This is a genomic window from Microvirga sp. 2MCAF35 (assembly GCF_052115545.1).
Classification (GTDB): domain Bacteria; phylum Pseudomonadota; class Alphaproteobacteria; order Rhizobiales; family Beijerinckiaceae; genus Microvirga.
In genome coordinates, this window is sequence record NZ_JBFRGW010000037.1 from 1 (window position 1) to 40,895 (window position 40,895).

General features: G+C 63.7%; 42 protein-coding genes and 1 tRNA gene. 14 read left to right on the plus strand and 29 right to left on the minus strand.

Going from position 1 to position 40,895, the window contains the following annotated elements; all coding sequences use genetic code 11:
• From AB4097_RS16870 to AB4097_RS16920, 11 genes are all read right to left on the minus strand, one after another.
• Positions 1-365: aldehyde dehydrogenase family protein (locus tag AB4097_RS16870; RefSeq protein WP_442041621.1), on the minus strand; the 365-nt coding region annotated here is incomplete at its 3' end.
• Positions 362-1,132: a TSUP family transporter gene (locus AB4097_RS16875; RefSeq protein ID WP_442041623.1), complete on the minus strand. Its 771-nt coding sequence runs from the start codon at positions 1,130-1,132 to the stop codon at positions 362-364. The genes AB4097_RS16875 and AB4097_RS16870, both read right to left, overlap by 4 nt.
• 3 nt (positions 1,133-1,135) lie before the next feature.
• Entirely contained in the window at positions 1,136-3,139 is a 2,004-nt protein-coding gene (locus AB4097_RS16880; RefSeq protein ID WP_442041625.1) for an alpha-glucosidase, read from the minus strand.
• Positions 3,140-3,148: 9 nt separating this feature from the next.
• A complete protein-coding gene (locus tag AB4097_RS16885; protein ID WP_442041627.1) occupies positions 3,149-3,913 on the minus strand; it encodes an SDR family NAD(P)-dependent oxidoreductase in 765 nt (254 codons plus the stop codon).
• A gap of 12 nt (positions 3,914-3,925) precedes the next feature.
• On the minus strand, positions 3,926-4,807 hold the full coding sequence (locus AB4097_RS16890; RefSeq protein ID WP_442041629.1) for an SMP-30/gluconolactonase/LRE family protein: 882 nt from the start codon (positions 4,805-4,807) through the stop codon (positions 3,926-3,928).
• Positions 4,808-4,818: 11 nt separating this feature from the next.
• The gene (locus tag AB4097_RS16895; protein WP_442041631.1) at positions 4,819-5,625 is read right to left on the minus strand and encodes an HpcH/HpaI aldolase family protein; all 807 of its coding nucleotides are present in this window, start codon (positions 5,623-5,625) and stop codon (positions 4,819-4,821) included.
• Positions 5,626-5,634: 9 nt separating this feature from the next.
• Positions 5,635-7,368 carry an L-arabinonate dehydratase gene (araD, locus tag AB4097_RS16900; protein ID WP_442041633.1) on the minus strand — a complete coding sequence of 578 codons (1,734 nt, stop codon included), beginning with the start codon at positions 7,366-7,368 and terminating at the stop codon, positions 5,635-5,637.
• A gap of 12 nt (positions 7,369-7,380) precedes the next feature.
• The gene (locus AB4097_RS16905) at positions 7,381-8,232 is read right to left on the minus strand and encodes a carbohydrate ABC transporter permease (protein WP_442041635.1); all 852 of its coding nucleotides are present in this window, start codon (positions 8,230-8,232) and stop codon (positions 7,381-7,383) included.
• A gap of 5 nt (positions 8,233-8,237) precedes the next feature.
• Positions 8,238-9,176, minus strand: a complete 939-nt coding sequence (locus AB4097_RS16910; RefSeq protein ID WP_442041699.1) for a carbohydrate ABC transporter permease — start codon at positions 9,174-9,176, stop codon at positions 8,238-8,240.
• A gap of 74 nt (positions 9,177-9,250) precedes the next feature.
• Complete coding sequence (locus AB4097_RS16915; protein WP_442041637.1) at positions 9,251-10,510, minus strand: ABC transporter substrate-binding protein; 1,260 nt, start codon at positions 10,508-10,510, stop codon at positions 9,251-9,253.
• Positions 10,511-10,587: 77 nt separating this feature from the next.
• The gene (locus tag AB4097_RS16920; RefSeq protein WP_442041639.1) at positions 10,588-11,661 is read right to left on the minus strand and encodes an ABC transporter ATP-binding protein; all 1,074 of its coding nucleotides are present in this window, start codon (positions 11,659-11,661) and stop codon (positions 10,588-10,590) included.
• 280 nt (positions 11,662-11,941) lie between these two features.
• Between AB4097_RS16920 and AB4097_RS16925 the strand changes: the two genes are divergently transcribed.
• Positions 11,942-13,000 carry a LacI family DNA-binding transcriptional regulator gene (locus AB4097_RS16925; RefSeq protein ID WP_442041641.1) on the plus strand — a complete coding sequence of 353 codons (1,059 nt, stop codon included), beginning with the start codon at positions 11,942-11,944 and terminating at the stop codon, positions 12,998-13,000.
• A gap of 182 nt (positions 13,001-13,182) precedes the next feature.
• Here the strand turns inward: AB4097_RS16925 and AB4097_RS16930 are convergent, their stop codons facing one another.
• A complete protein-coding gene (locus AB4097_RS16930) occupies positions 13,183-14,055 on the minus strand; it encodes a LysR family transcriptional regulator (protein WP_442041643.1) in 873 nt (290 codons plus the stop codon).
• 103 nt (positions 14,056-14,158) lie between these two features.
• On the opposite strand from AB4097_RS16930, the gene AB4097_RS16935 reads away from it, so the two are divergent.
• Positions 14,159-14,368: a DUF1127 domain-containing protein gene (locus AB4097_RS16935; protein WP_442041645.1), complete on the plus strand. Its 210-nt coding sequence runs from the start codon at positions 14,159-14,161 to the stop codon at positions 14,366-14,368.
• Here the strand turns inward: AB4097_RS16935 and AB4097_RS16940 are convergent.
• A complete protein-coding gene (locus AB4097_RS16940; protein WP_442041647.1) occupies positions 14,365-15,246 on the minus strand; it encodes a lipid kinase in 882 nt (293 codons plus the stop codon). The two genes, AB4097_RS16935 and AB4097_RS16940, sit on opposite strands and share 4 nt — an antisense overlap.
• A 162-nt stretch (positions 15,247-15,408) precedes the next feature.
• Between AB4097_RS16940 and gshB the strand changes: the two genes are divergently transcribed.
• Positions 15,409-16,353: a glutathione synthase gene (gshB, locus tag AB4097_RS16945; protein WP_442041649.1), complete on the plus strand. Its 945-nt coding sequence runs from the start codon at positions 15,409-15,411 to the stop codon at positions 16,351-16,353.
• Positions 16,354-16,636: 283 nt separating this feature from the next.
• Here gshB and hemW read toward each other — a convergent pair whose 3' ends face one another.
• Positions 16,637-17,797: a radical SAM family heme chaperone HemW gene (gene hemW, locus AB4097_RS16950; protein ID WP_442041651.1), complete on the minus strand. Its 1,161-nt coding sequence runs from the start codon at positions 17,795-17,797 to the stop codon at positions 16,637-16,639.
• Between the two features lie 345 nt (positions 17,798-18,142).
• On the opposite strand from hemW, the gene AB4097_RS16955 reads away from it, so the two are divergent.
• On the plus strand, positions 18,143-18,814 hold the full coding sequence (locus tag AB4097_RS16955; RefSeq protein ID WP_442041653.1) for a TetR/AcrR family transcriptional regulator: 672 nt from the start codon (positions 18,143-18,145) through the stop codon (positions 18,812-18,814).
• Between the two features lie 75 nt (positions 18,815-18,889).
• A complete protein-coding gene (locus tag AB4097_RS16960) occupies positions 18,890-19,369 on the plus strand; it encodes a DUF2852 domain-containing protein (protein ID WP_442041655.1) in 480 nt (159 codons plus the stop codon).
• Between the two features lie 77 nt (positions 19,370-19,446).
• On the opposite strand, the gene AB4097_RS16965 is transcribed toward AB4097_RS16960, so the two are convergent.
• The 3 genes from AB4097_RS16965 to rph all read right to left on the minus strand — a co-directional run bounded on the left by AB4097_RS16965 (position 19,447) and on the right by rph (position 22,020).
• The gene (locus AB4097_RS16965) at positions 19,447-20,544 is read right to left on the minus strand and encodes a M10 family metallopeptidase C-terminal domain-containing protein (protein ID WP_442041657.1); all 1,098 of its coding nucleotides are present in this window, start codon (positions 20,542-20,544) and stop codon (positions 19,447-19,449) included.
• A 124-nt stretch (positions 20,545-20,668) separates the two neighbouring features.
• Positions 20,669-21,310, minus strand: a complete 642-nt coding sequence (gene rdgB, locus AB4097_RS16970) for an RdgB/HAM1 family non-canonical purine NTP pyrophosphatase (RefSeq protein WP_442041659.1) — start codon at positions 21,308-21,310, stop codon at positions 20,669-20,671.
• Positions 21,307-22,020 carry a ribonuclease PH gene (gene rph, locus AB4097_RS16975; protein ID WP_442041661.1) on the minus strand — a complete coding sequence of 238 codons (714 nt, stop codon included), beginning with the start codon at positions 22,018-22,020 and terminating at the stop codon, positions 21,307-21,309. Before rph ends, rdgB begins: the two co-directional genes overlap by 4 nt.
• Positions 22,021-22,166: 146 nt before the next feature.
• Between rph and hrcA the strand changes: the two genes are divergently transcribed.
• The 5 genes from hrcA (at position 22,167) to AB4097_RS17000 (ending at position 27,917) form a co-directional block, all read left to right on the plus strand.
• The gene (gene hrcA / locus AB4097_RS16980) at positions 22,167-23,258 is read left to right on the plus strand and encodes a heat-inducible transcriptional repressor HrcA (RefSeq protein ID WP_442041663.1); all 1,092 of its coding nucleotides are present in this window, start codon (positions 22,167-22,169) and stop codon (positions 23,256-23,258) included.
• Between the two features lie 122 nt (positions 23,259-23,380).
• The gene (locus tag AB4097_RS16985) at positions 23,381-23,788 is read left to right on the plus strand and encodes a hypothetical protein (RefSeq protein ID WP_442041665.1); all 408 of its coding nucleotides are present in this window, start codon (positions 23,381-23,383) and stop codon (positions 23,786-23,788) included.
• Positions 23,789-23,974: 186 nt separating this feature from the next.
• On the plus strand, positions 23,975-24,340 hold the full coding sequence (locus tag AB4097_RS16990; protein WP_442041667.1) for a hypothetical protein: 366 nt from the start codon (positions 23,975-23,977) through the stop codon (positions 24,338-24,340).
• Positions 24,341-24,567: 227 nt separating this feature from the next.
• Positions 24,568-26,373 carry a translation elongation factor 4 gene (gene lepA / locus AB4097_RS16995; RefSeq protein WP_442041669.1) on the plus strand — a complete coding sequence of 602 codons (1,806 nt, stop codon included), beginning with the start codon at positions 24,568-24,570 and terminating at the stop codon, positions 26,371-26,373.
• A 308-nt stretch (positions 26,374-26,681) separates the two neighbouring features.
• Positions 26,682-27,917 carry an MFS transporter gene (locus AB4097_RS17000; RefSeq protein ID WP_442041671.1) on the plus strand — a complete coding sequence of 412 codons (1,236 nt, stop codon included), beginning with the start codon at positions 26,682-26,684 and terminating at the stop codon, positions 27,915-27,917.
• A 24-nt stretch (positions 27,918-27,941) separates the two neighbouring features.
• On the opposite strand, the gene AB4097_RS17005 is transcribed toward AB4097_RS17000, so the two are convergent.
• The 9 genes from AB4097_RS17005 to AB4097_RS17045 form a co-directional block, all read right to left on the minus strand.
• Positions 27,942-28,721: an SDR family oxidoreductase gene (locus AB4097_RS17005; RefSeq protein WP_442041673.1), complete on the minus strand. Its 780-nt coding sequence runs from the start codon at positions 28,719-28,721 to the stop codon at positions 27,942-27,944.
• 72 nt (positions 28,722-28,793) lie between these two features.
• A complete protein-coding gene (arsC, locus tag AB4097_RS17010; protein ID WP_442041675.1) occupies positions 28,794-29,219 on the minus strand; it encodes an arsenate reductase (glutaredoxin) in 426 nt (141 codons plus the stop codon).
• A gap of 87 nt (positions 29,220-29,306) precedes the next feature.
• The gene (locus AB4097_RS17015) at positions 29,307-29,897 is read right to left on the minus strand and encodes a hypothetical protein (protein WP_442041677.1); all 591 of its coding nucleotides are present in this window, start codon (positions 29,895-29,897) and stop codon (positions 29,307-29,309) included.
• 184 nt (positions 29,898-30,081) lie between these two features.
• Positions 30,082-31,170, minus strand: a complete 1,089-nt coding sequence (locus tag AB4097_RS17020; RefSeq protein WP_442041679.1) for a TRAP transporter substrate-binding protein — start codon at positions 31,168-31,170, stop codon at positions 30,082-30,084.
• Positions 31,171-31,382: 212 nt separating this feature from the next.
• Positions 31,383-31,556 (minus strand): DUF1328 domain-containing protein, encoded by a 174-nt coding sequence (locus AB4097_RS17025; protein ID WP_114945815.1) that lies wholly within the window; start codon positions 31,554-31,556, stop codon positions 31,383-31,385.
• 98 nt (positions 31,557-31,654) lie between these two features.
• Positions 31,655-32,746 carry an ATP-dependent DNA helicase gene (locus tag AB4097_RS17030; RefSeq protein WP_442041682.1) on the minus strand — a complete coding sequence of 364 codons (1,092 nt, stop codon included), beginning with the start codon at positions 32,744-32,746 and terminating at the stop codon, positions 31,655-31,657.
• Positions 32,743-33,609, minus strand: a complete 867-nt coding sequence (locus AB4097_RS17035; protein WP_442041684.1) for a DMT family transporter — start codon at positions 33,607-33,609, stop codon at positions 32,743-32,745. The genes AB4097_RS17030 and AB4097_RS17035 overlap by 4 nt, the downstream gene beginning before the upstream one ends.
• A 369-nt stretch (positions 33,610-33,978) precedes the next feature.
• On the minus strand, positions 33,979-34,911 hold the full coding sequence (locus tag AB4097_RS17040; RefSeq protein ID WP_442041686.1) for a hypothetical protein: 933 nt from the start codon (positions 34,909-34,911) through the stop codon (positions 33,979-33,981).
• A 118-nt stretch (positions 34,912-35,029) separates the two neighbouring features.
• Positions 35,030-35,440, minus strand: coding sequence for a PRC-barrel domain-containing protein (locus tag AB4097_RS17045; protein WP_009763588.1), 411 nt, complete (start codon positions 35,438-35,440; stop codon positions 35,030-35,032).
• Between the two features lie 426 nt (positions 35,441-35,866).
• Between AB4097_RS17045 and AB4097_RS17050 the strand changes: the two genes are divergently transcribed.
• Both AB4097_RS17050 and mepA read left to right on the plus strand, forming a co-directional pair.
• A complete protein-coding gene (locus tag AB4097_RS17050; protein ID WP_442041689.1) occupies positions 35,867-37,027 on the plus strand; it encodes an SDR family oxidoreductase in 1,161 nt (386 codons plus the stop codon).
• Between the two features lie 364 nt (positions 37,028-37,391).
• Positions 37,392-38,303: a penicillin-insensitive murein endopeptidase gene (mepA, locus tag AB4097_RS17055; RefSeq protein WP_442041691.1), complete on the plus strand. Its 912-nt coding sequence runs from the start codon at positions 37,392-37,394 to the stop codon at positions 38,301-38,303.
• A gap of 77 nt (positions 38,304-38,380) precedes the next feature.
• On the opposite strand, the gene msrA is transcribed toward mepA, so the two are convergent.
• Complete coding sequence (gene msrA / locus AB4097_RS17060; RefSeq protein WP_442041693.1) at positions 38,381-39,040, minus strand: peptide-methionine (S)-S-oxide reductase MsrA; 660 nt, start codon at positions 39,038-39,040, stop codon at positions 38,381-38,383.
• Between the two features lie 87 nt (positions 39,041-39,127).
• Positions 39,128-39,448 carry a PetM family of cytochrome b6f complex subunit 7 gene (locus AB4097_RS17065; RefSeq protein WP_442041695.1) on the minus strand — a complete coding sequence of 107 codons (321 nt, stop codon included), beginning with the start codon at positions 39,446-39,448 and terminating at the stop codon, positions 39,128-39,130.
• 210 nt (positions 39,449-39,658) lie between these two features.
• On the opposite strand from AB4097_RS17065, the gene AB4097_RS17070 reads away from it, so the two are divergent.
• Both AB4097_RS17070 and AB4097_RS17075 read left to right on the plus strand, forming a co-directional pair.
• Positions 39,659-39,748, plus strand: a tRNA-Ser gene (locus AB4097_RS17070).
• A gap of 171 nt (positions 39,749-39,919) precedes the next feature.
• Positions 39,920-40,312 (plus strand): hypothetical protein, encoded by a 393-nt coding sequence (locus tag AB4097_RS17075; protein ID WP_442041697.1) that lies wholly within the window; start codon positions 39,920-39,922, stop codon positions 40,310-40,312.
• Between the two features lie 112 nt (positions 40,313-40,424).
• On the opposite strand, the gene AB4097_RS17080 is transcribed toward AB4097_RS17075, so the two are convergent.
• A partial coding sequence (locus tag AB4097_RS17080) for a hypothetical protein (RefSeq protein ID WP_442041701.1) occupies positions 40,425-40,895 on the minus strand: 471 nt, incomplete at its 5' end.

Genomic DNA, 40,895 nt, shown 5'->3' on the forward strand with positions numbered 1-40,895 from the left:
ATCACCTCGCCCTTGGCCTCAGGCAACGGCTTGCCCTGCTCCGTGGTGAGGATCAGCGCCAGGTCGTCGGCGTTGGCGAGGATCAGCTCGTACCAGCGGCGCAGGATGGCGCTGCGCTCCTTGGCGGTGCGGCGGGCCCAGTCCTTCTGGACCGCGTGCGCCGTGTCGATGGCGCGCCGGGCCGCGTCGGGACCGAGATCGGGCACCGTGAGGATCAGGGCCCCGTCGAACGGGTCGGTGACCGGGATGGTCCGGCCGTCCGGGGCATCGATCCATTCGCCCGCCACATAGGCCTGCCCCACCAGCAACGACGGGTCCTTCAGCACAACAACACGACGGTCAACAGGTTGCGCATGTACAGTCATCGGAAGACTCCCAAAAGGTGAACGACAGCAGGCGCTCCGAGCGACACGCCTGAGAGGAAGAGGAGAATGAACACGATGCGACGCATCGTCGTCGGCGAAACAGGAGGCGGCCAGCGGCGCGCCGCGTAGGTGGCACCCATGACGCCGGGAATGGCGAGGAGACCCGTGAGGGTCGAACCGGACGGCAGGTCGCCGGCGAACACCACGAGACCGATGCGGAACACGGCATTGAGCGCAAAGACGGTGACGAGCGTTTCGCGCACCGTGATCAGCGGCATGGGCTGGCGATAGAAATGATAGACGAGCGGTGGGCCGGCCGTCGAAAACATTCCGCCCATCATGCCGGCGATGGCTCCGAAGAACAGGAAAGATCCGTCGCTCGACTGCTTCATCAAGGGTTCGGGCTTTCGGGCGAGCTGCAGGCTCGAAACGATGATCACGAGCCCGAGGATCAGGCGCAAGACGTCCGCCTGCGTCCCTGCAAGCCATTCCAGCAACCAGTATCCGACGAAGAGCAGCGGAATGCTGGCGGCCATGACGAAGCCGAACTCGCGCCATGCCACATCGCGCCATCCCTTCAGGAGCATCTGCGCGGCATTCAGCAGCGTCAGCACGCTCACGATCATGGCGGCATCCGGCAGCGAGAGCAGTCCGGTCAGCCCGACGCCGCCCATGGTGATAAGCCCGAAGGCGAAGCCCGTCAGGGTCTGCGCATAGGCGGCGAAGCCTGTCAGCACGAGAAAGCCGATGAGCTCCATAACCGACATCGGTCAGAGGCTCCTCAGGCTCGCGAACAGCGGCGCGAACCCGGATCCTGAACGATAGAACACCGGCGGCTGTCCGAAGGGTGCCGGAACCGTCGCCTCTTGCCCGCCGGCGAATGTCTCGCCCGACCAGACGTGAACCCATTCCGCGCCTTCCGGAAGATAGGTGCTCCACTCCGTCTTTCCCGCCTGCCAGACCGGGGCGACGAGAAGATCCGGGCCGTAGAGATAGGAATCCTGGATGGCGTAGGTGCGGGAATCGTCCTCGAAATGCAGGAACAGCGGGCGCTGCACCGGCAGCCCTCGCGTCGAGGCCTCCGCCACGAGGGATTTCAGGTAAGGCACGAGATGCCCATAGACCTGTGTCATCCGGGCAAAATGTGCGAGCACCTGCGGATCCTGGTCGATTTGCAGGTTATCGCGCGGGCGGTTGCCTTCATGGGTGCGCATGACCGGTGTGAACGCTCCCATCTCGGCCCAGCGCATGATGAGCTCCGCCGTGCGCACATTGCCGAACAGGCTCGTATAGCCGCCGATGTCCGAATGATGATAGGCATTGCCGAGAAGGCCCGACGACAGCGCGCCGGACATCACGGTCACGAGGCCGTCGTGGCGGGTGAAGTCGACCGATTGGTCTCCTCCCCACAGCAAAGGACAATGCTTCTGGACGCCCGTGAAGCCGGCGCGCATGAAGAACAGGGCCTCGCCGGTCTTGCCCCGGCTCTCCACCGCGCGCGCGTTCACTTCGGCCCAGAGCGTCGGCCACGCATTGTGCATCAGCTTCGCATCGACCCCGTTGGCGAGCTTCACGTCGATCGGCAGATACTCTCCGAAATCGGCCATCCATCCGGACAGGCCGAAGTCGAGCATGTTCTGCCCGATCACCCGCTCGGCGAACCAGGCGGCCGCGTCCGGATTGGTAAAGTCGACGACCCCGCAATCGAACTCGCCGAAATCGACAAGCGCCGTCTTCCCGGTCTCGTCCTTGGCGAAATAACCCGCCGCGTCAGCTTCCGGGAACAGCGAGCCGTCGACGGCGAGATAGGGGTTCACGTAGCCGAGGAAACGAATGCCGCGATCTTCCAGCTCCGCCATGCGCTGGCGCAGGCCCGGGTAGCGGTCGTCGTTGGCCTTCCAGTCCCAGAACAGGCGCGCACCGAACGAGGTGTGGCGCAGGCCCACCCAGTCCTCGCACCAGAGACCGGACACCTTCGTGCCGGCCGCAAGGATGGCGTCCAGCCGCTCGAACGAGCGGGCTCCGTCCTTCAAGCCGATGATCGCGCCGTTATAGACCCATTCCGGCAAGGGCGGCTGACGGCCGAAGCGATCCGACATGGCCTCGACGAGAGAAATGAAGGTGGGACGCGCCGTGAGCTCGATCCGCTCCGGCACAGCCCAGATCTCGACCTCGTGGAAATCCCCGTGACGGAAATCGAAGGCCGAATAAGCGGTCGTTTCCACATGAAGCGCGTAACGCCGGGATGAGAGATAGGTCGGCTGCGGATAGTTGGTGTTCCAGTAATCGCCGCCCGACTTGCCCGTGACATCCGCCTTGAACGTGATCTCCGTCGTCTTGTCGCGTCCCACGCCGGGCTCCGAGGTCCAGAGGGGGAACCGGCGGCCGCGCATGTCGAAATACGACATCTGCTCGCCGCCGCCCCATACATGCTCGCCCGGCTCTGCCTGAATGCGGAACCAGATGCGGTTCAGGGTGGCATCGTCACTCCGGAATGCGATGGCGCCGTTCCGGTCATCGCCTGAAATCTGCAGAACGACACGAGCCGGCTGTCCCGGAGCCGCAGAGAAGGCAATGTCAGAGCCGGATACGACCGCATGGGCGAGCGGTGTGCGCTCGATGACATAATCCTCGATGTCGAAGTTACCGCGATACATGTCCATCCGGGCATCGCCCTGCCCCACGAAGAGACACGGCGCATCGCCACGGTGGCGCAGGATCAGCCTTCCATCGAGAACGAGATCGAAGCCGTCGGCGGTCGTTTGAATCTTCATGGGACACTCTCAGTTCTGGGTCAGGCCGGCATCGACGATGAAGTTCGCCCCCGTGCAGCCGCCGCTCTCGTCGGAGCCGAGGAAAAGGGCCATCTTCGCCACATGGCTGGCATCGAGCCGGAACTTCAATGCCTGAAGGTCGAGGAACTGCTGGTTCAGTTCGGGCGTGAGCCAGAGCTGCTTCTGGCGTTCGGTGAGAATGGCACCCGGCACGATGCAGTTGACCCGGATGTTGGATGGCCCGAGTTCACGGGCGAGCGTGCGGGCCATGCCGTTGATCGCCGCTTTCGCGGTCGTGTACCCGACCATGCCGGGGCGACCGCGCATCCACGAAATGGACCCCAGCATGATGACGGAGCCCGCGCCCCGGGCCGCCATGCCCTTCGCCACAGCCTGCGTGGCGAAGAACTGATGGTCAAGATTCAAAGCGAGCGCCCGCCGCCAGTAATCCGGCTCTACCTCGGCCATGTCGTGCCGGTCGTCCTTGCCGGCGTTGTTGACGAGCACATCCACGCCGCCGTGCTCGCTCTCGATCCTGGCCAGCACCTCGCGGAGCGCCGGAATATCGGTGACGTCGCAGGCGTGGAAGGCGGCGCCTGTCGCGCCTGCCAGCGCGTTTCCGGGCTCCTGCGCGATATCGATGAACGACACCCGCGCGCCCTGCGCGACGAAGGCCTTCACCATCTCCTCGCCGATCCCGGACGCACCGCCCGTGATGACCACGGAGCGGTTTTGAAGAGAGCGATACTGAACGGTTGTGTAGTCGGATGCCATCGCAGCGCGGCCTCAAACAGAAGGGTCGAAACGGGTTTCAGGCAGGCCCGGTACATCGACCGGCATGGAAAACAGACTTCCTGAATGCGGGAAGGCTTCAAGTTCATCGGCGGATCGGCCGGTGCGGGCGGACGTCACATAGAGCGTCTTCAAGTCAGCGCCACCGAAGCAGATCATCGTGGGGCACCGGGCCGGAACGGGATACTCGGCCATCAACTTTCCATCCTGAGCATAGCGCTGGAGCCGCCCACCCTCGAACAAAGCCGTCCAATAACAGCCTTCCGCGTCCACTGCGGCGCCGTCGGGACGCCCGCGGTCCGTCCCGGTCGGCTGAAGGCGCACGAACAGGGCCTTGTCCGTCGCCTCGCCACTCACCGGATCGTAGGCGTAGCGCCAGACCGTGAAGGTCGGGGTATCGGAGTGGTAAAGCGTGCGCCCGTCCGGCGAAAAGGCGACGCCGTTCGACGTGAGAAGACCGCTCGCGAGCGTCGTGAGACCTCGATTGTCATAGCGGTAGAGATGCGCCCTGCCGCCATCCTTCGGCTCGTCGATGGTGCCGGCGAGAAAGCGGCCCGCCGGATCCACGCGCCCGTCATTGAAGCGGCTCGTGCGCTGGTCCTCCGGATTGTCGGCGAGCTTCGTCTCACGATGCCCCTCGGAATCGAGCAGCCAGAGGCCCGAGCGGAATCCGGCGATGAAGCCCCCGCCCTTCCTGAACCCGATGCAGCCGATCTCCTCGGGCATCGCCCTGACGGCATGCTCGCCCGTCGCAGGGCGGAAGCGATGAAGCGCCCTCCCCTTGATATCGACGAAGAACAGCGCCTGCTCATCGGCATCCCAGATCGGGCACTCGCCCAATTCGGCGCGGAGATCGAGGGCGACGGAGAGGGGCATTCCACTGAACCTCAATAGGCCGCGGCTGGAGCATCCGGAGAGGCCGGTTGATCACGCAGGGCGCCCAGCCACTCGGAGGCGCGGCTCGTCATCATGGCAATATCGGACGCGACCGCGACGTAGCTGTAGCCGTAAGCGATGAAGCGGCGCACCATGTCCGGGTTGGGCCCCACGATACCGACCGGCTTGCCGGCGTCCCGCGCCATCTTGGCGGCCGTCTCGATCAGCGCCTGAACGTCGGGATGCGCGATATTGCCGATATGCCCCATGGCGGCGGCGAGATCGCCGGGGCCGACGAACAATGCGTCGATGCCGGGAACGGCCGCGATGTCCGGCAGCCGCTCGATGGCTTCGGGCGTCTCCAGCTGGACGATCACCGCTATTTGATCGTTGGCACGCTTGAGATAATCCGCCGCGCGACCGAACCGCGAGCCGCGATGAACAGCGGCGACGCCGCGAATGCCCTCCGGCGGGTATTTCGTGAACGAGACGGCCTGCCGGGCTTCCTCGGCCGTCTGCACGAACGGGAGCATGATCGTCTGGGCGCCCGCATCGAGCACGCGCTTCACGAGCACCTGATCATTCCAGGCGAGGCGCACGACCGCATCGGCGGGCGTGCAGCCGACGGCGCGCAGGATGTGGGCCAAGTCGGAGACTTCGATCGGCACGTGCTCCATGTCGACGACGAGGAAGTCGAAGCCGCTGTAGCCCATGGCTTCGGCGGTCGCAGGAGCCGCCGCCATGAGCCAGGTGCCGAGCGGCGGGCGCGGCCCCGCGCCCTTCAGCCAGCCTTTAAACCGGTTCTCGATATCGATCATGACGTGCCCCTAGAAGATGGACGGCTCGACCACCGGGCCGGGCGTGCTGAGAAAATCGAAGTCGCAGCCCTGATCGGCCTGCGAGACATGGCGCTGGTAAAGCGCCGCGAAGGACCGGCCATAGACATGCGCGGTCGGCTTCCACTCGGCACGGCGGCGCTCCAGCTCGGCCTCGTCGACTTTCATGTCGAGGCGCCCGGCCTCGACATCGAGTTCCACGAGATCGCCGGTCCGGAGAAGACCCAAAGGACCACCCACGGCCGCCTCGGGCGCCACATGCAGGATGCAGGTGCCGTAATGGGTGCCGCTCATGCGTCCGTCGCAGATGCGGACCATGTCGCGCACGCCCTGGCGGAGGAGCTTCTTCGGGATCGGCAGATTGCCCCATTCCGGCATGCCCGGCGCGCCGACCGGGCCGGCATTGCGCAGAACGATGACCGTATCCTCGGTGATGTCGAGATCGGGCTTGTCGATGGTCCGGTTCATCTCGGCGGGGTTGTCGAAAACGAGCGCCGGTCCGACATGCTTGAGGAATTTCGGATTTGCCGCCGAGGATTTCATCACGGCGCCGTTCGGGGCGAGGTTCCCGCGCAGCACGGCCAGCGTCTTGCCGCGCGAAAGCGGCACGACCGGATTGTCCTCTCCCCGAATGACGTCGTCATTCCAGCATTCGGCTCCGGTGATGTTCTCGCCCAGCGTCCTGCCGTTCGCCGTCATGGCATCCCGCTCCAGATGCCGCTCCAGCTTCTTGAGCAGTGCGAGCAATCCGCCCGCGAAGTAGAAGTCCTCCATCAGGTACTCGCCGGATGGAAAGAGATTGGCGCAGACCGGCACCTTGCCGGCCATGTCGGACATGTCGTCGAGGGTCAGGTCGACATTGGCGCGGCGCGCCATGGCGATGAGATGCACGGCGGCATTCGTCGAGCCGCCGAGCGCCATGTAGGTCACAAGCCCGTTGCGGAAACTCTTTGCATCGAGGAACCGCGATGGCTTCCAGTCCTCCCAGATCATCTCGACGATGCGCTCGCCGCATGCCGAGGCCATCCGTGGATGGCCGCTGTCGGCCGCTGGGATCGACGACGCTCCGGGGAGCGTGAAGCCCATGGCGTCCACGATGGACGTCATGGTGGAGGCCGTTCCCATGGTGTTGCAGGTGCCGATGGAACGTGTCATCCGGCTTTCCAGATCGACCCAGTCCGATTGCGTGATGTTGCCGGCCCGAAGCTCGTCCCAGTATTTCTTGGTGTGCGTGCCCGCTCCGGTCTTCTGGCCGCGCCATTGCCCGTTCGACATGGGTCCCGCCGGGCAGTAGATCACCGGGATATCCATGCTGATCGCGCCCATGAGGAGCCCGGGCGTGGACTTGTCGCAGCCTCCCAGCAGAACGGCACCGTCGATGGGATGCGAGCGCAGGAGTTCCTCCACCTCCATGGCGAGGAAGTTGCGGTAGAGCATCGTGGTGGGCTTCACCATCACCTCGCCGACCGACAGGGCCGGCAATTCCACGGGATACCCGCCGGCCTGCCAGACGCCGCGCTTCACGGCCTCCGCGCGATCGCGCAGATGCGAATGGCATGGGCTCAAATCGCTCCAGGTGTTGATGATGGCCACAACGGGTTTGCCGAGGAACTCTTCCCGGCGCAGGCCCATCTGCTGGGTGCGCTGGCGATGCGCGAAGCCGCGCATGTCGTCGGAGGCGAACCAGCGCTGGCTCCGCAACTCCCCGATGGGTCGGCGTGTCATTTCAAAAGTTCCTTATCCCTTGATGCCGCCGGAGGTCAGGCCGGACACGACGCGCTCCTGGAAAATCACGATCAGGACCGCGACAGGCACGATGCCTACGACGAGCGCCGCCGAGATCACCGGCCAGGGGAAAGCGAACTCTCCCTGGTACAGGGTGATGCCGACGGGAAGCGTGCGCAGCATCGGATTGGAGTTGAAGGAAAGGGCGAGCAGGAATTCGTCCCAGGAATTCACGAAGGCGAGAATGCCGGCGGTGAAAACGCCCGGAGCCGCGAGCGGCACCACGACCTTGAACAGCGCGCCCAGGCGCGTACAGCCGTCGATCATGGCGGAGTTCTCGAGATCGCGTGGGATTCCCTCGAAGAACGACACCAGGATCAAAGTGCAGACCGGCAGGCTCAGCACCGTGTAGGGCAGGATCAGGGCGATCCAAGTGTTGAGAAGGTTCAGCGCGCGCATGATCTCGAAGAGAGGAACCAGCAACGTCACCAGCGGGAACGTCGACACCGCGATGATGGCGGAGAGGATCAGATCACGCCCCCGGATGTGGAGCCGCGCCAGGGCATAAGCGGCAAGCACCGACACGAAGAGCGTCAGGGCCGTGGACAGCAGCGCGACCATGAAGCTGTTGAAGAGAAACAGGATCAGCGGCTGATCGGTGAAGGCGCGCAGGTAGTTTGCAATCGTCGGTGCGTGAGGCAGCCACGTGATCGGCTTGGCGGTCAGCTCGGCTTCCGTCTTGAGCGACGTGAACAGGATCCAAAGCGCCGGGAACATGCCGTTCGCGACCAGGATGAAGCCGATCAGGATGCGCAGCGGCTTGCCGGAGAAGATCGAGCTGTTGGCAGGCGTATCATGGCTCATGACTGTCACCCCTTAGCCCGGATCATGCGCAGGTAAACCGCCGTCACGCCCATGGAGAGGGCGAACATGACCACGGCGAGCGCCGAGCCGTAGCCGAGATCGAGGAAATCGACGGTGTTCTGGTGGATGTACATGGCGAGCGTGGCGGTGGACGTGCCCGGGCCGCCGCGCGTCATGGTGAAGGGAATGTCGAAGGTCTGCAGCGCAGTGATGGTGCGGAAGATCAGCGCCACGACGATGGACGGCTTGAGCAGCGGCAGCGTGATCTCGAAGAACTGCCTGAGCCGCCCTGCCCCGTCCACCTCGGCGGCCTCGTAGAGCGAGCGCGGAATCGTCTGGAGGCCGGCGAGAATGATCAGCGCCATGAAGGACGATGTCTTCCAGACGATCGTCAGGCAGATCGCCGCGAAGGCCCAATTGGCGGAATTGAACCAGATCACGCCTTCGAAACCGAGACGACGGAGAACGTCGTTCACGACGCCGTATTCGGAATGGAAGAACCACGCGAAGATGAGGCCTGCGAACGAGAGCGGCAGAGCCCACGGAATCAGAAGCGAGAGCCGGACCGGCCATTTGGTCTTGAACGGCAGGTTCGCCATCAGGGCGAGCGCCAGACCGACGAACAGTGCTCCCGGGACCGTGATGAGCGTAATGAGAACCGTGTTCCAGGTCGTCTCCCAGAACACCGGATCCTCCAGCATCAGGGAGTAGTTCTCGAGCCCGGCGAAGGCCGCCGGTGCGCCGGAGGTCAGCGACAGATTCTGGAAGCTGGTCCAGACCAGACGGCAGACCGGATACACGATGATGAGCGCGAGCAGCAAAGCCGCCGGCAACAGCAGCAGCATGGCCAGGGTCCGCTCGCTCGGATCGAGGAAGCGCGTCCACCACTTCGTACCGCTCTCGCTACGCGCCGTCACTAAGGTTGTTTCGCTGGCCGTTGCCATCGTCATGATCCTGTCCGGGTGCAACGTTGGGGATGGGCGCCCGAAGGCGTCCATCCATTAGATCAAAGTGCGGATTAGCGCAGGACGCGGCGCAGGCGGCCTTCCATCTGCGTGGCGCCTTCCTCGGGCGTCGACTGTCCGGCCAGAACCGCGTTGACAGTGGTGCGGATGATGTCGCTCACCTCGTTGTATCGGGGCGTCACCGGCCGGGTCTTCGCGGTCTCCACCACCGGACGAGCACTGGCGAACCACGGAACGGCCTTGGTCACGTCGGCATCCGTATAAACATCGGGGAATTGCGGGAGCAGAGCGGCGTTGATCGCCATGAACTCCGAGGTTTCGGGGCTCGACAGATACTGCACGAACTTCTGCGCTTCGGTCTTGTTGTTGGAATAGGCAGACACGCCCCATTCCCAGCCGCCGAGGCAGGAGGCGGGCTGGCCGCCCTGGACCGCCGGGAGCTTCACGACGCCGACCTTGTCCTTCACGGTGGAATCGGCTCCCTGGAACTGACCCCAGGCATAGGACCAGTTGACGGCGAAGAGCACGTTGCCGGCCTGGAATTCCTTGCGGGTGTCGTCGGTGGCGACTTCGGCGATGTTCTTCTTGGCGACGCCCTGATCGACGAAGTCCTTCCATAATTTCAGCGACTTCACCGCAGCGTCCTTGTCGAAGGACAGCTTGCCGTTGGAGACCAGCTGCTTGCCCATGCTCCAGTACGGCAGCAGGAAGGTGCAGACCGCGCCCTCGATCGCCTTGCCTTGGAACGAAAGGCCCTGAAGGTTCGGGTCCTTCTCGGCCTCGCCGACCTTCTTGGCAGCGGCCGCGAGTTCGTCCCAGGTCTGCGGCGGCTGGATGCCGTGCTTATCGAGAAGGTCCTTGCGGTAGTAGAGGAACATCGCATCGGCGAAGGCCGGCAGGGCCACCACCTTGCCGTCGACGGTGTTCGCCTCGGCATAGGCCGGAAGGTAGCGCTTCATGTACGCGCCTGCATCGCTGCCGAGCACCTCATTGAACGGCACCGTCCAACCGGCGGCCGCATATTGCGCCGGGCGGATCACATCGAGGATCATGACGTCGAGGGATGAATCCTTCGCGGTCATGACGGTGTTGAGATATTGCGCCTGCGCCTCGGACGTATTGCCGCCCGTCTCGATGGTCACCTTCACGTTCGGGTTCTTGGCCTCGTACATGTCGAAGGCCTTGCGCCACACATCCGGGCGATGCTGGCTGGAGACGAACACGCGCAGATTGGTCTGAGCCATGGCGGCGGATGCCGACAGGGTGACAGCCGCGCCGGCCAGAAGCAGCTTCATGGTCTTGTTCAAAGTCATCGTTTCCTCCGTGGACGTTTCATGGTGCCGGTTCCTTGCCGACACCCATTTTTGGACACCTTTGTCGGCTTGGCCCGTCAGACCAGCGCCCGTTCCGTTGCCGCATCGAACAGGTGGACCCGAGAGGGATCGACACCGATCGACAGCGTTTCGCCAGGGCGCGGCCGCATCTCCGGCGCGACGCGCGCCGTCAGTGTGGAGGCACCGAGAGCGAAGTGGATGAGCGTGTCGGAGCCCAGCGGCTCGACGACCTGCACACGACCCGAGAGGGCATGGCCTTCGCCGGCGGGCATGAAATGCTCGGGCCGGATGCCGACGATGACGTCGCGTCCCTCAAGGCCGTTCGCCTTTCCGGATGGATGACCCTGGAGCGGAATGCTGGAGCCACCGTCGAACACGACCGCACCGCCGCGGATCGTTCCCTTGGCGAAGTTCATGGCGGGCGAACCGATGAAGCCGCCGACGAAGACGCTGGCCGGGCTGTTGTAGACTTCGTCGGGAGTGCCGACCTGCTCGATCTCGCCACCCTTCAGAATGACGATGCGATCGGCGAGCGTCATCGCTTCCACCTGGTCGTGCGTCACGTAGATGATGGTGGTGCCGATGGCCTGGTGGAGCCGCTTGATCTCGGTGCGGACTTGACCACGCAGCTTCGCGTCGAGGTTGGAGAGAGGCTCGTCGAACAGGAAGACCTGAGGACGGCGCACGATGGCGCGTCCCATGGCTACGCGCTGGCGCTGACCGCCGGAGAGCTGGCTCGGCTTGCGGTCGAGGAGCTGGGAGATGCCGAGCATTTCGGCCGCCTGAGAGATGCGGGGCTTGATCTCGGCAGCCGGTATGCCGCGCACCTTCAGGCTGAAGGCCATGTTCTCATAAACGGTCTTGTGCGGATAGAGCGCGTAATCCTGGAACACCATGGCGATGTCACGCTCGCGCGGCGGCAGCTTGTTCACCACCCTGTCGCCGATGCGGATCTCGCCGTCGCTGATGCTCTCCAAACCGGCGAGCATACGCAATGTCGTCGACTTGCCGCAGCCGGACGGGCCGACCAGCACGACGAATTCACGATCGGCAATTTCCAGGTCGATGCCCTTCACGATCCGAAGTGCACCGTAATTCTTCTCAAGCTTACGGAAGCTGACTGACGACATGCTCCCTCCCTGTTGCTTTGCAGCGCGCTCGAAGCCGGCCCGCCTGCGTCCATGGTCCTGCGACGGATCCCAGGTGAATTTGGAACTCGCTCATCATAGCGCTACGATGGAATCCACGCAAGAGACATTTCGGGACTGGCAAAGGGCCGCAGAAGGCACAACATCTGCCTTAAACCCGCAGAAAATTCTCTGAAAACAGCTTTTTCCTTGGATGTGGAGGCCTGATATCCTATACTCAAGGAAGCTTCTTCCATCGAAGCGCTACGAAAAAGAGAAGCCGATGGACGCCGACAGCAGCAGCTTACAGAGCCGGGGCACCCGAAAGCGCCGCAAGATGCAGCGCGTTACGATGATGGATGTGGCCAAGCTCGCTCAGGTGTCGCCTTCCACCGTTTCGCTCTATCTGCGCAAGCCGGCCGCCGTCTCCCCTGCGGCCGGGCAGGAGATCGCCCGCGCCATCTCCACCCTGGGCTATGTTCCCAATCTGGTGGCGGGCGGCCTGGCCGCGGCGTCCTCCAAGGTCGTCAGCATCATCGTTCCCTCGATCCGCAACGCCTTCTTTGCCGAGACGGTCTCGACTCTTCAGTCCGAGCTGGCCGCGGAAGGCTTGCAGGTGCTCCTCGGCCATAGTGAATACGGCGAAGATCAGGAGGAGGCCTTGGTCCGGACTGCGTTGTCCTGGGCGCCGGCAGCCATCATCCTGACGGGGTTGTCCCACGGCGCCGGGACGCGCAAGCTTCTGCAGGCCAGCGGCGTGCCGATCGTCGAGATGTGGGAGCTCGGGGGAAAGCCGATCGACATGGCGGTCGGGTTCTCGCACCCGCAGGTCGGCGCATCCGCCGCCAGGCATCTCCTGTCGAAGGGCCGTCGCACTCTCGCCTTCCTGGGGGCGCGCATGCAGGAAGACCACCGGGCCGAGAAGCGCGCAAGCGGCTTTGCCGAGACGGCAAGCACGGGGGACATCCTCTCGTGCGAGATCATCAATCATCCTGGCGCAGCGACGGTCGAGGCCGGCTCTCTCCTGCTCAACCGCGCCCTCCAGCAGCTCCCGACCCTCGATGGAATCGCCTGCTCGAACGATCTGATCGCCCTGGGGGCTCTCTTCGAGTGCCAACGCCGGGGGATCGCCGTCCCGGACGGGATCGCGGTCGTCGGCTTCGGCGATCTCGACTTCAGCGCCTCCTGCATCCCCTCCCTCACGACCATCCGCCCCTCAGGAGACCTGATCGGACGGGAAGTCGCCAGGCTTATCCTCACCAGCATCCATGGCGAACGTCCCGAGGGAGCCGCGCGGATCGTCGATACGGGCCATGTCCTGATCGAGCGGCGAAGCACCTGATGCCCGCTCGGAACACAGGATCACGGATCGATCCGAAGGCCCCTTTTGAACGCTGCATTCTCCCGCGGTCGCCGGAACTCTGAAACAGAGCAGTCGCGACATAACCCTTGGCTCAAGCATCCACGTCTCACCACACAAGACATGGATGGCCGCAACAAAGCTGATCGTACCGGCAAGGCTACTTAGGCCGCCATGCGATGCCGGTCCGCCACGGCCTCGCGGATGCACCGTGCCAGTTCCTGCACGACATGATTGCCGCCGTCACGCGGCAGGTAGAGATTGACCATGAAGGGCGGAAGCGGGGGCAGGCCCGTTTCAGGGCCCAGCACGTCGAAACCGCTCGGTACGGTCGATGCCATCCAGGCCATGACCGCGATGTCGGCAGCGACCGTCGCCACTTGCGCCGATGTATTCGTGACCTCCGAGACGGAACGCCATTCGATGCCGGCCTTCTGCAGCACGTCACGGATCGGCGCGCGGAAAGCGCAATCGGAGCAGCCGATGGAAACGGGCAGCGGACGCTGGCGTGCCGCATCGCCGCCGCGCGCACCAACCCAGACGAGACGATCCATCACGAGATTCTCGCCATCGGGATCGCAGGCCATCTCGGTGGCGAGCACCACATCGACCTTGCCGCCATAGAGTTTCGAGCGAAGGGACACGCTGGAGCCGCTGTTGAGCGAGATCTGCACACGGGGATAGCGGCGGGCGAAATCCTTCAGGAAGGTCGGGAGATAGGTGGTGATGATGTCGCTCGGGATGCCGAGCCGCACCTCACCCTCGAATTCCGGCGTCGTCATCTCGGTCCAGATTTCATCGTTCAAGGCCAGCATCCGCTTCGCTCGCCCGAACAGGCGCTCGCCGGCAATGGTCAGCTTCATGCCGCGCCGGTCGCGGGTGATGAGTTCCTCTCCCAGCGTTTCTTCCAGGCGCTTGATCTGCTGGCTCACTGCCGCCTGGGTCAGGTTGAGAACCCCGGTAGCGGCGGTCATCCCGCCGGCATCAACCACCGCAACGAAAGCCCTGAGCAGGCTGACATCGAGATTCCGGGCCATGGCTACCTCAATAAAGGATCATTATTCTCAATATAATGAACATTCGTTTTTCTTATGCAAGAGGAAAGCGCATCATCTCCTTATCGAACCTGAGGAGACAGTCATGACAGCCCATGCAACATCCTGCGATTGGACCACCGAGCAGACCGCCCCGAAGCCCTCGCGCATCAAGAGCCTCTTCGCGGCCCTCATGCATGAGATCGAGGTTCGCCGGGCCCTGCGCCACGTCAGCGCCCTCGATGATGCGATGCTGCACGATATCGGCCTCACGCCCGGCAACATCGAGGATGCCGTCCGGTGCGGTCGGCATTAGCCTTCCTGTTTCGGCGCAAACACCGTCACGGCTGCGGGCCGGATCGAGAAATGGGCGGGCGTCTGGGTCACGATTTCGCCATCCGCATTGATGGGCCTCGGCTTGCGGGTGCGGATGTCGAACTCCTTGGCCCGGACGGCCCTCACCTCTTCCCAGGCACCATGCTGCCCGTAACGGAATGAGCGCGCCATGAGGGCGAGCTTCCAAGCCCGTTCCAGCTCTAGGCTGTAGAGATCGAGATGCTGGTCGTCGATGGCCGCGTCTTTTTCCACCGCATTTCCTCCGCCATAGAAGCGCCCGTTGCCGACCGCGATCTGCAGCGTCTTCACGCGCACGGATTCGTTCTCGCTCGTGATGGTGGCCCGGAAGGGCTTGGCCTGTGCCAGCACTTTTAATGCCACCAGCGCATAGCCGAGGCGGCCCCAGCGGCGCTTGATGTCCCGCGTCAGCTTCTGCGCCAGTTCCGCCGACAATCCGAGGCTCGCCACATTGAAGAACGGTTCGCCGTTGACGAGGCCGAGATCGATCTTGCGCGTCATCCCCTGGGCGATGATATCGGCGGCGGCGTTGAGATCGAAGGGTATGTCGAGAGTGCGGGCGAGATCGTTGGCCGTGCCCATCGGCAGAATGCCTAAGGGCAATCTGGCCTCGATGACTCCCAAGGCCGCCGCATTGATGGTGCCGTCGCCACCGCCGACGATGGCGCAATCCACATCATGGGCATGTTCGACGATGAGCGGAGACAGGTCTTCCCGACGACCGCATTCCAGATGAACGGGCTCGATGCCATGATCCTTCAGGCGTTCGACGGCCATGTCGCACTGGGCGGCGCCGCTTCGGCTCTTGGTATTGACGATCAGAAGGGCGCGGCGGGGCATGGACCAACACATGGAAAAGCTTGAGCGGATCCGCAAGGGGAGACCTTAAAGCGGAGCCGTTGGACAACCCGCGTCCCTCGATTTCGTTCACGGGACGTCAGATCAAGAGTTGCCATCCACGATATTTGGCCCAATAACCCTGCTTCCCAAGGAGGCTGACGCATGACCCTCACCGTTGCGTTCCAGATGGATCACATCCGCAGCATCAAGATTGCAGGCGATACCGGTTTTGCGCTGCTGCTCGAAGCCCAACGGCGCGGGCATCGGGTCCTTCACTACACCCCCGACCGCCTGTCTCTGCGCGACGGGGCGGTGGTCGCGATGGCGGAAACCATCGAAGCGCGCGACGTGGAAGGCGATCATTTCACCCTGGGCGAGCCCCAGCGGATCGATCTGTCGACGGTCGACGCGGTGCTCATGCGCCAGGATCCGCCCTTCGATCTCGCCTATATCACGGCTACCCATTTCCTTGAGCGCATCCATCCGAAGACGCTCGTGGTCAACGATCCGACCCATGTGCGCAATGCGCCGGAGAAGATCTTCGTCACGCATTTCCCGCACCTGATGCCCCCCACCCTCATTTCCCGCGACAGGCAGGAGATCGAGGAGTTCCGGCGCGAGCATGGCGACGTGGTGATGAAGCCGCTCTATGGCCATGGCGGCGCGAGCGTGTTCAAGGTCGGGCGCGAGGATCCGAATTTTGGCTCGCTCTACGACCTGTTCTCCAACCTGTTCCGCGAGCCCTGGGTGATCCAGCGTTTCCTGCCCAAGATCACCGAAGGCGACAAGCGCATCATCCTTATCGACGGCGAGGCGGCCGGTGCGATCAACCGGGTGCCGGCGGCCAACGACATCCGTTCCAACATGGTGCGCGGCGGCGCGGCCAAGCCCACGGACCTGACCCCGCGCGAGCGCGAGATCTGCGAAACCATCGGCCCGGACCTCAAGCGCATGGGCCTCATCCTCGTCGGCATCGACGTGATCGACGGCAACCTCACCGAGATCAACGTGACGGCGCCCACGGGCATCCGCGCCATCAAACGCCTGGGCGGGCCTGATCTCGCCGTTACAATGTGGGATGTGATCGAGAGTAAGGTGAAGCGGTAACGACCTCGCGCTCTTCACCGCCATGCCCGCACGTGTTGCGGGTATCCATGTCTTTGTAAGGCAACAACCTGAGCCCTCATCCTGAGGAGGTCACGTCAGTGGCCGTCTCGAAGGACGAGGGCGCCTCCCGTGCACTCTGGACGATCCTTCGAGACGGTGCTTCGCACCTCCTCAGGATGAGGTCGAGGGCTCGATAGGCGGATGGCCGAGACGAGCCCGAATAGGACGGAAAGGTCTCACCCGGCCGCGCTCCTTCGCCTCCCAGCACGGGGGAAGCAGCAGCTTAAGCCGCCAGTTCCGCGATCACTGCATTGAGCACCGGAAAGCCCTTTGGGGTCACGGCAAGACGTGAGCCGTCGACCTGGATCAGCCCCTCCTCCTCAAGGATGCGCAAGCCGCGTTGATTGAGCGTCTTGCCCGTGAAAGCCTCGAAACGGCGCGGGTCAACGCCTTCCTTCAAGCGAAGACCCATGAGCAGGAACTCGTCGCCCTCGGCCTCGGAGGTCAGCACCTCCTCGTCGATGACGCCGTGGCCCTCGCGCTCGACCCGCTCCAGCCAGGTTTCGGGATGCTTCTCCGTGGCGGTCGCAAGCCGGGCATTGCCGGTGACGAGGCGTCCGTGAGCTCCGGGACCGATGCCCGCATATTCGCCGTAGCGCCAATAGAGCAGGTTGTGCCGGGATTCCGCCCCCGGCCGGGCGTGATTCGAGATCTCGTAGGCCGGCAGCCCGTGCTTCTCGCACACCTCCTGCGTGATGTCGTAGAGAGCGCGGCCGGTCTCCTCGTCCGGCACCGTGATCTTGCCTGCATCGAAGAGACGCTGGAACCAAGTGCCCGGTTCGATGGTGAGCTGGTAGAGCGACAGGTGCTCGACCGCATGGGAGATGGCCTGCTCCAGCTCCGCCCCCCAGGCCTGCGGAGTTTGACCGGGCCTGGCATAGATGAGGTCGAAGGAATAGCGCTCGAAGATGGAGGCGGCGATCTTCACGGCTCCCAAGGCTTCATCGACCGAATGCATACGGCCTAAACGCTTCAGGTCGGGATCGTTGAGCGCCTGGACGCCGAGCGAGACCCGGTTGATGCCCGCATGCCGGTAGCCGCGAAAGCGCTCCGCCTCGACGCTGGTGGGGTTGGCCTCCAGGGTCACCTCGGCCCTGGAATCGATGGCCCAGGCCCCTCCGATGGCATCGAGGATCGCCCCCACCGTCTCCGGCTTCATGAGCGAGGGGGTCCCGCCGCCGAAGAAGACGCTCGTGACCGTCCGCCCTGGAATGCGCGAAGCCGTGTGGGCGATCTCGCGCCGGAAGGCCGCCAGGAACCGCTCCTGATCCACCGGCTGATGGCGGACATGGCTGTTGAAGTCGCAATAGGGGCATTTGGAGGCGCAGAAGGGCCAATGGACATAGATTCCAAAGCCCACATCGCGCGTCGGATGATCGATCATGGGGCGTATATGGCAGGTCGGAGGGCGGACGTCACGGGTGCCGGTGTCGCGTGGCCGTGCGAACTCCTCTCCTGCCCTGTCGCGTCATCACAGGCCTTGTGCCGGTGATCTCGATCGATTGAGGCGCAACGCTCTTCCGATTGGGATGGCCCCCACAAGCCGGCCATGACGAGGAAATCTCACCCAGACGCCCCTTCCCCCTTCCCACGAGGAGGAGGGCACCAGCATCCAAACTTTTCTGAACCTGTTCACTCACAAGGTTGTTCTCTCCTACAGAACCTTCCGTTCTGGTCTCCGGCGATGCGGGGCCCTATGATCGGCGGGTTAAAGAGTCAGGAACCCACCATGCGGCATTGGCGCGGCCCGTTCGACAGGCAGGGCTATCACCACGGCAATCTGAAGGAAGCGCTCATCGAGGCGGCGCAGCGCTTCATTGCCGAGCGGGGAATCGGGGGGTTCACCCTGGCTGACGCGGCCAAGCTCGTGGGTGTGACGCCTGCGGCCCTCTATCGCCATTTCCGCGGTCGGGACGCCCTGGTGGCCGAGGTCGCCTTCCGCGGGTACGACGAGCTCGCGAAGCGGCTCGGACGGGCCCTTCAGAGCGAGGGAACGGCGCTGGAGCGCTTCACCCGGATGGGCGAGGCTTATCTCGCTTTCGCCGAGCAGGAGCCGGGCTTCTACACCGCCATGTTCTCGGCCAAGCCCGCCGAGGGGGAGGCTTCCTGCGGCCCGTTCTGGGCCAAGAGCATCCAGAGCGGCGGCAAGCCCGTCGGCAACGCCTTCGATTTCCTGGTCCAAGCGCTGTCGCAGACGTTTCCGGAAGGCTTCCAGAGCGTCGATGTACGCTTCATCGCCATTGAAGTCTGGGCGCTCTCCCACGGGATCGCCACGCTCGATGCCGCCGGCCAGCTGCCCAAGGGTCCCGGACTGCCGGACAAGTACGAACTGCTCCGGGCCGGCGTGCTGGCCCTGGTCCATGGCGCCCTGAAGGAGCGCTCCGGCACCCCGGCGAAATAATCGAGGAAACCTCTCTTGAAAGCGCCGAGATCCAATCGCATGTTAATGTTGTTATCATTAACATAGGGACCTCCAATGTCTGACTCTGCCTCCGCCGCCTGGAACGCGGGCCCGCATGCGGGCCCCTGGAACAACGGCGCTCAACACCGCCGCTGCGGGCGCAGGCCCGGACGCGGTCTGGAGATCGCCGGCATCATTCTGGGCTTCATCTTCGTCTGGCCGCTCGCGCTGGCCTATCTGGTATGGAAAATGTGTGGTTATCCGAAATACGATGAGGCCAAGGCCTTCCTCCGCGACACCTTCGGTCGCGCACGCGACGATTTCTTCGCCTCGCGCGGCCCTGCCGGTTTCAGCGGGTTCGCCAGCACGGGCAATGCGGCCTTCGACGAGTACCGCCGCAGCGAGCTGGAACGCCTCGAAGCGGAGCGCCGCAAGCTCGACGAGGAGGCCCGCGACTTCCGCAACTTCGTCGAGGAGCTGAAGCGGGCCAAGGATCGCGAGGAGTTCGACGCCTACATGGCCAAGCGCCGCGGCAACGGCACGACGAACGCCTGATTGGTCTCTCTGCCCAAATGAATGGAGCGCCCCAAAGGGCGCTCCAACTCGCATTTTACGAGATTCGTACCGATCGCTCAGATAACGAAGAAGTCGCCTGCGCCCAGGGCTTTCTTGGGCAGCTTGGCGATGGCGATCTGCGCCTTGGCGCCATCTCCGTCCGGGTCGTAGTAGAGAACGCCTTTGCCCTTGTCGAAGATGATCCGGTCGTCGTTATCGTGAGCCTTGGAGCCGGCATAGAAGGCCTTGGCCGCCATCTTCTTGGGGGCCACCATGGTACCGGCCTTGCCGAGCCCTTTGAACACCACGTCGTCGAGCCAGATATCGTCATCCTTGGCGCGGAAATCCTTGATGGTGTCGACGTTCGTTTTCTTGTTCGGCTTGGTGTTGAACACGAACACGTCCTTGCCGGCCCCACCCGTCAGGGTGTCCTTGCCGTCGCCGCCACTGAGGGTATCGTTGCCGCCCATGCCGCTGAAAATATCGATATCGGCGCCGCCCACGAGGTAATGGGCAAAATCGTTTCCGGTCACGTTTTCACGGACGACATCGCCGACCTGCACCGTCAGGGCCTGCGTGTGGGAGAACCCGGTGCTCCCAACAACCTTTACGGTAATCGTGTGGCTCGCCGCCTGCTCGTAATCGAGCTTGAGGCCGTCGCGGACCTTGAGCTGCGATCCTTCGAGTACGAAGCGGCCACCGGCGTCGTCGAGTAATTGGTATTGGATGGTGCCGGTATCGGTTTGATTTGCGTTGACCAGCGATAGGTTGCCGATGAGAGCGCCTGTTACGGCTGCCTCTGCAATCGAGCCCCCACTGAGAGACAATTGGGGTGGGGCGATACCAGCGAAGTGGCCTTGGTAGATGGTATCTCCAGCGTCGGTGAGATCCGCCCAGGTCACAACCCAGCTCCCGTCGTTGAGAACTGTTACGACAGGGTGAGGAGTGCTGCTTACTTGTAGGTGTTGATTGACTTTCTCAGCCGGGCCGTAAGCGACGCCGAGATGGTTGAATACCTGTGCGAGAATGACCGTTCTAAAATCAACTTCTGCGGACCATACGACGACCCATCCACCATTTGGCAGCGCAGCCACGGAGGATCCGGTGACCCCGTATTCCGATTGGGGCATATCGCCGCCGATTTGTATTTCGTCTCCGATTCGAATGAGCGCCATGGATCTCGACCTTCCCCACAGATGATATCTGTAACTATGTCACATTACAGCGCTATAGCCGAATCCGTGGGGTCAGTCGAGAGACCGCTTGTGCGAAGGCGTACCTCCTATAGGGCTGGGTGCCTCAGGCCTTCCTGAGGCACCCAGCGGCCAGCTTCACGAAGGCGCGCGCGCGGTGAGAGAGGCCTTCCGGCTCGGGCTTCGACCAGTCGACGCCGTGCTTCTCCTCAGACGAGATTTCCCCGAAGGTCTCGGTGAAGCCGTCCGGCTGGAACATGGGGTCGTAGCCGAAGCCCTTGTCGCCGCGCGGAGGCCAGACCACTTGGCCGAAGACCCGCCCCTCGAACAGTTCCTCATGCCCGTCGGGCCAGGCAATGACGAGGGCGGAGACGAAATGGGCCCTACGATCCGTCGCCTCGCGCTTCGAAAGCTCGCGCTCCACCCGCTCCATGGCGGCATGAAAATCCCTCTTCGGTCCGGCCCAATCGGCCGTGAAGAGGCCGGGCGCTCCATCCAGGGCATCCACGCACAGGCCGGAATCATCCGAGAATGCCGGCAGGCCGGTGGCCTTTGCCGCCGCATGGGCCTTGATGGCGGCATTCTCGGCGAACATGTGCCCCGTCTCGTCGGGAACGGGCAATCCGAGCTCGCCCGCCGAGACGGCCTCGATACCGAAAGGAGCCAGAAGCTCCTGCATCTCGCGCAGTTTGCCGGCATTGTGGGTGGCGATGACGACCTTGCCGGCCAAGGGGCGACGGGTGCTCATGCGACGGCTTTCTTCTGAAGGTCCACCAGCTGCGCCACGCCGGCCTTGGCAAGCCGCAGCAGGCTCAGGAGCTCCTCCTCGGAGAAGGGCTTGCCCTCGGCCGTGCCCTGCACCTCGACGATGCCGCCCGACCCCGTGATCACGAAATTCGCGTCTGTCTCGGCGGCGGAATCCTCCGCATAATCGAGATCGAGAACCGGCTGCCCCTTGTAGATGCCGCAGGAAATGGCCGCGACGGGCTCACGCAGGGGGTTGATCGAGATGATCGAGCGATTCTGCATCCAGGTGAAGCATTCGTGCAGCGCCACCCAGGCCCCGGTGATGGACGCCGTGCGGGTGCCGCCGTCGGCCTGAATCACGTCGCAATCGACGACGATCTGCTTCTCGCCGATGGCCGGCAGGTTGACGACCGCGCGGAGCGACCGACCGATGAGGCGCTGGATTTCCTGGGTGCGGCCCGAAGGCTTGCCGGAATTGACCTCGCGGCGGGTGCGCTCGTGCGTGGCGCGGGGCAGCATGGAATATTCCGCCGTCACCCAGCCGCGTCCGGTGCCGCGCAGCCACGGCGGGCCCTTTTCTTCCAGGGATGCGGTGCAGATCACCTTCGTGTTGCCGAAGGAAACCAAGCAGGAGCCTTCCGCATAGCGCGCGACGCCCCGCTCCAGGGTGACGGGACGCAGTTCGTCGGGGGCGCGGTTGGACGGACGCATGGCGGATTCTCCTGAAGCTCTTGCGATTCCCGCCTGTTTGAAGCGGCCAGGACGATTAGGCAAGCGCAAGGCTTGCCTAAGGGGCGTCCGATCCGCACATAATATCGACTTGCAGGGTGGAATTGTGAGAGCGTAGAACCCTTCGGATGCATCCAACCGGTCCTTTTCCCCATCTCTCGGAGACCCGCTCCATCGCGGAGCTGAACGACCGTTCCCGTGAGATCTTCCGCCAGATCGTCGAGAGCTATCTGACGACCGGAGAGCCCGTGGGTTCGCGCCATCTCTCGCGCATCCTGCCGATGACCTTGTCGCCCGCCTCGATCCGCAACGTGATGGCGGACCTGGAAGGCGCGGGCCTGATCTTCGCACCCCACACGAGTGCCGGCCGCCTGCCGACGGAAACAGGTCTGCGCTTCTTCGTCGATGCCATGATGGAAATCGGCGACGTCACCTCCGAGGAGCGCTCGCGCATCGAGGCGCAGATGCGCGCCGCCGCCTCTGGCCATACCCTCGAAACGGCCCTTGCCGAGGCCTCGGCCCTGCTGTCAGGCGTCTCTCGCGGCGCCGGCGTCGTGGTGACCTCGAAGTCGAATGCCCGCCTGAGGCACATCGAATTCGTGCGGCTCGACCCCACCCGCGCCCTGGTCGTTCTCGTCTCCGAGGACGGCTCGGTGGAGAACCGCCTCCTCGACTTGCCCGCGGGCCTGCCGGCCGGCGCCCTCGTGGAGGCGGGCAATTTTCTCAACGCCCGCATCCAGGGCAAGACCCTCGGCGACATCAAGCGCGAGATCCAGACCCGCCGCGAGGACATGGAGCGTGAGCTCGACGTCCTCACCGCCCGGCTCGTCGAAGCGGGACTTGCCACCACGGTGGGACCGGCAGATTCCCGCCAGCTCATCGTGCGCGGTCAGGCCAATCTCCTCGACGACCTGAAGGCGGTGGAAGACTTGGAGCGTATTCGCCTGCTCTTCTCCGACCTGGAAACCCAGACGGACGTGATCGACCTCCTGAGCCGTGCTGAGGGCGGCGAAGGCGTGCGCATCTTCATCGGGTCGGAGAACAAGCTCTTTTCGCTCTCCGGCTCCTCGATGATCGCCGCCCCCTTCCGTGACGGCAGCCAGAAGATCGTCGGGGTTCTCGGCGTTATCGGCCCGACGCGCCTCAACTATGCGCGCATCGTCCCGATGGTGGATTATACCGCCAAGGTAATCACGCGCATCCTGGAACGGGGACGGTAAGGCCTTCGCCGGTTCGGCGCCGCCAACATAACGTGATGCTGCCAGGGAACCATCCTGGCCTGAGGCGTTAAACCTCCTGTCCGCGAATGCGGCCTATGTTCCCATCAATGGAGGAGGTTTCCTTGAAGACAGCAGCGATCATCGCCGGCGCCGGTCTCATGATGCTCGGCACCCTCGGCCAAGCCCAGGCTCAGGCCAGCGGCACTCCGGGCTCTCCGTTCCCGAACGCCGCTCCGCACGAAATCCAGACGATCAACGGCGTGCCCTGCCGCACCATTCTCGACCGCGAAAGCAACACGCGCATCCCGGTTCAGTGCGCCAGCTCGGCCGGCATGATCGGCATGGATCCGACGACGACCGGCAGCGTTCTGATGGCTCCCGCCGGTCAGGCGCCCGTGTCCGGCACGCCGGCCTCCGCCTTCCCCACGGCCGCCCCTCATGAAATCCGGGTTATCAACGGCGTTCCCTGCCGCACGGTCCTGGTCCAGGGCACCGACCAGCGCGTTCCCGTCGAGTGTGCTGCGCGGTAATTGCTCCGCTTCTTCCGGCAGGCGCGGGCATCAGGCTCCGCGCTTGCTCGCCTCGTTGACGCGAGCAAGAACAGGCGTGCCCTAGCTTTTCGAGGCATGTTGCCTTCGCCGCGATCCTTCCTATCTCCCAAGCGTCAACCTCTGCCGGAAGAGCAGCTCATTGCTCTTCAACTCTGGGAGGTTTCCGTGAAGACGCTTTCCGTTGCCGCAATTACAGTCTTCATGACGTTTGGGAGCGTCAGCTTTGCCCAGGCCCAGGGTAGCGAAACGCTCTATTCGCCTTTTCCAGACGCCGCACCCCATGAAATCCGGGTCATCAACGGCGTACCCTGCCGCACTATTCTCGACCGGAACAGCGGAGCCCGCATCCCGGTGCAATGCGCCGGCCCGACCGCGACGGGCAACATTCCCGTTTCGCCACCCTATGGACTGCCGCCCTATGGCTTTCCCGGTGTCGTCCCGAGCGAAATCCAGATCATCAACGGTTTCAAATGTCGCATGGAGTTCATCGAGGAGACGGGAGAGCGCCTCCCCGTCGAGTGCGTTCGCTGATCCCACCCTGCCGTCGACGGCAAGCGCGACCTAACGTCTGTGTGTGTCGCTCCTTGCGGCACGCTTGAACCTGGCGGCGCTCGCCTCGGCAGGGAGCATCGGGCTTCGCCACCAAGCCCGAGCTTTCCGCTCCTACCCACCCAGATACCGGTCGAATACCCGGCCTCCCTTGGCTTTGGGGGCAGCCCCTGCTATTGCGACCTGAACATTCTTATATCTGCAGTATTATGACCGCTCGCACCTTCGACAACATCCGCAACTTCTCCATCGTGGCCCATATCGACCACGGCAAGTCGACGCTCGCCGACCGCCTGATCCAGGCCACGGGGGCGCTGACGGCCCGTGAGATGACGGAACAGGTGCTCGACAACATGGACATCGAGCGCGAGCGCGGCATCACCATCAAGGCCCAGACCGTCCGGCTGGAATACAAGGCCCAGGACGGCAAGACCTATATCCTGAACCTCATGGACACCCCTGGCCACGTGGACTTCGCCTACGAGGTCTCCCGGTCGCTTGCCGCCTGCGAGGGCTCGCTGCTGGTGGTGGACGCGTCGCAGGGCGTGGAAGCGCAGACGCTCGCCAACGTCTATCAGGCCATCGACGCCAATCACGAGATCGTGCCCGTCCTCAACAAGATCGACCTGCCCGCCGCCGATCCCGACCGGATCAAGGAGCAGATCGAGGAGGTGATCGGCATCGACGCCTCGGACGCGGTGCCGATCTCGGCCAAAACCGGCATCAACATCGAGGGCGTGCTGGAAGCCATCGTCCAGAAGCTGCCGCCGCCAAAGGGCGACCCGGACGCGCCGCTCAAGGCTCTCCTGGTCGATTCCTGGTACGATGCCTATCTCGGCGTGGTCGTGCTCGTGCGCATCATCGACGGATCGATGAAGAAGGGCTCCACCATCAAGATGATGGGGACAAACGCCTCCTACAGCCTCGACCGCGTCGGCGTGTTCTCGCCGAAGATGCAGGAAATGGCCCAACTCGGCCCGGGCGAGGTCGGCTTCTTCACCGCCTCGATCAAGGAAGTGGCCGATACCCGCGTCGGCGATACCATCACCGACGACCGCAAGCCTACGGCGGAAGCGCTTCCAGGCTTCAAGCCCGTGCAGCCGGTGGTGTTCTGCGGCCTCTTCCCCGTGGACGCCGCCGAGTTCGAGAATCTGCGCGCCGCCATGGGCAAGCTGCGCCTGAACGACGCCAGCTTCTCCTACGAGATGGAAACCTCCGCCGCGCTGGGCTTCGGCTTCCGCTGCGGCTTCCTCGGCCTGTTGCATCTCGAGATCATCCAGGAGCGCCTGGAACGCGAATTCAACCTCGACCTCATCTCCACCGCGCCGTCCGTGGTGTATCACCTGAAGCTGCGCGATGGCTCGACCATCGAGCTGCACAACCCGGCCGACATGCCGGACGTGATGAAAATCGAGACCATCGAAGAGCCGTGGATCCGCGCCACGATCCTCACCCCCGACGATTATCTCGGTTCTGTCCTCAAGCTGTGCCAGGAGCGGCGCGGCATCCAGATCGACCTCAACTATGTCGGCAAGCGCGCCATGGTCGTCTATGATCTGCCGCTGAACGAAGTGGTGTTCGATTTTTACGATCGCCTGAAGTCGATCTCGAAGGGCTACGCTTCCTTCGACTACCACATCTCCGATTACCGCGAGGGCGATCTCGTGAAGATGTCGGTGCTGGTCAACGCCGAGCCGGTGGACGCGCTCTCCATGCTGGTCCACCGTGACCGGGCCGAGGGCCGTGGACGTGCTATGTGCGAGAAGCTGAAAGAGTTGATCCCGCCGCACATGTTCCAGATCCCGGTTCAGGCGGCCATCGGTGGCAAGATCATCGCCCGCGAAACCATCCGGGCGCTGCGCAAGGACGTGACCGCCAAGTGCTACGGCGGCGACGCTTCGCGCAAGCGCAAGCTCCTCGACAAGCAGAAGGAAGGCAAGAAGCGGATGCGCCAGTTCGGCAAGGTCGACATCCCGCAGGAAGCCTTCATCGCGGCGCTGAAGATGGACAACTGATCCCCGGTTTCCATCTCACACGAGACGTTTTGAAAAGCGTGCCGGCCATTACCGGCACGCTTTTTGTTATGGCGGCGAAGGTTCTTTGACGCCCACGAGATTTCGGCTCTCCTGCGGCTCAAGGGCACCGCCGGGAACCCGATCCGGCAGCCCGAGTTCAACCCACGTACGGGGCTAAGGTCTCTCTAAATGGTCGATGCTGAAGGAACGGAGTCCTCGGACGCCGGGCTTCGGCACGTCCATGCCGGCTGGACCTTTCGCAACCCGCACATTCAAGCCACCGGACTTCGCTTTACAGAGGAGAGCCAATGCCTTCATCCCTGCGGGCCACGCTGCCGACGCTTTTCGCCCTTCTCTTCGGCTACGCCCTCATGCAGATCGGCAATACCTTGCAGGGCACGCTGCTCAGCGTGCGCGGGAGCATCGCGCAATTCACGCCGACCGAAATCGGCGCCGTGGGCTCCGCCTTCTGGGGCGGGATCGTGGTGGGCTCGCTCTACGCCGGGCGCGTAATGCAGCAGGTGGGCCATACGCGGACCTTTGCCGCGCTGGCGGCCATCGCCGCCTCGACCGCCCTGCTGCACCTGCTCGTGATCAATCCGCCCGTCTGGATCGCCGCGCGCGCGGTGACCGGCTTCTGCTTCGCCGGCTTGTTCATCGTCGTCGAGAGCTGGCTCAACGCCTCCGCCGATGCGCGGACGCGCGGGCAGGTTCTCAGCGTTTATGGAATGACGGGCCTCGTTGCCGGGATCGGCGGACAGATGCTCCTGCCCGCGGGCGATCCGAACGGCTACCGGCTATTCTGCTTCGTCGCCATCCTCATCTGCCTCGCCCTCGTGCCGACGGCCCTGTCGCGGGCATCCGCGCCGGCCCACGCGGTGAGCGACACGAAGATCAACCTGACGCGGCTCTACAGGCAATCGCCCTTCGGCGTGGTGGCTGCGGTTCTCTGCGGCATCACCACGAGTTCGTTCTTCGCGCTCGGCCCGATCTGGGCTCAGGAGCGGGGGCTCGATACGGCGGAGATCGCCATCTTCATGGCCTGCGGCACCCTGGGCGGCTTCGCAACCACCTACCCTCTCGGCTGGCTCTCGGACCGCATGGACCGGCGCCATGTGATCATCGGCGCCTCGGGGATGGCGGCGGCCATCTTTCTCGCGCTCATCCACTTCGTGCCGCCGACGGTGCCGGTTTGGCTGCTCTTTCTCTATGTCGCCATCTTCGGCGGCAGCGTGATCCCGACCTACAGCATCGTCACGGCGCATGTGAACGACATGGTGAAGCCCGGCGAGTTCGTGGCCGCCGCCGGCGGCCTCCTGATCCTGCAAGGCATCGGCGCAACCATCGGCCCGGTGATCTCGGGCATGGCCATGACGGAGTTCGGACGGCTCGGCCTTCTCTATGTCGTCATCACAGCACAGGCTCTCATGGCGATCTGGGGCGCTTATCGCAGCCTGCAGCGCACCGCGCCTGCCTCCGAAGACAAGGAAAACTTCGTTCCGGAGCCCGTCGTGCCCGTCGGAACGCGGCTGGAGGCGCATTGAGCGCCTCCAGCGAGAGACTTGGGCTCACACGAGCAGCGACTGCCCGCCATCGATCCAGACCGGCGTTCCCGTAATGTGGCGGGCACGATCCGATGACAGGAAGAGCACGAGTTCGGCAACCTCCTCGCTCGTCCCGGGCTCTTTGCCGGTCAGTGGGATCGAGCCGGCCGGGTACTCGGCTGGAACCTCGGCCTCCTGGGTATGGCGCTTGTCCGTGTTGTCGGAAATCTCGGTGTCGATCTTGCCGGGACAGACCACATTCACGCGGATCTTGTGCTTGGCGAGTTCGACCGCCAGCATCTGCGCCATCGCGACCTGGGCCGCCTTGGTGGCGGAATAGGCGGTCGCGCCGGCGCTCGTGAAGGTGCGCGATCCATTGATGGAAGCCGTGATGACGATCGAGCCCCCGGCCTTCTTCAGATGCGGCACGGCATAATGGAGCGTGAGATAGGTGCCGCGCAGATTGGTGTTGATCGTGCGGTCCCATTCCTGAGGCTGAAGCTCGTCGATGGGAGCCCAGACGCCGTTGATGCCCGCATTGGCGAAGACGATGTCGAGCCGGCCGAACGCCTGCACCAGATCGGCCACTGCCTTGCGCATCTGCCCTTCATCCGCCACGTCGGCCACCAATGCGACGGCCTTGCCGTCGGCCTGCTCGATCTCCTGTGCGACCCCGCGGATTTCATCGTCGGTGTGGCTCAGCACGCCGACCATGGCGCCCTCACGGGCGAACCGCAGGGCCGTTGCCTTTCCGATGCCGGAGCCCGCGCCCGTCACGAGCGCGACCTTGCCTTGAAGCTCCATGGTGCTGCCTTTCCTTCAGATGGGATTGTCCTGTCCCTGAACCGAAGGAAGAGCGGCTTGTTCCCATTGATTCTACGCCAAGCCCACGCGTCGCCCGGAAGCATCGGTGACCGGCTCGCCGTCTTCCTTGACGAACTCGCCCTGCTGCGGCGGCAGAATGTCGATCACGGTCTCGGACGGGCGGCAGAGCCTGACGCCGCGGGGCGTGACCACGATGGGCCGGTTGATCAGGATCGGATGCGCAATCATCGCCTCGAGAAGCTGATCGTCGCTCAGGGCAGGATCATCGAGCCCGAGCTCCGCATAAGGCGTGCCCTTTTCGCGGATCACGTCGCGAACGCTCACCCCCATACGCTCAATCAACTGGCGCAGGAGAAGGCGCGTCGGTGGCGTCTTCAGGTACTCGATGATGTGCGGCTCGAGCCCGGCATTGCGGATCAGTCCCAAGGTGTTGCGGGAGGTTCCGCATTGCGGGTTGTGGTAGATGATCACGTCCATGGCTGATCCTTATACTTGCATGACACTGGTCCTCGCCTATCCGTTATAGGTCAAGGACAGCGAACAACCGGTACTGGTTGGGAGAGGTCAGCTTTGGCAGGCCGCCCTGTCCTGCACCTTCAATCGCGTCAAAAGGTGCCACGCGAGAGCATCGTAAGCCTCGCGGCTCTCCACGCCTGAGAGGGACAATTCGAGCACCCATTCGCTCGAGAGCGGCACGATCAGGGTCTCGACCGTCATGGCATGCGAGGCCGTCGGCAGGCTGGCATCGATCCACGTCGCGGACCACCGGGTTGCCCCTGCCTCCGAGGACAGGGACACCGACTGCGCCGGCCGTCCCAGCATCTGCTCGTATTCCCGCTGCAGGGCTTTAGCATCGCGGATTGCGAGATCGAACTGCGGCAGGTCGCGAAGCTCATCGGCCGAGCGGAGACCGATCGAGAGATCGGCATTCGAGACCGTGGCTTTCAGGCCGATTTCCGTGAGACGCCACTCCTCCGGCAAGGCGAAGGAGAAGCAGAGATCCGATGCGACTTTGCCGGAGACCTGTGTCTGGTGCGTGGCAGCGTCGAAATGGGCTTGGAGCGCCTCGGTCCCGCCGATCCCGTCGAGCGGATCGTTGGCGGCCTGCGCCAGGGGCGCCACAGCAAGCCCTGCCACAAGAGCGAGCCTGCCCAACCATGCTCTCCGCCACATCATGTTGCCCACAGGACCCTCCGAGGGGAACGCACCCTTACTTCATGGAAACGCCGTGGAACTGCGACGGTTGCCTCGAAATCCGGCGGCACGTCATCGGCCCTGATGCGCCGGTCGCCGCTCAGGAAGGAAAGGCGGGCCGAAACCCGCCTCCCATTTCCTGCAATCAGCCGCGAGCGCGGGCGCGTATCATGAAGGTGTCGAAGGCGTATTCGGCCACCTGGAACCAGAGATATTCCTCGCCGCGGAACGCCTTGTAGCTGTCGTAGATCTTCTTGAAATCGGGGTTCTTGGCCGAGATCTCGTCATAGACCTCGTTGGCGGCCTTGTAGGCCGCTTCCATGATCTCCTGCGAGAAGGGGCGCAGCTGCGCGCCGTTGCCGATCAGGCTGCGCAGGGCGGCCGGATTCTTGGCGTCGTACTTGGCCTGCGTGTCGACGTTCACATAACCCGCAGCCGCCTGGACGGCAGCCTGGTAGTGCTTCGGCAGCTCGTTCCATTTCTGCAGGTTGATGTAGAAATGGATGGCGGGGCCACCCTCCCAGAAGCCAGGATAATAGTAGTACGGCGCTACCTTATTGAGGCCGAGCTTCTCGTCGTCGTAGGGCGCGACCCATTCGGCGGCATCGATGGTGCCGCGCTCCAGGGACGGATAGAGATCGCCGCCGGCGATCTGCTGCGGCACGACGCCGAGCTTGCCCATGATCTGACCCGCGAGGCCGGCGATGCGCATCTTAAGGCCCTGAAGGTCCTGAACGGTCTTGATCTCCTTCCGGAACCAGCCGCCCATCTGCACGCCCGTGTTGCCTGCCGGCAGAGCGTAGACGTTGTGCTTGGCGTAGAAGTCGTTCAGCAGCGCATTGCCGTTGCCATGATAGAGCCACGCGTTGGTCTGGCGGGAGTTGAGGCCGAAGGGCAGCGTGGTGCCGATGGCGAAGGTCGGATCCTTGCCCACGTAGTAGTAGGAGCAGGTATGGCCCATCTCGACCGTTCCGCCGCCGATGGCATCGAGCGCCTGCGGGGCGCCGACGATCTCGCCGGGCGCGAAGGTCTGGATGATGAACTTGCCGTCGGTGGCTTCCGCGACGAGCTTGGCGAAGGTCTCGCCGCCGCCGAACAGGGTGTCGAGGGATTTCGGGAAAGCCGAGGTCAGGCGCCAGCGGACTTCAGGGTTCGACTGGGCGATGGCAGGTTTCGCGACGGCTCCAGCGGCGGCACCGAGGGTGGCGGCCTGGAGGAATGCACGACGTTTCATGAGCGTCCCTTTCGTTCGTTTCCGTTTCAGGGCGCACACGGGACAGAAAGTTTCAACGCGACGCACTCAAACGAATAGTTGAGACGCCCCTATAACGCCCCAAGGGAAAGAAGGGAGGCCTTCCCAAGCAGGGACTTCATGCGTTCAGCGCATGCGTGAGTAGGTTCCAGAGCAAGGCCTGGAACCTGCGGCCGATCGAACGGACAAAGCCGTCAGAAAATCAGCTCGCCCGCGCCCCAGGCGATGAGGATCAGGATCACGAAGCCCAGGAGAAACAGGCCGAACAGGACCTTGGCGACGGTCTTGGCGCCGGACGCGACTCCCGTGAAACCCAGCGCGCCGGCCACCAGCGACACGACGAGAAAGATCAGAGCCCATTTCAGCATATCGGCACCTCGACTTCATACTGCTCAGCTGAAGACAATAAGCGCCGGCGCCCGCTCCGGTTCCGGGCAGGCTTCCGATAGATGCTTGGCATCTCCTGTCAGACGACGACCGTCACCTTCTCGGCCGCGCGGGTGAGCGCCGTGTAGAGCCAGCGGCTGCGGTGCTCGCGGAAGGCGTAGGACTCGTCGAAGAGCACGAGGTCGTCCCATTGCGAGCCCTGGGCCTTGTGCACGGTCAGGGCATATCCGTAGGTGAACTCGTCCGACTCCTTGCGCAGGACGAACGGCACCTCCTCTTCCGTTCCCTCGAAGAAGGCCTTGTGCACGGCGACCTCGACGGAGCGGCGGCGGGCATCGTCGTCGGGCAGCACGTCCATGCGGATGAAGTCGTTGCGGATGCCGCGCAAAGCCTGGATGCTCCAGGTGCCGCCGTTGAGCAGCCCCTTGGTCTTGTCGTTGCGCAGGCAGACGAGCTTCTCGCCCGCAGCCGGCATGGGATCGCGATAGCCGTTCAATTCGCGCAGGCGCGTGTTGTAGAGGCGCCGGGTCTTGTTGAGGCCGACCAGCACCTGGTCGGCCGACATGACGGCCGTGGCATCGATCTCGCGGCGGCGGATGATGCGGCTCTCGCCATAGGTCCCCGGCTCCAGCCGCCCCCCTTCGCGAACCTGCATCGACAGGTGGATGATGGGATTGTCCTTGGCCTGCCGGTGGACTTCCGTGAGCATCACGTCGGGCTCGCCTTCCGTGAAGAAGCCGCCGCCCTTCACCGGCGGCAACTGCGCCGGGTCGCCGAGCACGAGAACCGGCTGACCGAAGGACAGGAGATCGCGCCCCAACTCCTCGTCCACCATGGAGCATTCGTCGATGATGATGAGGTCGGCCTTGGAGGCCGGGCTCTGGCGGTTGAGCACGAATTGCGGACCGTTCTCGTCGGACTCCCGCGAGCGGTAGATCATCGAATGAATCGTGGACGCATCGGTGCAGCCCTTGGTGCGCAGCACGAGCGCGGCCTTGCCCGTATAGGCGCCGAAAGCCACCTCGCCATCCACGTTCTCGGCGATGTGCTTGGCGAGCGTCGTCTTGCCCGTGCCGGCATAGCCGAAGAGACGAAACACCGGCTGGTCTCCGCGGCGCAGCCACTCGGCGACGGCTTTCAGGGCGGCGTCCTGTTGCGGCGACCAGGTCATGCGGATTTCGCCTCGCGATGCAGGGAGTAGAGCAGACCCAGGATGATGATCCCGCTGCCGAGGAAGACATAAGGATCGAGCGCCTCGCCGTAGAACTGCCAGCCGACGAAGGCGATCAGAGGGATGCGCATGAAGTCTAGCGGCACGACCATGGTGGCGTCGCCCCGCCGGTAGGCATTGGTCAGGCAGTAATGCGAGAGCAGGCCGCCGACGCTGATGCCGATGAGGCCGAGCGCGTGCGACGGCTGCACCTGGAGCCAGAAGGCCCGGCTCACGCCCGCGAGGTTCATGGGCAGCTGCAGCAGGTTCATGAAAAACAGGATCGAGAAGGTGCTCTCCGTCATCGTGAGGCGCTTGGTCATGATCGCCACGAGGGCGAAGCTGAACGCGACGCCGAGCATGAGGAAACTGGCCGGCTGCAAGGTTTCCAGCCCCGGACGCAGGATCACGAGAATGCCCACGAAGCCGAGCACGATGGCAACGAGACGGCCGCGCGTCATCTGCTCCTTGAGCAGCGGAATGGCCAGCAGGGCGACCCAGGCCGGCGTGGTGAATTCGATGGCGAAGACCGTCGCGAGCGGCAGGAGCGTGAGGGCGAAAGCCCACCCGTCGGTGCCGAGGAAATGCAGGACGTTGCGCGCCAGATGCAGCGGGAAGCGACGCGGCTTCAGACCGGGCCGCAGCTCCGGCTTGAGAAGCGCGAGCGCCAGCAGGATCAGGACGCCGGCGGCGTTGCGCACGGCCAGCATCTCGAAGATCGAGAAGGTGGGCGCAAGCGTGCGCACCGCGATGGCGGTGGCCGAGAAGGAGAGGAGCGCGCCGCTCATCCAGAGGACGACGGCGAGGATGCTGCGATGGGGCAAGGCGGTCCAACCGATGTGAGGCTTTCTCGCTTAACCTGCCTCGGCGATGGCGTGAAGCCTCCTTCGTCATGTGACCTGCAGCGACCAAGGCGCACACGATGCGCGAACGCGAGAACAGCAGCGAGGGAGGATCCGACCACCACCTCATGCACGAGTCACGACTCGTGATTCTCGACTCGTGCGGCGACATGCGGGCCTGTTTCCGACTCCGCAGGTCGATTTTTTTGGCTGTTCGTGCGCGATGTCTCCGACGGGCTCGGGAACCGTTTTCGACCCTCTCCAAGTGAAGAGGTTTTAGACCGTGACGTTGAACGCTCCTGAACACGAGCGAATACTCAACGGACGTTTAACGTCTTCTTTATTATTGATCTAAGATGCTGATATTAAATGGCTTTCTAAAACGTCACGATAGCGTTCATTCATGAAGAACGATGTCGTCGGCATTGAAGAAGAGACACTAACTGCCTCATCTTGAACCCGATATTGAGTCTTGGATCTGCAAGAGCAGAGAGACTTGCCGGTCAAAATATCCACAGAAAAAGTGAGCGTTCTACTGTCTACACTTTTCGATAATCGGAACCCCCTTGGTATAACGACGTTGCCTTGCAAGCGTGACGGTTGCACGCGAAGGCCCTTGAAGGAGGCGGCAATGCCGACAGATACCAAGAACCCGCTGACGATGCTGTTCACGGGTGACACCGGTGCGACCAGCACCAAGAAGACCGCTAAGAAGAGCAGCGCGCGCCGCAGCTCGACGAGCACCGCCAAGAAGGCCGGCACGAAAAAGGCCGCTGCCAAGAAGACCACTGCCAAGAAGACGACGGCCAAGAAGACGGCTGCGAAGTCGACCTCGCGGTCGGCCGCAAAATCTTCGGCCAGGTCCGGTGCGAAGAAGACCACTGCCAAGAAGGCTGTCGCCAAGAAGACCACGGCGAAGTCCGCTGCCAAGAAGACCACGGCCCGTTCGTCGGCCAAGTCGGCAGCGAAGAAGACCACTGCCAGGAAGGCAGTCGCCAAGAAGACCACCGCTCGGAAGGCTCCGGCCAAGTCGGCTGCGAAGAAGTCGACGGCTCGTTCGACTTCGGCCCGTTCGACTTCGGCCCGTTCGACCACGGCTCGGAAGACGGCTGCTCGCAGCACCAGCCGCAGCGCGGCAAAGTCGCCTGCGAAGTCGCGCAGCGCCGCCAAGTCCACCACGAAGCGCGCCGCGGCCGCTTCGAGCCGGACCTCCGCCACGAAGAAGTCGGCCAAGGTCGCGAAGCGGTCCTCGAGCGCTCGCAAGAGCCCGTCGAAGTCGCGCAAGCGCTAAGACGCATGCCGCAAGCGCCGGGATAGGCCCCCTCCTATCGTCCGGCGCCTGCGCATAGAAAATCGCCCGGCGAAAGCCGGGCGATTTTGTTTTGACGGGGTGTAGACCGGCTTACCGACCCGTGCTCATCGGGTCGCTGCCACCCCAATAGGGCGTGGCGTTGTAGTAGCGGTGGACGTGCTCTTCCCATTCGCGATCGTACGAGGCGTCATGACCTTCCGCGCTGCGGCGGGGCGCCCCGCGCAGCTGATCCTCGGAGAGGTTCAGCTCATAGGCATCGAGCTCCGTATTGTACTTCAGGACACTCCAGGGAAGCGTGTAGTATTCCTCGCCGAGCCCCATGAAGCCGCCAAAGCTCATGACCGCATAGGCGACCTTGCCGGATCGCTTCTCGATCATCACCCGCTCGATGGTTCCGATCTTCTCGCCGTCCGTGCGGCGTACTGGCGTTCCTTCGACCTTGTCGCTGGCGATCAGGCTGTGAGTTTCGCGAACGTCGCTGCTCTGTGCCGTCGTCTCCATCACTGCGCTCCCTTCCTGTGTGAGATCCAAGGCATCGGACCCAAAAGCGGACCCGGCGTTCGGGTCAAATCCGATGCTTCATATTCAAATCGGAGCATCGTCGACGCGGACCCGGAGGGCCGCGGCAGCGAAAACGGATCCATCTTTCCGCACGATGCCCCAAGGCAACGCTCGGGTCGAAAAGCAGGTTCCGGTTCGGAGCCTGAACTCCAAGCTTTCCAAGACTTTTGCGATCTCGATGGAGCACCAGCGGGCTCCTATCCTGGAGCTCATCCGATGCGTCAATTCTCGAGAGCGCCTCTGAAGCTCCCCGTGGCGCAGCGGCCATATGACCGGTAGCCAAGGACAAGCGCTGCCGTAGGAACCCCCTCCCCGACCTCACGTTGACCCACGTTTACGAAACTTGAGGATTTGAAGGAGAGTGCCATGGCGGTTCGCCAGAAGCCGGTTGAGGACCAGGTCGTCGTCGTCACCGGCGCATCGAGCGGCATCGGACTTGCGACGGCCCATCTGTTCGCCGAACGCGGAGCCAAGGGCCTTGTCCTGGTTGCCCGGAACGAGGATGCCCTGCGCAAGATCGCCGACGAACTCAGCCACGGGAGAACGCGTGCGATCGCGGTCGCTGCCGATGTCAGCAAGCGCGAGGATCTGGAGCGGGTGTCGCGCACGGCCATCGAGACCTTCGGCGGCTTCGACACCTGGGTGAACGATGCCGCGGTGGCCCTCTACGGCAATCTCACCGACATCCCGATGGAAGACCAGCGCCAACTCTTCGACGTGAACTACTGGGGTGTCGTCAACGGCTCGATGATTGCCGCCGAACACCTGCGCGGACGAGGCGGCACCATCGTGAATGTGGGGAGCGTCCTGTCCGAGCGGACCATGATCCTGCAGACCCAGTATTCCGCGGCCAAGCATGCGGTGAAGGCTTTCACGGACGGCCTGCGCATGGAGCTTGCGAACCAGGAAGCGCCGATCTCGGTCACGCTCATCAAGCCGTCCTCCATCGACACGCCTTACGTCGAGCATGCCCGCAATTATCTCGACCGGGAGAATGCCGTTCCGCCGCCGTCCTATGATCCGCACCTCGTCGCCAGGGCCATCGTGTACGCGGCCGAACATCACCGCCGCGAGATCACCATCGGGTTCGGCGGCTGGGTCATCGGCGCCATGGGCAAGGTCGCGCCGCACCTCATCGACAAGGCGATGGAATGGACGGGCTATGCGTCGCAGACCACGGATCATCCCGAACGTCCGGGAATGCGCGACAACCTCTATCGTGCCCGACAGGACGGCGACATGTATTCGTCCCTGCCCGGCGAGCCCCGCAAGACGAGCCTGCTCCTCGAAGCGCAGCTGCATCCCTTCACGACCGCCGCCGTTCTGGCCGGCGTCGCGGCCGGGATCGCGGCCCTGTTCCTGCCGTCCCTGACGGCGAGCCGGCGTCCGAAGCGCGCCAAGCGCCCGACACCGCGCTACCAGCCCACCATGCGCCGCAGCGGGAACGGTCACGACAAGCGCACGTTCGGTCCCGGCCACATCAGCCAGCGCGGCCCGAGCGAAGGGCGTCCGCAGCCGAGGCATTGAGGATCGCGACGCGGGTTTATTCCACGTCCTCACAGGCTCCATGCCGGCGATGACGATCGGAAAAGCGTCCCCGGTGTCATTCCCGGCCGAAGCGCAGCGGAGGGGAAGGGGATCCATAGCTGGACGCCTGATCGTGGATCCCCTTCCCGCACTGCGTGCGCCGGGGATGACATCCGCCTACGTCATCACCGGCCTTGTGCCGGTGATCCCGATGGCATGGGACGCCGAGCCCCGCCTTATCGGGATGGCCGGGACATGTCCGGCCATGACGTGTGATCCTTCAGCACGCCCCATTTCGAAAGAGCGACAAGATGGCCGCATCCGGTCCGTTCCGAACTCGACGCCCACAGGCTAGCCTTGCCGCATGATCCCGATTCGCTCTCTCGCCCTCACGCTCGCTCTACTCGCCGGCGGCTCCGCCGCCGCCCAGGACAAGGGCACCCTCGACCCGAAGCCGCTGCCGCCGCTCGCCAACCCCAATGATCCCAAACTCGCCGCGAAGGAACTCTTCGGGCGGCGGACGACGCCGGCCGATCTTCGCTCCCGCTCCATCGGCGGCTATGCCCGGGGATGCGTCGCAGGCGCGGCCGCAATCCCGATCGACGGGGACAACTGGCAGGTCATGCGCCTGTCCCGCAACCGCAACTGGGGCAATCCGCAGATGATCGGATTCCTGCAGCGGTTCGCGGCCCGTCTTCCCAGCGTCAACGGATGGCCGGGCCTTCTCATCGGCGACATCTCGCAGCCGCGCGGCGGGCCGATGATCACGGGCCATGCCTCGCACCAGATCGGCCTCGATGCGGATATCTGGCTCACGCCCATGCCGAACCGCCGCCTCTCGCGGGCCGAGCGGGAGGAAATGTCGGCCACCAACGTGGTGCGCGACGACCTGCTCGACATCGATCAGGACAAGTGGACGCCACAGCATACCGCGCTCATCCGCGCGGCCGCCCAGGAACGGGGCGTCGCCCGGGTCTTCGTGAACCCGGCGATCAAGCGGGCTCTCTGCCGCGAGGCGGGATCGGACCGCTCCTGGCTGACGAAGGTGCGGCCGATCTGGGGCCACAACTACCATTTCCATATCCGTCTCGCCTGCCCGGCCGGCGATGCGAACTGCTCCGATCAGGACCCGCCGCCAGGCGGCGACGGCTGCGGCGCGGAGCTCAATGCCTGGTTCACGCCCCAGATGCTCCATCCGAAGCCCGGCAAGCCCCGTCCGCCCCTGACCCTGGCGCAATTGCCCAACGAGTGCCGCGGCGTTCTCGAGGCGCCCTGACGGTGGCTTAAAACGGAGACGGCCTGCGTCCGGATGGACACAGGCCGCTCCTTCGCGCCTTTGGAAAGAGGCTGTGCTTACTCGGCCGCGACGCCGACGCCGATCTGGCACGACACGCCCGTGCCGCCCAGGCCGCAATAGCCGTTCGGGTTCTTGGCCAGGTATTGCTGGTGATAATCCTCGGCGAAGTAGAACGGCCCCGCATCGAGGATTTCGGTCGTGATCGTCCCATAGCCTTTGGCCATAAGAGCCTCGCCGTAAGCGGCCTTGGAGGCCTCGGCGGCCTTCCTCTGCGCCTCGTCGAACACATAGATCCCGGAGCGGTACTGGGTGCCCATATCGTTGCCCTGGCGCATGCCCTGGGTCGGATCGTGGTTCTCCCAGAAGGTCTTCAGCAGGGTCTCGTAGGAGATCACCTTCGGGTCGTAGACCACCAGTACGACCTCGTTGTGCCCGGTCAGGCCGGAGCAGACCTCCTCGTAGGTCGGGTTCGGCGTGACGCCGGCGGCATAGCCCGCGGCAGTGATCCAGATGCCGTCGCCCAGCTGCCAGAACTTGCGCTCGGCGCCCCAGAAGCAGCCGAGGCCGAACACGGCCTTCTCCATCCCCTCGGGATAGGGCGGCTGGATGGAGCGGTGGTTGATGAAATGCTTCTCGGCCGTCGGGATCGGGCTGGTGCGGCCCGGCAGAGCCTCGGCGGCATTCGGCAGGTCGAGTTTTTTGCGGAAGCTGAACATGGAGGTCCCTCGCGTGACCTCGCTGATGTAAGCATTCCCGTGCGTTTGCGGGAGAGCCCCGCCGTCACCTTCCCGTGAAAAACGGGCTCAGCGGCCGGCGAGATAGCCGATCGGCTCCAGGGGCTTCTGTCCGATCCACATCAGCAGCGCCCCCACCAGGAAGGCCGTGACCGAGGCGGGCATCTGCAGGACGTAAGTCGCGATCGGATCCCACAGCCAGGGATAACCGCGCTGCGCGATGCTGCCCTCCAGGTTGGCCAGCCCGTTGGGCGACAGAAGACCCGCCACCTTTCCGATGGATCCGAACGATATAGCATCGTTGACGATGGACCGTGTGCCGTCGATCACCAGTCCGACAAATCCCGCTGCGATGAGAAGAAGGCCGAGGCTACGCGCTAGGAACTTCAAGGAAGGATACCTCTATGAACAGAGGGGATTATCTAGAGCGTTTTGTCGCAATGGCAAAGGCGATTCCGGCTAATTAGTCACAAGTTCGGTCTTGCCTTTCCCCCCGGTTTGGCGATACACGGGCGCTCCGCTGACAAGAACGCGGAGAACCTGACCGGCCCGTCCCGCGCGACGAGGCCAGGGTTCCTGGAGCCTCGAGAGGCTCATGCCGGAGGGGTGGCCGAGTGGTTGAAGGCGCACGCCTGGAAAGTGTGTATACGGGAAACCGTATCGCGGGTTCGAATCCCGCTCCCTCCGCCACTTCTTAAAAGAGCTTGCCAGAAGTCGTTGCTAGACAAGGATTTTTGATTTTAGCCCGCCAAAAATGTTGCACGTTCTGTTGCACGGTTTTCATTAATCTTTGAACATCTTGAACCTGCAATTGTCAGCGGATGTTAAGCGTGACTATGTTTCCCATTCTTGGAGGGAAACATGTACCGCACTATTCCATTCACGGCCTTACTGCTGATCGCATCGGCATCAGTTTCTGCCGCTCCACGGGATGACGCCCTGGAGTTCTACAAGGCCACCGTGACGGCCGAGAACGCCATCCTGGCCACTATCGGATTCCCCAAAGGTCTCCATGAGAAGTCCGACGAGCTTAAGGCCCGGGTCGATGCCTCGCATCTCGAGGACCGCTACGATGATTGCGAGGGCGCCGCCCGCAGCCTCGCGACCGCAGCCTCGATCCTGGCCTATGGGGATCGCCGCAATGCTTCGACATGGGCTGAGAACTATTCCGAGCAGATCCGGGGATGCGAGAAAGTGCTCAAGGTGAAGCCGACCCGGATCAACATCCTGCCTGAGCTCAAAGGCAGACCTTAAACGCAAAAAAGGCCCCTCCCCCGCCGAAGCGAGAGAGGGGCCAGTTTGGGAGGAAACGCCCAAGAAGGGCATCCTCCCCCGCCGAACGCCAACGGCGGGAGAGCTTGCAGGGTCAAGGAGCCGGCTTCGCCGGTCCCCCCAACCATTTCACGATCAATGCCGGGATCTGCCGCCCGATGCTCTTGACGGTGTCGACGCAGGCTTGCGCCAGCACCATCCCGCACACCCCGAGCAGGAAGCCCGTTGCGCCAGAGACGCTTTGGATGTCGAGATCGAGCGGAGTGGTCAGCAACCAACCTGAAACATGCTCAAAGGTCGCCTCGGCAAACGGCGAGACGGCCGGTGTCAGATTGAGCGATACGAGCGCCCCTACAAAGCCACGGCCAAGCCGCAGCAACGGGTGCCCCTGCCCCATGATGGCAGCGACAGCGCCACTGGCCTGCCCCCTTTGAAGTGGTCCTCCCTGATGTATGGCTTTTTGCCATTTGGAGGACGAGAGAATGCCCAGGAAGAGACACACGGCTGAAGAGATTGTCGCGAAGTTGCGGCAGGTTGATGTGCTGACGGCGCAAGGCCGCTCAGT

Coding starts and splice junctions, on each gene's coding strand:
- AB4097_RS17075 (WP_442041697.1), top strand. CDS start 39,920: ATGTACCGCACTATTCCATTCACGGCCTTACTGCTGATCGCATCGGCA.
- AB4097_RS16880 (WP_442041625.1), bottom strand. CDS start 3,139: ATGAAGATTCAAACGACCGCCGACGGCTTCGATCTCGTTCTCGATGGA.
- AB4097_RS17000 (WP_442041671.1), top strand. CDS start 26,682: ATGCCTTCATCCCTGCGGGCCACGCTGCCGACGCTTTTCGCCCTTCTC.
- AB4097_RS17005 (WP_442041673.1), bottom strand. CDS start 28,721: ATGGAGCTTCAAGGCAAGGTCGCGCTCGTGACGGGCGCGGGCTCCGGC.
- AB4097_RS16905 (WP_442041635.1), bottom strand. CDS start 8,232: ATGAGCCATGATACGCCTGCCAACAGCTCGATCTTCTCCGGCAAGCCG.
- msrA (WP_442041693.1), bottom strand. CDS start 39,040: ATGTTCAGCTTCCGCAAAAAACTCGACCTGCCGAATGCCGCCGAGGCT.
- AB4097_RS16895 (WP_442041631.1), bottom strand. CDS start 5,625: ATGATCGATATCGAGAACCGGTTTAAAGGCTGGCTGAAGGGCGCGGGG.
- arsC (WP_442041675.1), bottom strand. CDS start 29,219: ATGGACGTGATCATCTACCACAACCCGCAATGCGGAACCTCCCGCAAC.
- AB4097_RS16930 (WP_442041643.1), bottom strand. CDS start 14,055: ATGGCCCGGAATCTCGATGTCAGCCTGCTCAGGGCTTTCGTTGCGGTG.
- AB4097_RS16885 (WP_442041627.1), bottom strand. CDS start 3,913: ATGGCATCCGACTACACAACCGTTCAGTATCGCTCTCTTCAAAACCGC.
- hrcA (WP_442041663.1), top strand. CDS start 22,167: ATGCATCCAACCGGTCCTTTTCCCCATCTCTCGGAGACCCGCTCCATC.
- hemW (WP_442041651.1), bottom strand. CDS start 17,797: ATGATCGATCATCCGACGCGCGATGTGGGCTTTGGAATCTATGTCCAT.
- rph (WP_442041661.1), bottom strand. CDS start 22,020: ATGCGTCCGTCCAACCGCGCCCCCGACGAACTGCGTCCCGTCACCCTG.
- AB4097_RS17030 (WP_442041682.1), bottom strand. CDS start 32,746: ATGACCTGGTCGCCGCAACAGGACGCCGCCCTGAAAGCCGTCGCCGAG.
- AB4097_RS17025 (WP_114945815.1), bottom strand. CDS start 31,556: ATGCTGAAATGGGCTCTGATCTTTCTCGTCGTGTCGCTGGTGGCCGGC.
- AB4097_RS16935 (WP_442041645.1), top strand. CDS start 14,159: ATGACAGCCCATGCAACATCCTGCGATTGGACCACCGAGCAGACCGCC.
- rdgB (WP_442041659.1), bottom strand. CDS start 21,310: ATGAGCACCCGTCGCCCCTTGGCCGGCAAGGTCGTCATCGCCACCCAC.
- AB4097_RS17050 (WP_442041689.1), top strand. CDS start 35,867: ATGGCGGTTCGCCAGAAGCCGGTTGAGGACCAGGTCGTCGTCGTCACC.
- araD (WP_442041633.1), bottom strand. CDS start 7,368: ATGACACGCCGACCCATCGGGGAGTTGCGGAGCCAGCGCTGGTTCGCC.
- AB4097_RS16955 (WP_442041653.1), top strand. CDS start 18,143: ATGCGGCATTGGCGCGGCCCGTTCGACAGGCAGGGCTATCACCACGGC.
- mepA (WP_442041691.1), top strand. CDS start 37,392: ATGATCCCGATTCGCTCTCTCGCCCTCACGCTCGCTCTACTCGCCGGC.
- AB4097_RS17020 (WP_442041679.1), bottom strand. CDS start 31,170: ATGAAACGTCGTGCATTCCTCCAGGCCGCCACCCTCGGTGCCGCCGCT.
- AB4097_RS16920 (WP_442041639.1), bottom strand. CDS start 11,661: ATGTCGTCAGTCAGCTTCCGTAAGCTTGAGAAGAATTACGGTGCACTT.
- AB4097_RS16940 (WP_442041647.1), bottom strand. CDS start 15,246: ATGCCCCGCCGCGCCCTTCTGATCGTCAATACCAAGAGCCGAAGCGGC.
- AB4097_RS16875 (WP_442041623.1), bottom strand. CDS start 1,132: ATGTCGGTTATGGAGCTCATCGGCTTTCTCGTGCTGACAGGCTTCGCC.
- gshB (WP_442041649.1), top strand. CDS start 15,409: ATGACCCTCACCGTTGCGTTCCAGATGGATCACATCCGCAGCATCAAG.
- AB4097_RS16890 (WP_442041629.1), bottom strand. CDS start 4,807: ATGCCCCTCTCCGTCGCCCTCGATCTCCGCGCCGAATTGGGCGAGTGC.
- AB4097_RS16915 (WP_442041637.1), bottom strand. CDS start 10,510: ATGACTTTGAACAAGACCATGAAGCTGCTTCTGGCCGGCGCGGCTGTC.
- AB4097_RS16965 (WP_442041657.1), bottom strand. CDS start 20,544: ATGGCGCTCATTCGAATCGGAGACGAAATACAAATCGGCGGCGATATG.
- AB4097_RS17045 (WP_009763588.1), bottom strand. CDS start 35,440: ATGGAGACGACGGCACAGAGCAGCGACGTTCGCGAAACTCACAGCCTG.
- AB4097_RS16910 (WP_442041699.1), bottom strand. CDS start 9,176: ATGGCAACGGCCAGCGAAACAACCTTAGTGACGGCGCGTAGCGAGAGC.
- AB4097_RS16960 (WP_442041655.1), top strand. CDS start 18,890: ATGTCTGACTCTGCCTCCGCCGCCTGGAACGCGGGCCCGCATGCGGGC.
- lepA (WP_442041669.1), top strand. CDS start 24,568: ATGACCGCTCGCACCTTCGACAACATCCGCAACTTCTCCATCGTGGCC.
- AB4097_RS16925 (WP_442041641.1), top strand. CDS start 11,942: ATGGACGCCGACAGCAGCAGCTTACAGAGCCGGGGCACCCGAAAGCGC.